Source organism: Streptomyces sp. NPDC048419 (assembly GCF_043200415.1).
Classification (GTDB): domain Bacteria; phylum Actinomycetota; class Actinomycetes; order Streptomycetales; family Streptomycetaceae; genus Streptomyces.
The window spans coordinates 167,625-223,074 of record NZ_JBICXT010000014.1; the positions used below are offsets into that span (position 1 = coordinate 167,625).

Here is a 55,450-nt window from a genome sequence, read left to right on the forward strand (position 1 = left end):
GTGAGGCTCGTGTGCGGCTGCGGGTCCGTCGTGGCTGGTCGCGCAGTTCCCCGCGCCCCTAAAGGGACGCGATGACCCTGTCCGCCAGGATGTAGACATTGTCCGCGCCGCACTCGAACGTCAGCGTGTACGCGCCCGAGATGCCCGAGCCGCCCAGGAGGACCGGGGTCTCCCCGGAGCGGAGGGCTGCCGCGAGGCGCTCGGCGGTCTCACGGTGGCCCGGCGTCATGCACAGCGTGGTGCCGTCGGCGAAGACGTAGACGTCGAGGGTGCCCAGCGGGCCCGGGCGGACGTCGGCCAGCTCGACGCGGGACGAGGCCAGTTCCTCCAGGGTGGCCACCGTGCGCTCATGGTCGTTCACGACCGGTGACTGGACCGGGACGAAGTCCGGGTGGGAGGGGTGGCGGCGGCGGGCGGCGGCCAGTTCGGGCGACTCGCCCGTGAACTCGTCGGCGTCCGCGGTCGGCTCGCTCACCGGCTCCAGGCCCACGAAATCGGCCTGCCGGGGCAGGAACAGCTCACTGTCGGGCAGGCCCAGCAGCGAAGGCGCGTCGGAGGCGTCACGGGCCTCCTGCGCGGCCCAGAAGGCCCGCGCCTCGGCGAGCTCGCGCTCACGCTCCTCGGCGAGCGCCGCGGCCACCGCGGCGCGTATCTCGTCGGTCTCGGCGGAGCGGGCGGCCGGTACGAGACCGCGCGCGGAGTTGTGCTCGGCGAGCTGGGTGTGCAGTACCGCGACCTCACGACGCAGCACCATGAGCGTGCGCAGGACGGCGACACCCACGGCGCCGGTGGCGGCCGTGATGACCAACAAGGCGATCGGCATGGCGCTCACTGACGTACTCCCGGTTCAAAGTCGACCCCCGACTTCCTACATCAGCTTGAAGGGCGGACTAACCAGCTGTCAGTGCGTAACGTCACGAAACGGGCAGGACTTTGGGTCCTGCGTTTACTGGCGTAACGGCGCTGACCTGCGTAGATCCCCTCCCCAAGGGAGATAGGTCACATCCTGGGGGAGATTGGATCACAAAACGACCCGGAGGCCGGGGGATTCCCGGACTCCGGGCCGTCAACTCACGGTGTGTGCTACGGCGGTTACCGAGAGGTTCAGCTGAGGCGCTCGATCACCATCGCCATGCCCTGGCCGCCGCCGACACACATCGTCTCCAGACCGAACTGCTTGTCGTGGAACTGGAGGGAGTTGATGAGCGTGCCGGTGATGCGGGCTCCGGTCATGCCGAAGGGGTGGCCGACGGCGATGGCGCCGCCGTTCACGTTCAGCTTCTCCAGCGGGATGCCGAGGTCGCGGTAGGAGGGGATCACCTGGGCGGCGAACGCCTCGTTGATCTCGGCCAGGTCGATGTCGTCGATGGTGAGTCCCGCCCGCTTGAGGGCCTGGTTGCTCGCCTCGACCGGGCCGAGGCCCATGATCTCGGGGGACAGGCCCGAGACGCCGGTGGACACGATGCGCGCGAGCGGGGTGAGGCCGAGCTCGCGCGCCTTGGTGTCGCTCATGATGACCACGGCCGCCGCACCGTCGTTCAGCGGGCAGCAGTTGCCCGCGGTGACCATGCCGTCGGGGCGGAAGACCGGCTTGAGGCCGGAGACGCCTTCCATGCTGACGCCGGCGCGCGGGCCGTCGTCCTTGGAGACGACCGTGCCGTCGGGGAGGGTCACCGGGGTGATCTCGCGTTCCCAGAAGCCGTTCTTGATGGCTTCCTCGGCGAGGTTCTGCGAGCGGACGCCGAACTCGTCCATGTCCTGGCGGGTGACGCCCTTGACGCGGGCCAGGTTCTCGGCGGTCTGCCCCATCGCGATGTAGGGGTCGGGGACCAGGCCGTCCTCGCGCGGGTCGTGCCAGGTGGTGCCCTCCTGTGCGGCGACCTCGGCGGTGCGGGCCTCGGCCTCGGCGAAGAGGGGGTTGTGCGTGTCGGGGAGGCTGTCGGAGTTCCCCTTCACGTACCGGGAGACCATCTCGACGCCGGCCGAGATGAAGACGTCGCCCTCGCCGGCCTTGATGGCGTGCAGGGCCATGCGGGAGGTCTGCAGGGAGGAGGAGCAGTACCGGGTGACGGTGCAGCCCGGGAGGTGGTCCATTCCCATCTGCACGGCCACGATGCGGCCGAGGTTGTTGCCCTGCTCGCCGCCGGGGAGGCCGCAGCCGAGCATCAGGTCCTCGATGTCCTTCGGGTCCAGCTCGGGGACCTTGGCGAGGGCGGCCTGGATGATCGTGGCGGTGAGGTCGTCGGGGCGCAGATCCTTGAGAGAGCCCTTGAAGGCGCGGCCGATGGGAGAGCGGGCGGTCGAGACGATCACGGCTTCGGGCATCACGGCTCCATTGGCGTACGTGTGGGGATGGGCAGGGCTGCTTGGGAAGTTACCCGTACGTATGGTCAGGGTCACGGGTAGCGCGGTGTGACCCTGGCCGCAGTTTTCTAAGCGCTTGCTTTGCTCACGCTCCGCCGGAGGCGGCACCCCCTGACAGCCTGGTGCGGGACGGCGCCGTCTCCGGCTCCTGCACCCGGCGCCTGCGCCTGCGCTTGAGCAGCGCCCATGGACCCCGCGGCCCCGTCGGCATCGCCGCCGTGACCTCCGTGCCCGCCTCGGACGCGGCCTCCGCCGCCGCCCGGGCGACCGGGAGGAAGCCCTCGCGCCGGGAGACGTCGGGGCGCTCCTCATCGGCCGGCCACAGGCCGAGGGTCGCGCAGACCGTCGGGAGGACGGCCATGGCGGCCGTCGCGTAGCCCTCCGCCGAGGGGTGGTAGTTGTCGGGGCCGAAGAGCTCGCGGGGGTTGGCCTCGAACTCGGGGCCGAGCAGATCGCCCAGCGACACCGTGCGGCCACCCTGTTCGACGGTGCCGATCGTCTGGGCCGCGGCGAGCTGGCGGGAGGACCGGCGGGCCAGCCAGCGCAGCGGCTGCTGGACGCGTTCCACCGTTCCCAGGTCGGGGCAGGTGCCGACGACCACTTCCGCGCCGGCCGTGCGCAGCCGCCGCACCGTCGAGGAGAGATGGCGCACGGAGCGGGTCGGCGGCATGCGGTGGGTGACGTCGTTCGCGCCGATCATGATCACGCAGACGTCGGGGGTGCGGGCCGGGTTCGCCAGGACCAGGGCCACCTGGCGGTCCAGGTCGTCGGACATGGCCCCCGGGAGGGCCACGTTGTGCAGCTCCACCGGGCGCTCGGCCACCGCCGCGAGGCCCGAGGCGAGCAGCGCCCCGGGTGTCTGGCCCGCGCGGTGGACGCCCTGGCCCGCGGCCGTGGAGTCGCCGAGCATCGTCAGGCGCAGGGGCTGTTCGTCGGGGGCTGTGTAGGCCGTGCCGTACAGGCCGTCCGCCACCGGGACGCGTCCGCTGGTGCCGTTGCCCACGTGCCGCCTGGCCATGTGGACCTCCGCCAGCAGCAGTCCCACGGTGGCCGCGCCGGCCAGCCCGATCCCGCCACCGCCGAACGCCGCACCGGCCGCGATCCGCCGGGCCACCCTCGCCCTCGACATGCTCGTCATACGCCGCCGCCACCTCCTGCTAGCCGTACATCCACTCCTTGCCCCGTACCGACCGTCCGCCAATCTCAACGGCGCGTGCCGGACCCCTGTGAGCCGTAGGCTGGCGGAACCATCACAGCCACATCTTTTGCAAGCATCCGGAGACAACGGTGCAATTCCACGACTCGATGATCAGCCTCGTCGGCAACACCCCGCTGGTGAGGCTCAACAGCGTGACCCAGGGCATCAGGGCCACCGTCCTGGCCAAGGTCGAGTACTTCAATCCGGGCGGCTCGGTGAAGGACCGCATCGCCCTGCGCATGATCGAGGCGGCCGAGAAGAGCGGGGAGCTGAAGCCGGGCGGCACCATCGTCGAGCCGACCAGTGGCAACACCGGCGTCGGCCTCGCCATCGTGGCGCAGCAGAAGGGGTACAAGTGCATCTTCGTGTGCCCCGACAAGGTGAGCACCGACAAGATCAACGTGCTGCGGGCGTACGGCGCCGAGGTGGTCGTCTGCCCGACCGCCGTGGACCCCGAGCACCCGGACTCGTACTACAACGTCTCCGACCGGCTGGTTCGCGAGACGCCCGGCGCCTGGAAGCCGGACCAGTACTCCAACCCCAACAACCCGCTCTCCCACTACCACTCCACGGGCCCCGAGCTGTGGAAGCAGACGGAGGGGCGGATCACCCACTTCGTGGCGGGCGTGGGCACCGGCGGGACCATCTCGGGCACCGGCCGCTATCTGAAGGACGCCAGCGACGGCAGGGTCCAGGTCGTCGGCGCCGACCCCGAGGGGTCCGTGTACTCCGGCGGCTCCGGGCGGCCGTATCTCGTCGAGGGCGTCGGTGAGGACTTCTGGCCGACCGCCTACGACCGGACCGTGGCCGACGAGATCGTCGCGGTGTCCGACAAGGACTCCTTCCAGATGACCCGCCGGCTGGCCAAGGAGGAGGGGCTGCTGGTCGGCGGCTCCTGCGGGATGGCGGTCGTCGCGGCGCTGGAGGTCGCCGCGCGGCTCGGCGAGGACGACGTCGTGGTGGTGCTGCTGCCCGACAGCGGCCGCGGGTACCTCAGCAAGATCTTCAACGACGAGTGGATGGCCGACTACGGCTTCCTCGAGGACACGGGCCCGAGCGCCCGCGTCGGCGACGTCCTGAACGACAAGGAGCACGGCGCCATCCCGTCCCTCGTCCACATGCACCCGGACGAGACCGTCGGGGAGGCCATCGAGGTGCTGCGCGAGTACGGCGTCTCGCAGATGCCGATCGTGAAGCCGGGCGCCGGCCACCCGGACGTCATGGCCGCCGAGGTCGTCGGCTCGGTGGTGGAACGGGAGCTGCTCGACGCCCTGTTCGCCAAGCGCGCCTCCCTGGAGGACCCGCTGGAGAAGCACATGTCCGCCCCGCTGCCGCAGGTCGGCTCCGGCGAGCCGGTCGCGGACCTGATGTCCGTGCTGGGCCGAGCGGACGCGGCGATCGTCCTCGTCGAGGGCAAGCCGACGGGCGTGATCGGCCGCCAGGACCTGCTGGCCTTCCTGGCCAAGGGGAAGTAGCGGCGAACCCCGGGTGAACCGCCGGTGACCGCAGGGAAGTTGTGCCTGTCGACAACGTTCGCGGACTTCGCGGAAGTGGTACGAGGGCGTCACGTCCACGCAGCACACGCTTAACACGGGTCCTGCACATTAGGGGTGTCGGCAGGGCGGGGGAGGCTCCCCGCCCGGGCCGGCGCCGAACGTCCAAGGACCTCCGGAGCGGCTCCCGGACCTCCATGGACGCCCGGACGCGAGTACCGGCCTGACCGGTCAGCGTCCCTCGCGGGGACCGCCGTCGTCCCGCCCCCCGTTCGCGGGGGTGCGGCGGTCCCCGCGCACGACTTCCTCATTCCTCCCAGCGGTCCCCGCCCTTGTCCCGCCCGCGGCGGCCGAAGAGGTCGGGGTTGCTGCGGGCGGCCTGGACGAAGTTGACGCCGACGATGCCCGCCCAGGTGGCGAACAGGCCGGGCAGGTTGCCGAGCGAGCCGCCGATCGCGGAGAGCGGGATCGCGAGCACCAGCGAGACCAGGCCGAAGCCGAAGCGCTCACCCCAGGTGTCGCTCGACCGGGGCGCCCGGGAGCCCCGGGCCACCACCATCTGCTGCTCGGCCAGCTGCCTGCGTACCCGGCGCTCGACCGCGCCGTCGATGCGCTGGTCGACCTTCTCCAGGAACGAGTCGACCAGTGCGGACTCGTACTCCTGGCCGAGTTCCCTGCGCGCCTGCAGGGTGGCGTTCAGTTCCTTCTTGAGCTCGGCGTCCCGCGCGTCCATACCGGTCTCCATTCCCGTCATGGAAGACAACGGTAAGGAGCCCGGAGGAGTCCCGCACTGGGGTTAGCCCCCCTGTTCGGGGCGGGGGTGTCCCGCCGCCCGGGACACCCCCGCAGGTCACTTCGCCAGGCCGTGCTGCTTGGCGTAGGCGTCGGCCACCTCCTCGGGGTCCTTCTTGTCCTTGTCGACCAGGCGGTTGAGCTCGGTGAGCTGGGCCGTGGTCAAGGCGTTGCCGAGGCGGGCGAGCGCCTTGCGGACGGTGTCGTCGGCCTTGCGGTCGGCGACCAGCGGCACGATGTGCTGGCTGGGGATCAGGTTCTCGGGGTCGGTCAGCACCACCCAGCCGTTGGCCTCGATGTCGGTGTCGGTGGTGAAGAGGTTCGCCACGTCCACGTCGCCCTTCTTCAGGGCGCCCTTGACCAGCGGGCCGTCCGAGTCGAGCGACTTGAACTCCTTGAACTCGACGCCGTAGACGTCCTTCAGGCCGACCGCGCCCACCCGGCGCTTCTTCACCTCGGGGGCGGCGCCGACGACCAGCTTGCCGTTCTGCTTCCTGAGATCGGCCAGCGAGGTCAGGCCGTACCTCTTCGCCGTCTCACGGGTGACCACGAAGGCGTCGGAGTCCTCGGCCGTGCCGTAGGGCAGGATCTGCAGGCCCTTGGGCAGTGCCAGGGCCAGGGCGTTCTGCATCGCGCCCTCCTCCGCGGCGGTGGACTTCGGGTCGAGGTAGTTGAGGAGCGCGCCCTGGTACTCGGGCAGGAGGTCGATGTCGCCGCTCCTGAGGGCGGGGATCACGATCTCGCGGGTGCCGAGGTTGGGGCGGACGGTGACCTTCACGCCGGACTGCTTCAGCACGGCCGCGTAGAGGTAGCCCAGCACCTGGTTCTCGGTGAAGTTGGCGGTGCCGATGGTGACTCCGCCCTTGCTGGAGCCGCCGCCGCCGGAGGCGGAGCCCTGGCCGTCGAGGGAGGTGACGCCGCCCGCGCAGGCGGAGAGGGCGGGGACGGAGGCGGCCGCGAACAGGCCGCCGAGGAGAGTGCGTCGGTTCATGGTCTGAGGCCCCTAGGCGGTGCGGTGGCGGAAGAGGAAGCGCTGGAGGCCGGAGAGGGCCAGGTCCAGGACGACGGCGACCACGGCGACCAGCACCGCGCCGCCGAGCACCTGCACCAGGTCGCGCTGGGCGAGGCCGTCGAAGACGTAGCGGCCCAGGCCCCCGAAGGAGACGTACGCGGCGATCGTGGCGGTGGCCACGACCTGGATCAGCGCCAGCCGCAGGCCCGTCATGATCAGCGGCAGCGCGAGCGGCAGTTCGACCTGGAGGAGGACCTGGTGGCCGCGCATGCCCTGGCCGCGTGCCGCGTCCCGTACGTCCGGGTCGACGGCCGTCATCCCGGCGTAGGCGTTGGTGACGATGGCCGGGACGGCGAGGGCGACCAGGGCCACGTACACCGGCAGCATCGACAGGCCGCCGGCCAGGAAGACCAGGACGACCAGGCCGACGGTGGGCAGCGCGCGGCCGAAGGACGAGAGGTTGATCGCGACGAAGGCGCCCTTGCCGGTGTGGCCGATGAGCAGGCCGAGGGGGAGGCCGATCGCGGCCGCGATGAGGGTCGCGAGGAGCGAGTACTGCAGATGCTCGGCGAGGCGGTGGGTGATGCCGTCGGGGCCGGTCCACTGGGCGCCGCTGGTCAGCCAGGTGCCCAGGTTCTTGAAGAGTTCGTACATCTCAGGCTCGCCTCCTGCGCCAGGGGGTCAGCACGTACTGGAGGGCGACCAGCAGGGCGTCCGCCACGACCGCGAGCAGGATCGTCAGGACCACGCCCACGATCACCGGGGTCGGGAAGTTGCGCTGGAAGCCGTCGGTGAAGAGCTGGCCGAGGCCGCCGTCGCCGATGTAGGTGGCGACCGAGACCAGGGAGATCGACATGACCGTGGCGATGCGGACGCCAGCCATGATCACGGGGAGCGCGAGTGGGAACTCGACGGTCAGGAGCGTGCGCAGGGGGCGCGTGCCCATCGCCTTGGCCGCCTCCTTGGCCTTCGCGGGCACCGAGTCCAGGCCCTCGACCGTGTTCCGCAGCAGCACGACCAGGGTGTAGACCGTCAGGCCGATCACCGTGGTGGTCCGGGTCAGTCCGCTGATCGGCAGCAGGAGCACGAAGACCGCGATCGAGGGGATCGTGAACAGGACGTTGGAGAAGCCGAGCAGGAAGCCGCGCAGCGGGCGGATGCGGTGGGCGATCACGGCGAGCGGGAGCGAGATCAGCACGCCGAACAGGACGGCGGTCAGGGCCGCCTGGAGGTGGGACACCGTCAGGCTGGTGAGTTCGTCGGTGTGGTCGCCTATCCACGACCAGTCGATGGTCATGCGGCCACCCGTGCGTCCGTGTGCGCCCGGCCGGCGTGCGCGTGGATGTCGTCGCGGGAGGAGACGCCGGTGAGGACGCCGGCCGCGTCGACGCGCGCGATCATGCCGGTGGGGGAGGCGACGGACTCGTTCAACGCCGACAGCAGGGAGTCACCGTCCGTCAGCGGCCGTACGGGGACCTCGGCGCCGGCGGACTTCCAGTGCCGGGGCCTGCGGGCCTCGTCGAGCACGAGGGTCCAGGCGCCGCCCTCGGGGGCCGGGCCCTGCGGGACGTCCGCGAGGGCCGTCAGCGACAGCAGCTTCAGGCCGCGCTCGGCGCCGAGGAAGTCGGCCACGAAGTCGTCGGCGGGGCGGGCGAGGAGCTCGGTGGGCGCGGCGCACTGCACCAGGTGGCCGCCGGTGCGGAACACGGCGATCTGGTCGCCGAGCCGCACGGCCTCGTCGATGTCGTGCGTGACGAAGACGATGGTCTTGCTCAACTCCTTCTGCAGACGCAGCAGTTCGTCCTGGAGCTGGGTGCGCACCACCGGGTCGACCGCGCCGAAGGGCTCGTCCATCAGGAGCACCGGCGGGTCGGCGGCCAGGGCGCGCGCGACGCCCACGCGCTGCTGCTGGCCGCCGGAGAGCTGGTGCGGGTACCGCTTGCCCGCGTCGGCCGCGAGGCCGACGGTCTCCAGCAGCTCGGCGGCCCGGGCGCGTGCCTTCTTCCGGCTCCAGCCGAGCAGGAGCGGCACGGTGGCGATGTTGTCGAGCACCGTGCGGTGCGGGAACAGGCCCGACTGCTGGATGACGTACCCGATGGAGCGGCGCAGCTCCGCGGCGTCCTGCCGGGTCACGTCCCGGCCGCCGACCTGGATGGTCCCCGAGGTCGGCTCGATCATCCGGTTGATCATCCGCAGCGTGGTCGTCTTGCCGCAACCGGAGGATCCGACGAGGACGGTCACGCCCGCTTCGGGCATCTCCAGGGTGAGATCGTGGACTGCTGTCGTGCCGTTGGGGAAGCGCTTGTGGACCGCGTCGAACTGGATCATGAGTTGTCCCTTGCCCGGCTGTATAACGTCATGCAGAGTTCTTGGTATCTGAATAGGTTGTCAACGGTTCGGAGTTAATCCGAGGTAACGGATGACCGCAGATCAAGATCGGATGTCCGGATTGATTGGGGTTTGAGCTTTATGTCGTCTCGGATCGTGGACACTCCGGATGTCGTGTCTCAGGGCCACACCTGCCTGGTGGTCCTCGACGGGATCGGTCTCGGCATCGCCGACGTCGTACGCCTCGCCGAGGGAACCGCGCGGCCGGTGCCCGGCACCGACGCGATGAAGCGGGTGACGGTGTCCTGGGACGCCGCCCGGCAGATCGCCGCGACCGGACGCGTCTACGGCCGCTCCACCGGCGTGGGCGCCAACCGGAACGAGGACGTGCCCACCGACACGGCGGCCGAGCACGGGCTCAGGCTGCTGCGCAGCCACGCCGGCGCGATCGGCGACGAGCTGCCCGCGCGGGAGGTGCGGGCGATGCTCGCCGTCCGCGCCAACCAGCTGCTCGCGGGCGGCGCCGGCCTGCGGCCCACCGTCGTCACCGCGCTGTGCGAGGCGCTGGAGAGCGGCGCCCACCCGGTCGTGAACGAGTTCGGCTCGGTCGGCACCGGCGACATCGCCGCCCTCGCGCAGGCCGCCCTCGCACTGGCCGGCGAGGCTCCGTGGCGGGGGCCGGGCGCGCCCAAGCCCCAGCAGCTCGACAACAACGACGCGCTGGCCTTCATCAGCAGCAACGCCCTGACCCTCGGCCAGTCCGCGCTGGCCCTGCACGAACTGCGTTCCCTGGTGCAGGCCACCCAGGTCGTCGGCGCGCTCTCGCTGCTGGCCGTCGACGGCTCGCACGAGGCCTACGCCGCCCCGGTGCACGCCGCACGGCCGCACCGGGGTTCCAGCGAAGTCGCCCGCCGGATGCGCGAGTTGATCGGTGCGGCGGACCGGCCCACTCCGCCGCTCGGCCGGATCCAGGACCCGTACGGCTTCCGCTGCCTGCCGCAGATACACGGGCCGGCGCTGGACGCGGCGGACGACCTGGAGGAAGTCCTCCGCATCGAGATCAACGCGGCCGCCGAGAACCCGATGATCTCGTCCGAGGACATGGCGGCCTATCACCACGGCGGCTTCTACCAGGCCCAACTCGCGCTCTCGCTGGACCACTTCAGGCTCGCCGTGACCCAGGTGGCCCGGCTGTCGACCTCACGCCTGTCCACGCTCAACGAGCCCGGCTTCACCCGGCTGCGGCCCTTCCTCGCCAACGAGGAGCCCGCCGCCTCCGGCGTGATGATCCTCGAGTACGCGGCCGGGGCCGCCCTCGGCGACCTGCGTGCCTTCTCCGCTCCCGCGTCGCTCGGCCACGCTGTACTCTCCCGGGGCGTCGAGGAACAGGCCAGCTTCGCCTCGCTCGCCGCGCGTCAGACCCTGCGCGCCTGCCGCGCGTACCGTCTGGTCGTCGGCTGCGAACTCGTCGCCGCCGTACGGGCGCTGCGCCAGCGCGGTCTGCGGCCCGAGCCGGACCTGCCGGTGGGCCGTGCGCTGGAGTTCGCCGACTCGGTGCTGTCGCAGGACCAGGCCGACCGGCCGCTCACGGACGACGTGACGGCGGCGGCCGCACTGCTGGACCGGTTCACGGACATCTGGAGGGGGAGCGGGTCATGAGCGGGGAGAGGGATGTGAGCGTGGGGGACAGTCCTGCGGGGCGGCTGCAGGCGCTCTTCGAGGGGCACCGGCTGACGCCGACCCAGCGGCGCATCGCGCACAGCATGGTGCGGCGGGCCGCCGACGTGCCCTTCCTGTCCAGCGTGGAGCTGGCCGAGCTCGCCGGGGTCAGCCAGCCGTCCGTGACCCGCTTCGCCGTGGCCCTCGGTTTCGACGGCTACCCGGCGCTGCGCAGGCATCTGCGCGAGGTCGCGCCCGCCGAGCAGGCGTCCGAGACCGGCTCGTACAACGAGTACCAGCAGGCCGTCGAGGCGGAGATCGAGAACCTGAGGCACCTCGCGGAACTGCTGGCCGACCCGCGTCCGGTGCAGAGGGCGGGCCGGCTGCTCGCCGCGTCCCGGCCGCTGCCCGTGCTCGGCCTGCGGGCCGCCGCCTCCCAGGCGTACGGCTTCTCGTACTTCGCGGGCAAGGTCCACCCGGACGTCCGGCTGCTCAACGAGGGCGGCACGATGATCCAGGACCGCATCGAGGCCGCCGTACTGGCCGGGGCGAGCGCCCTGCTGTGCTTCGCGCTGCCCCGGCATCCGCGCGAGGTCGTGGACACCCTCGCCTTCGCCAAGGAGGCCGGGCTGACGGTGGTGACCGTCGCCGACTCCGCCTTCGCGCCGGTCGCCAAGGTCTCCGACCTGCTCCTGCCCGCAGCGGTCGGCACCGGGCTCGCCTTCGACACGGCGTGCGCGCCCATGCTGCTGGGCCGGGTCCTGCTGGAGGCCATGTGCGACGACCTGCCGAACGCGCAGGCCCGCCTGGAGGAGTTCGACGCGCGGGCGGCGGCGCGGGGGCTGTTCGTGGAGTGACCCCGTTCTTCCGCGCGGCGGCACCGCTTTAAGACTCGTCTCACGTTCGCTCACTAGCCTGCGCGACCGGATGGCTGTGCCGTACGGCGAGGAGGCGGAACGTGGCACGCGGAGATCGGGGAGCTCAGGGACTGGCCGGGTGGCGGTCGTCGTACGGGCCGGAGCCGCACCGCTGTGGTGGGCCGGGGTGTTCGCGGCCGGCGTCGGGGTGCTGGCGCCGGGGATCACCGGGCGCAGGATCGGGGTGATGGCCGGGGCGGCGCTGTTCGTCGTGGCGGCGGCCGTGGCGTCGTACGCGCGCCGGAAGCGCTATCTCTCCCTGGTGCGGTCGGCCGCGCGCGCCGGCAAGCACGACGTGCTCCAGGACCGTGCGGTGACCGTGCGCAACTGGCGCCTGGGGCACCGCTGGTGGCTGCTCGCGGCCTTCGTGGTGGCGCTGGTGAGCGCGTTCGCCGTGCCCGCCGCGGGCGGCATGCTGCTCGCCGGTGCCGGTACGGGTCTGCGGCTCAAGGCCGCCTGGCTCGGACGGCGCGAGCGGGACGGGGAGGCTCTGCTGTGGGTGCGGGTGGACTGGCTCGCCGCGAACGGCGGCCGCCCGGCCGGCAAGGCGGTCAGGGGGTACCGCAGCACGGGCATCGCGGCGGGCGACGCGGCCCCGGGCGGGGCGCGGCGCCGCACCGCGGCGCTCGTCTGAACTCAGACCTCCAGGTCGGCCTCGATCGACTTCAGCTGGTGGCGGGCCATCGCCAGGTTGGAGCGCTTGGCGTCGAGCACCAGGTACAGGAACAGGCCGTTGCCGCCGCGCCCGCTGATCAGGCGGATCAGGTGGTACTGGTCGCTCAGCGTGATCAGGATGTCCTCGATCTGGCCCTTCAGCCCGAGGTGCTCCATCGTGCGCATCTTGGCGCGGACCACGTCGGTGTTGCCGGCGGCGGCCACGTTCAGGTCGAAGCCCTTGCTGCCGCCCATCGTGCCCAGCGCCATGCCGCTGGTGTAGTCGACGAGCGCGACGCCGGTCGCGCCCTCGATGGAGGCGAGTGCTTCTTTGAGGCAGGTTTCGGTGTTGGCCATGACTGGTTCCTCGGTTTCCTCTCAACTTTCGGTGGCAGTGCGCGCGTTGGTCGTCGTCGTACGTGGCGCGCGGGTCGTTCTGGTCCGTGCGGCGGCCGTCTTGGCCGGCGGTTTGGCGGGCTTGGCCGGCTTCGGCCTGCTCGGGAGTGCGCTGCGGCCGTCGTGGAGTTCGGTGATACGGGCGGCCGCCCGCCGGCCCTCCAGCAGGAGCCGCCCGACGTTCACCCGGTCCTGGGCGAGCAAGGTCAGCACGGCCGAGTCGCCGGCCGCGTAGGTCGCGACGTAGCCGTACACACCCCGCACGAGCAGTTCGCGGAACTCCCCCTGCCCTGTCGCGTCCGCCAGCTTCACCGCCGCCCCGTACGCGGTCTCGATGAGCGTGGCGAGACCGTCCGGGTCGACGCCGGGGGTGTCCTGGGCCAGCACGCGCCCGTCGGCACCGGTCGCGAGCGCGCCCGTGAGCTGGGGGACGCGGGCTCTCAGACGGCGCAGCTCGTCGAGCATGTGGGGGTCGGCAGACATCCGGGGTCTCCTCTCAAAGGGCCTCCAGCGCATCCCTGAGCCTCTTCAGGAGCGTGATGTGGGGATCGGTCGACAGCTGAGCGAGGTCGGGCGGCGGCGGTGGCGGCTCGCGGCGCATCTCCACGAACCCCGCCGCCGTCAGCCGGCGGACGTCCACCAGCGTGTGGAACGCCAGACGGCCCACCGTGCGGGCGATGTCCGACGCCGTACGGGCGCCGTCCACCTGGCTCAGCACCGTCCGCTGGCGGCGGGTGAGGGCGGGGGCCGCCACCGGGTCCGCGCGGTTCAGGGGGGCCGTGTCCGGCTCCGGGTCGGGCCAGATGCGGTGCAGGAGGTCTCGGCGGCGCAGCGTCTCGCGCTCCAGGGCGGCCACCGGCACGGGGCGCTCCGGGCGGCCGGGGTGCGCGCTGCCGTAGCGGAAGCGACCGGGTGTGCTGCTGGACGCGAGGGCGAAGTAGGCGGCGTCGTACAGGGTCGCCAGCCGGCACAGCTCCAGCGTGCCGGGCGCGAGGAGACCGCCGTCGACCAGGAGACGGCCGGTGTCCCGGTCCTCGTCCGTCTCCTTCAGCGCCCGCTGCCAGTCCTCGGCGGAGAGGGTGCCGCGGGCCGTGAGGAGGACCTCCAGACCGGGCGCGAACGGGCTCTCGGCGTGCACGACCAGGCCCTCGGCGAGGTGGAGCGTGCCGTGCTCGCGGAACAGCACCCCGGTGGCCCGCTCGGCGGCGAGCCGGGTCAGCATCGGCGAGACGCCGCTCCACGCGCGCGTGTGGGCGGTCGCCCGGTCGCGCACGGGCAGGCGCGGCGGCTCGGCCGTCCGGGCGGTGGTCATGCCAGCACCAGCCGTTCCGCCATCTCGCCCAGCCGGATGCGGGCCAGCGCCAGGTTGCCCTCCGCGCGGGCCAGCCACAGGTGCAGGAAGACGCTGCCGTCGAAGGAGGCCCCCACGAACCGCAGCACGTGGTAGCTGTCCCGGTTGCTGACGATCAGGTCCTCGACCGGGGGGTCCGCGTCCGCGGCCACGCCGGCCTCGAGGTCGTCGTCCGGTGCGAACGCGTGCTGCTCGGCGGCCAGCCGGGCGATCTCGGCGGCCTCCGCCGCGGCCGTCTCCTGGTCGCCGCCCGGGGACTCCCCGACGGTGCCCAGGGCCAGCCCGCTCGTCCAGTCGATCAATGCGGCCCCCCGGGCACCGGGCAGCCTCATGGCTTCGAGCAGACACTCGTCGATTCCGGGCACCGTGGCTCCCCTCCCGCCTGCGGTTCGGCTGAGTGACGCCGAAACTACGCAACGTGTGCGCGAGGGGTGAGCGTTCTGGCATTTTCCGATGGAACTTGCGGCGGGGCACTAAGGTGGGTCAACTTGCCTGCATTTTTCAGTAGTTGACCACCAGATCCGCGGGCGTGCGTCAACGGCGCCCGGGTGTGCGGAGGGTGGTGAGCGCACTCGCGTGCGCCCCTCCGGATTCGGCCACGATCGCGTCGAGGCTCTGCGCCTCCCGTACCGTCGCGAAGGCGACGCCTCCGCCGCCGTCCGGCGCGAAGCCGTAGATTCCGGGCCGGGCAAGGGAGTTGTAGGCGTAGTGGTGCGCGAAGTAGTACGCACCCGTGTCCAGTGCCGCCGCGTAGTCCCCCTGCTCCAGCAGGGGCAGCGCGCGCCCCTCGGCGAGCAGGTCACCCGCGAAGCAGGCCGGTCCGGCGACGTCCTGCACGACCCCGGGGCCCTCCTTGGGGTGTCCCTTGCCGTCGTACGCGGCGATCCGCAGCGGCCAGGCCCCCGGCGCGTACACCGTCCGCGTCGCCACCTGCACGCCCGCGTGCGTGACCGCGACCGGCCGCCCGCCCGCGCTCTTGGCGTACTCCACCCGGGCCACCACCGTCCCGTGCTTGGCGAGCAGGGAGCGCCCGAACTCGGTGACCAGCCCGTACCGCCCGTCGAAAAGCCCCGGCACCGCCTCGCTCAGCAGCCGCGCGTACTGCGCGTAGGTCGGTGCCGTCCCGTCCGAGCCGAAGTTCACCGGCAGCCCGCCGCCGATGTCGAGCGTGTCGATCTGCGGGCGCCCGATCCGCCCGTTGATCTCCTCGGCGAGCGCGTACGTCTCGGCCACGCCCTGCGCCATCAGCGACAGCGGGATGCCCTGCGAGCCGGTGTGCGCGTGCAGCCGGCTCAGCCACGGGCGGTTGGCGTACGCCTGCACGACCCACTCCCGCGCCCCTTCGTCGCGCAGCGCCACCCCGAACTTCGAGGTCGCCGTCGCGGTCGAGGTGGCCTCGATCGACCCGCCGCCGACCTGCGGGTTCACCCGGATCCCGAGGGGGGAGCGGCTCGTCGCCGACCGCGTCAGGCCGTCGATGCGGTCCAGCTCCTGCGGGTTGTCCGCGTTGACGGCGATCCCCAGCGCCAGTGCCTCGCGCAGCTCGGCCAGGGTCTTCGCGGGGGAGTCGAGCACCGTCCGGGCCGGCGGTATCCCCGCCGCGCGCGCCAGCGCCAGCTCGCCGGGGCTCGCCACCTCCGCGCCGATGCCCTCCCGGTGGAGCAGCCGCAGCACCGGCACCAGCGGGGTGGCCTTCACCGCGAAGGCGTGCAGCACCGGCGTGCCGGGCGCCACCACCGCGTCGAACGCCGACCGCAGCTCGGCGGCCGTCTCCCGGATGCCGGTGACGTCGAGCAGCCCCACGATGGGGGTGCCGGGCCCCAGCAGCCCCTGTTCCACGGCGGCCCGTACCGCCTCGTCGCGCCGGTCCGCCCGGTCGCCGCCACTCGTCCGACTGTCCTTGCCGCTGTCCACCGCGTCCCCCGCGAGCTCGTCGCCGGCGCCGAAGTCACCGTTCGGTGCGTGCGCCGACGTATCCAGTGCATCCAGCCAAACATCCGCAGCTCGCCGACGCTGGCTCACGGATGTATTGACTAGTTCTATTCAGGAAGCCAAGATGTGAATAACGGCAGCAACAATCCGCTAGGAGGCAGACCATGTCAGGACCCCGCCCCGTACGAGCGCCGCGCGGTACGGAACTGAGCGCCCTGGGATGGCAGCAGGAAGCCGCCCTGAGGATGCTGCAGAACAACCTCGACCCGGAGGTCGCCGAGCACCCCGACAAGCTCGTCGTCTACGGCGGCACGGGCAAGGCGGCCCGCGACTGGCGCTCCTTCGACGCGATGGTGCGCACGCTGCGGACCCTCAAGCAGGACGAGACGATGCTCGTCCAGTCCGGCCGCCCGGTCGGCGTCATGCAGACCCACGAGTGGGCCCCGCGTGTCCTGATCGCCAACTCCAACCTCGTCGGCGACTGGGCCAACTGGGAGGAGTTCCGCCGCCTGGAGGCCCTCGGCCTGACCATGTACGGCCAGATGACCGCCGGTTCCTGGATCTACATCGGAACCCAGGGCATCCTCCAGGGCACCTACGAGACCTTCGCCGCGGTTGCCGCGAAGAAGTTCAACGGCACCCTCGCGGGCACGATCACCCTGACCGCCGGCCTCGGCGGCATGGGCGGCGCCCAGCCGCTCGCCGTCACCATGAACGACGGCGTCGCCCTCTGTATCGACTGCGACCCGCGCGCGATCGAGCGCCGCATCGAGCACCGGTACCTGGACGTGAGGGCCGACAGCCTGGAGCACGCCCTCCAGCTCGCGGTCGAGGCCCGGGACGCCCGCCGCCCGCTCTCCATCGGCCTGCTGGGCAACGCCGCCGAGCTGCTGCCGCGCATGCTCGCCGAGGGTGCGCCCATCGACATCGTCACCGACCAGACGTCCGCCCACGACCCGCTGGCCTACCTGCCGCTCGGCGTCGACTTCGACGACATGGCGGACGCCGCGGCCAAGGACCCGGCCGGCTTCACCACCCGGGCCCGCGAGTCCATGGCGAAGCACGTCGAGGCGATGGTCGGCTTCATGGACGCCGGCGCGGAGGTCTTCGACTACGGCAACTCGATCCGTGGCGAGGCCCAACTCGCGGGCTACGACCGTGCGTTCGCCTTCCCCGGCTTCGTTCCCGCCTACATCCGGCCGCTGTTCTGCGAGGGCAAGGGCCCCTTCCGCTGGGCCGCGCTGTCGGGTGAGGCGTCCGACATCGCCAAGACGGACAAGGCGCTCCTGGACCTGTTCCCCGAGAACGAGTCCCTCGCCCGCTGGATCAAGATGGCGGGCGAGCGGGTCCACTTCCAGGGCCTGCCCGCGCGTATCTGCTGGCTCGGCTACGGCGAGCGGGACAAGGCCGGCGAGCGCTTCAACGACATGGTGGCCTCCGGTGAGCTGGCGGCGCCGCTCGCCATCGGGCGCGACCACCTCGACTGCGGGTCCGTCGCGTCCCCCTACCGCGAGACCGAGGCCATGCTCGACGGGTCCGACGCGATCGCCGACTGGCCGCTGCTGAACGCCATGGTCAACGTCGCCTCCGGGGCGTCCTGGGTGTCCATCCACCACGGTGGTGGCGTGGGCATGGGGCGGTCCATCCACGCCGGGCAGGTGACCGTGGCCGACGGCACGAAGCTGGGCGGCGAGAAGATCCGGCGCGTGCTGACGAACGACCCCGGGATGGGTGTCATCCGGCACGTGGACGCGGGGTACGACATCGCGGACGAGGTCGCCGGCGAGCGGGGCGTGCGGGTTCCCATGCGCGAGGGTGACGACGCGTGACGCAGCCTGTGGCGACTGCCCGTCCAGGCAGCAGTTCCTTCCACTCGATGTGGCGCGAGCTGCTGCCGGTCGGGCGGCACCCCGACTCCCAGGGCTACCGGCGCTTCGCCTGGAGCGGGGCCGACTCGGAGTGCCGGGCCTGGTTCAAGGAGCAGGCCGAGGGACGCGGGCTCACGTACGAGGTCGACCGGAACGGGAACCAGTGGGCCTGGCTCGGGGATCCCGGTGCCGGGGACGCCGTCGTCACCGGGTCGCATCTGGACTCCGTGCCCGACGGGGGTGCCTTCGACGGGCCCCTCGGCGTGGTGTCCTCCTTCGCCGCGCTCGACGAACTCCGGGGCAGGGGCGTCCAGTTCGCGAGGCCCCTCGCCATCGTCAACTTCGGGGACGAGGAGGGCGCCCGGTTCGGGCTCGCCTGTGTGGGGTCCCGGCTCACCGCCGGGCAGCTCACCGTGGAGAACGCGCACCGGCTGACCGACGGTGACGGCATCAGCCTGCCCCGGGCCATGGAGTCCGCCGGGTACGACCCCGACGCCATCGGCGCCGACCCCGAGCGGCTCGCCCGTATCGGCGCCTTCGTCGAGCTGCACGTCGAGCAGGGCAGGGCGCTGGACCTGTCCGGCGACCGGGTCGGCATCGCCAGTGCCATCTGGCCGCACGGGCGCTGGCGCTTCGACTTCCGGGGTGCGGCCAACCACGCCGGCACGACCCGGCTGGTGGACCGGCGCGACCCCATGCTGTCGTACGCCGAGACCGTCCTCGCCGCCCGGCGCGAGGCCGAACTCGCCGGTGCCGTCGCGACCTTCGGCAAGATCGCCGTCGAGCCGAACGGCGTCAACGCCATCCCCTCCCTGGTCCGCGGCTGGCTCGACTCCCGCGCGGCCGACCAGGGCACGCTCGACACCGTCGTCGGCGGCGTCGAGCGGGCGGCCCGCGAGTACGCCGCCGCGCACGGCATCGACCTGGACGTCGTCCGGGAGTCCTTCACGCCCGTCGTGGAGTTCGACCACGCCCTGCGCGAGGAGCTGGCCCGCATTCTGGGCAAGGACACCGACATCTCCGTCCCCGTCCTGGGTACCGGTGCCGGACACGACGCCGGAATCCTCTCCGGGAGCATCCCGACCGCCATGCTGTTCGTGCGCAACCCCACGGGCGTCTCGCACTCCCCGGCCGAGTTCGCGGCCGAGGACGACTGCGTGGCCGGGGTGCTCGCACTCGCCGACGTACTGGAAGGACTGGCCTGCAGGTGACGCACACGCGGACGTACTGGCTGGAGCACGCCTGGCTCGACACATACGTCGAGCAGGGGGTCGCCGTCGAGGTGGCGGACGGCCGGATCGCGGCCGTCCGCACGGACGTGCCCACCCCGCCCCCCGGCGCCGAGATCCTGCGCGGACTGACGCTGCCGGGGCTGGCGAACGCCCACTCGCACGCCTTCCACCGCGCCCTGCGCTCCACCGTCCAGGTCGGCTCCGGCACCTTCTGGACCTGGCGCGAGGTCATGTACTCGTTCGCCGACCAGCTGACCCCCGAGAGCTACCACGCCCTCGCCCGCGCCGTGTACGCGGAGATGGCGCTGGCGGGGGTCACCGCCGTCGGTGAGTTCCACTACCTGCACCACGCACCCGGCGGCACCCCCTACAGCGACCCCAACGCGATGGGCGAGGCACTGATCGCGGCCGCCGCCGACGCCGGCATCCGCATCACCCTCCTCGACACCGCCTACCTCTCCTCCGGCTTCGGCGAGGCTCCCAACGTCCACCAGCTCCGCTTCTCCGACGGCAGCGCGGAGGCCTGGGCCGAACGCTGTTCAGTTCTCAAGGAACAGGATCACGCGCGGATCGGGGCGGCCGTCCACTCCGTACGGGCCGTGCCCGCCGGGCAGTTGGCGACCGTGGCGCGCTGGGCGGAGGAGCGGCGCGCCCCGCTCCATGTGCACCTGTCCGAGCAGACCGCCGAGAACGACGCCTGCCAGGCGGCCTACGGCTGCACGCCGACCCGGCTGCTCGCCGACCACGGCGTGCTCGGGCCGCGCACCACCGGTGTGCACAACACCCATCTGACGGACGAGGACATCGCGCTCGTCGGCGGCTCCGGCACCGGCACCTGCATGTGCCCGACCACCGAGCGCGACCTGGCCGACGGGATCGGCCCCGCCGTCGCCCTGCAGAAGGCAGGCTCGGCGCTCTCCCTCGGCTCCGACAGCCACGCCGTCATCGACCTGCTGGAAGAGGCACGCGCGATGGAGCTCAACGAGCGTCTGCGCACCCGCAGCCGGGGCCACTGGACCGCGGCCGCCCTGCTGCGCGCCGCGACCGCAGACGGCCACGCCGCCCTCGGCTGGGACGAGGCGGGCGCGATCGAGGCCGGTGCCCTCGCCGACCTGACGACGATCGCGCTCGACTCCGTCAGGACCGCGGGACCGCTGCCCAGACTCGGCGCCGAGACCGCCGTATTCGCCGCGTCCGCGGCGGACGTGCGGCACACGGTCGTGGCCGGACGGCACGTCGTACGCGACGGAGTCCACGCGCTCGTGCCGGACGTGCCGCAGGCGCTGGCGCAGGCCGTCGATGCCCTGCGCGGCTGACCGCCGCCCCGACCCCCGACACCCACGAGGACACGACGATGAGCAGCACCGTCATCACCAACATCGCCACGCTGGTCACCAACGACCCCTCCCTCGGTGACGGCTCCCCCCTCGGCCTGATCCAGGACGCGGCCGTCGTCGTCGACGGCGACCGCATCGCGTGGACCGGTGAATCAAGCAAAGCACCCGCCACCGACAATCGGTTCGACGCCGGTGGCCGGGCGGTCCTGCCGGGCTTCGTCGACTCCCACTCGCACCTCGTCTTCGCGGGCGACCGCACGCAGGAGTTCAACGCCCGTATGTCCGGGCGGTCGTACACCGCGGGCGGCATCCGCACGACCGTCGCCGCCACCCGCGCCGCGAGCGACGAGGAGCTGGCGGCCAACCTCACCCGCTACCTCGCCGAGGCGCTGCGCCAGGGCACGACCACCTTCGAGACCAAGTCCGGCTACGGACTCACCGTCGAGGACGAGGCCCGCGCCCTGCGCATCGCCTCCGCGCACACCGACGAGGTCACCTACCTCGGCGCCCACATCGTGTCGCCCGACTTCGCCGGCGACCCGGCCGCGTACGTCGCCCTGGTCACCGGCGAGATGCTCGACGCCTGTGCGCCGCACGCCCGCTGGATCGACGTGTTCTGCGAGAAGGGCGCCTTCGACGGCGACCAGGCCCGGGCGATCCTCACCGCGGGCAAGGCCAGGGGCCTGCACCCGCGCATCCACGCCAACCAGCTCTCCTACGGCCCCGGAGTGCAGCTGGCCGTCGAGCTGGACGCCGCCAGCGCCGACCACTGCACCCACCTCACCGACGCGGACGTGGACGCCCTCGCGAGCGGCCAAACGGTCGCCACCCTGCTGCCCGGCGCCGAGTTCTCCACCCGCGCCGAGTGGCCGGACGCCCGCCGTCTGCTCGACGCCGGCGCCACGGTCGCCCTGTCCACCGACTGCAACCCCGGCTCGTCCTTCACCTCGTCCGTCCCCTTCTGCGTCGCGCTCGCCGTACGGGACATGGGCATGACCCCCGACGAGGCCGTCTGGGCGGCCACCGCGGGCGGCGCCCGGGCCCTGCGCCGCGGCGACGTCGGCCGGCTGAACCTCGGCGCCCACGCGGACCTGATCGTCCTCGACGCCCCGAGCCATGTGCACCTCGCCTACCGGCCCGGCGTGCCGCTGGTCAGCGGCGTGTGGCGGCGGGGCGTGCAGGTGGTCTGACCCGGTGGGCCCCCGGCCTCAGCGGGCCCCCGCCCGCCACCGCTGCGCGGCGCCGCCGGTCAGCGGCCGCAGCGCCACCCCGTCGCCGTCGTAGGGCGTCACCGCGGTCTCGATGGCGATCGCGGGCCGGATGACGCCGTCGTCGTCGACGGTGAAGCGCAGGTTCTCGCCGTGGTCGCCGTGGGCCGAGTCGCAGTCCCAGATGCCCACGCCCCGGTCGACGTCGCCGCGGCTGTCGAGGCAGAAGCCGGAGTCGGCCGCGGACTGCACCACCCCGCGCGAGGCGTCGACGCGCCAGCGCTGGGTGCGGGAGCCGGAACAGGGAGTCGTCACCACGTCGGTGCCGTTCTCCAGGTCGCCGTCGCGGATGTCCAGGCAGAAGCCGGTGGCGACGTTCACGACCTGGGCGGAGGTGCCGTCCGGGGCGTGCGTGGGGGAGGGCGAGGGGCGGGGGGACTTCGAAGGCGGCCTGGCGCCGGAACTGTGCGTCGGGGACGGGGACTTGCGGGTCCGTGACGGCGAGGGCGACGGCGTGGGCGACACCGTCGCCGTGACCGTGACCTGCGGCGCGCCCGTCGGTGTGTGCACCGCGCCCACCGCCTGCTGGGGCGGCGCGGACGGTGCGCCGCCCCGCGTGAGAAGGAAGACGAGCAGCGGGGTGAGCGCCACGGCGAGGGCGAGCGCGACCAGCAGGAAGCGCCTCAGGGGCGGCCAGTTCGCCCCGTCCGCAAGGGCGTTGGGACGCGGCGCGTCGCTCGTCGCGTACGACGTGCCGGCCCATGGCAGCAGCCCGTCGGCCAGTGCGGCGCGCGGGGCGTCCCGCAGCGCCGACAGCTCCTCGTAGGCCGCCGTGCAGTGCGGGCAGTGCGCCATGTGGGCGTGCAGGTCGGCGCTGTCGCGCGGCGAGTCGGGCCGCACCGACTCCTCGATGAGCCGGCCGAAGTTGCCGCAGCTCGGGTCGTGCGAGACGGCGAGGCGGGAGCGCAGACAGACCTGCCTCATGGCCTGGAGCGCGGCGGCGGTCTCGTAGGCGACGTCCACGGGGGTCAGACCCAGCAGGACGGCCGTGCGCTCCGGTGTCTCCCGCTCCACGATGCCGTACCAGACCAGGCCCTGCGCGCGGGAGGAGAGCGCCTGGAAGGCGGTCAGCATGGGCGGCGTGGGGCCCTCGGGGCCCGATGTGCTCAGGACGAGCAGCAGACCGGGGTCGAGGCCGGCGGCGCGTTCGTCGGCGGCCCAGGACGCGGCCACCTTCCCGGTCAGCAGCAGGAGTTGCAGCCGCAGCGGAACCAGGGGCTCGGTGCCGCGGGCGGTCTGGCGGGCCGCCAGGGTGAAGGCCTGCGCGGCCAGTTGGCGGGCGGCGGCCTCGCTCGCCGTGCACAGCCGGGCGTAGTCGAGGACCGCCGGCTGATGCCGGGTGCGCAGCTCCTGCAGGGCCGGATAGACGGTGGGGGTGCTGGTGCGCAGCAGTTCGGTCAGCCGCGCGTCGGACGCGTCCGTATGCACCTCTTTGCGGGGGATACCCCCAGACCCCCGGCCGCCACCGGTCTCGACACCCTTGTCGGTCCCGTCGGCCCGAGCCATCCACCCGCCTCCTTGCACCCTTGCCGCCCGCCGGGCATCTGGCCTACCGGCGGGTATGGGGGCCCATAGTGAGGGATGGGAACCTCTGGGGAAAGGGTTTCTGTGGGTAACCCAAGAAACGCCTGAGCGCGGTGCGCCCCGGCGGTCCCGGGGCGCACCGCGCTCAGGCGGAGGCGTGTCACACGGCAGGCGTCACTCTTCGACGGTCAGGCCCTTGCGCAATCGCACCAGCGTCCGCGACAGCAGCCGCGAGACGTGCATCTGCGAGATGCCGAGCTCGTCCCCTATCTCCGACTGGGTCATGCCGGCGACGAAGCGGAGGGAGAGGATCTTCCGGTCCCGCGGCGGGAGTTCGGCGATCAGCGGCTTCAGCGACTCGACGTACTCGATGCCCTCGAGGCCGTGGTCCTCGTACCCGATCCGGTCCGCGAGCGCGCCCTCGGCGTCGTCCTCCTCCGGCTGGGCGTCCAGCGAGGAGGCGGTGTACGCGTTCGACGCCGCCATGCCCTCGACGACCTCGTCCTTGGACAGGTCGAGGCGCTCGGCGAGCTCGGCCACGGTCGGGGCCCGGTCCAGCTTCTGGGCCAGCTCGTCACCGGCCTTGGCCAGGTCGAGCCGGAGCTCCTGGAGCCGGCGCGGTACGCGCACGGACCACGAGGTGTCCCGGAAGAAGCGCTTGATCTCGCCGACGATGGTCGGCATCGCGAACGTGGGGAACTCGACACCCCGGGCCAGCTCGAAGCGGTCGATCGCCTTGATCAGACCGATCGTGCCGACCTGGATGATGTCCTCCATGGGCTCGCTGCGCGAGCGGAAGCGGGAGGCGGCGAACTTGACCAGTGCGAGGTTCAGTTCGACGAGCGTGTTGCGGACGTACGAGTACTCGTGCGTGCCTTCCTCGAGGGACTCCAGCCGCTCGAAGAGGGTCTTGGACAGCGCTCGGGCGTCTACGGGTCCCACTTCGTCGTACGGAGGGATCTCCGGGAGTCCGGCCAGCCCGGCAAGGGCGTCTGCGTCGCTGCCCTCAATGGGATCCAGATGTTCCGGAGAGGAAGCCGACGTCGCCTCCTGGGTGTGCGATGCGTCGAGCCGGGGTGACATGATGTCCTCCATCGTTCTCGGCATATGGCTGCCGAAGCCAGTGCGTGCACTGCGGTGTGCGGCGCCTCCAAAGCCGGCCGTGGCGAATACGTATCTCTAGCCCTACCTGCTTTCCTCCACCCGCCGCAAGTGCGTTCTGTGGGGATATGTCCGTTTGTGGGCGGATGTTCGGGTGTCGGAGAGTGTGAGGAAGGCGTAGTGTTCCAGGGCGTGAGTCAGCAGCCACGACGTCGGGAGAAAGACGGCATGGACCGTGGGACGGTCGGCAGCGCACAGTCTGGCCGGCTACTGGTGGAGGTCAGGGAAGAAGGCCCCAGTGCCGTCGTGACTCCGGCGGGTGAGTTGGATCACCACACCGCCGATCTGTTGCGTGAGCCACTCGAGGAATGCCTCGCCAAGGGATTCAGCCGGCTCGTCGTGGACTGCTCGCGGCTGGAGTTCTGCGACTCCACGGGCCTCAACGTACTGCTCGGCGCCCGCCTGAAGGCGGAGGCCGCAGGGGGCGGGGTGCACCTCGCGGGCATGCAGCCCGTGGTGGCGCGCGTCTTCGAGATCACCGGGGCGGAAGCGGTCTTCAGTGTTCATGACACGCTCGAGGCGGCCCTGGCCGACACGGCCGGCTGAGCCTCCGGCGGCCCGTGCCCGTGTTCCGGCCGGGCCGCTCCTGCATGACCGGCACTTTCCGGGCGTCCCGCCCCCGGTGTCGAACAAGGGGGTGTTCCGCCGGTTCGGTCGGGCAGGAGACATTCTGAACAAGTCGGTGGCGCAGCGACGAGTCCACCGTCGATCTACGTACTGACTCTTGAATCATGAACGGTGAATCGGTGAGGTGAAGCGCTGATGAGCACCACCCGGCCTTGCTCGCCGGGCGACCGCGGCCCGGAGCCCAGCGGCGCTTCCGTGGCGTCCGAAGGTGACGTGTCCGCATCGTCGGCCGCGCCCGGGTCGCCCGGGGGTGGCCAGGTCCGCAGGCTGAGCTTCGACGGCGAGAGCGGCGTCGTGCCGCTCGCCCGCGACTTCACCCGCCAGGCGCTGTACGCGTGGGGCTGGCTGCCCGCCGCCACGGCCGACCGGCGGGCCGCCGCCGAGGACGTGCTGCTCGTCGTCTCCGAGCTGGTCACCAACGCCTGTCTGCACGCCGAGGGCCCGGACGAGCTGTGGATCACCTGCGACAACAAGGTCATCCGCCTCGAGGTCTCGGACAAGGGGACGGGCCAGCCGGCCCCGCGCACCCCGCACCGCGCGGGCCGCCCCGGCGGGCACGGCATGTTCATCGTGCAGCGGCTCTGCCTGGACTGGGGCGTCGTACGGGCGCCGGGGGTCGCGGGCAAGACCGTGTGGGCGGAGCTGGGCGCGCCCGCGTAAATCGCTTGGCCGGCCCGGGAGCGCCTGCCTACTCTCGTCCGCAACGCGCTGACGGAGACAAGTAGCCCGGACCCACGCGAGCCGAGAGAGCCGCCCCCGCTGTGACGGCGGCCTCGCGTCCCGGTGCCAATCCCCTCCCGAGTGCGGGGAGGCAATGCCCCGCCGGCCGGCCCCCGTCATCGGGCCAGAACGAGACCGTCCCGCGGGCGTGCATCGCCTACGCAGGACGGTGAAGGCGTGGTGGCACCGCGAGCACCCTCTCGCCCACGCCCCGAGGGAACAGCCCCGGGGCGGTGCGTACCGCTCCGGACGACCGGACGGAGCGCGAGATGCTCGACGTCACCCTCATCCGACGCCATCCCGACCAGGTCCGCGAAGGTCTGCGCAAGCGCGCCGTCGACGTGGACATCCCGGCCTTCCTCACCCTGGACGCCGAGTTCCGCGAGGCCCGCGCGGCCGTGGAGCGGCTGCGCGGCGAGCGGCGGCGCATCTCGGCCGACATCGCCGTGCGGCGGCGGGCGGGCGAGGCGGCCGGGGAACTCCAGGCGGAGGCAAGAGATCTGGCCGGCCGGCTGGCTGGGGCCCAGGCCGCACTCGGCAGGCTGGCCGGGCCGCACCAGGACTTCCTCGACGGCCTGCCCAACCTCCCGGACGACGACGTCGTCGCGGGCGGCAAGGAGAACAACCAGGTCGTACGGACCGCGGGGGCGCCGCCCGCCTTCGGCTTCGCGCCCAAGGACCACGTGCAACTCACCGAGGACCTTGGGCTCGTGGACCACAGGCGGGGCGCGGCGCTCGCGGGCAACGGCTACTGGATCTACCGGGGCGAGGGCGCCGCCCTGGAGTGGGCGCTGCTCAACCACTTCCTCGACACGCACCGTGCGGCGGGCTACGAGTTCGTGCTGCCGCCGCATCTGCTGACGCACGAGGCGGGCTACGCCGCAGGGCAGTTCCCGAAGTTCGCCGACGAGGTCTTCCATGTGGACGACCACTTCCTGCTGCCCACGGCCGAGACCGCGCTGGCGAGCCTGCACCGCGGCGAGACCCTCGACGAGCGTGAGCTGCCACTCAAGTACGTGGCCTACACGCCCTGTTACCGCAAGGAGAGCGGCGGTTACCGCACCGCCGAGCGCGGCACACTGCGCGGCCACCAGTTCAACAAGGTCGAGCTGTTCCAGTACACGCGCCCCGAGGACTCGGCGGCCGCCCAGCTCGAACTGCTGGCCCGCGCCGAGGAGTTGGTCGCCGCGCTGGGCCTGCACCACCGGGTCACCCAGCTCGCGGCCGAGGACACCAGCCCCGCCCAGGCCAAGACGTACGACGTGGAGGTCTGGCTGCCCGGCCTCGGCGGCTACGCCGAGGTCAGCTCGGTCTCGAACGCCCGCGCCTACCAGGCCCGCCGCGGCGGCGTCCGCTACCGCCCGCAGAACGGCGGGAAACCGGCGTACGTGCACACGCTCAACGCCTCGGGCCTCGCCACCAGCCGTCTGCTGCCCGCGATCCTGGAGCAGCACCAGCGGGCCGACGGCAAGGTCGCGGTGCCGGAGGTGCTGCGGCGGTGGGGACTGCCCGAAGTGCTGGGCACCACCCGCACACGGGCCCCGGCCCGCCCCTGAGTTACCGAGGGTCACCCTCTCCACCCGGCACACCACCCGTGCGCGCCGGATCCCCACAACTCCGGCGCGCACCGTCTCTTCCCTCCTCAAGACCCCGGGCGTACCTTGACGGCCAAATCTGATGTGCCGTCAGGAACTCGCAGAGGGAGCGGAACCGTGTCGTACCGGAAACGAACCGCCGCGTTCGCGTCCGCCGCGGCCCTGGCCGGCTCGGTGGTGCTGCTCACCGCCCCCGCAGCCGAGGCCAAGGTCGTCGACGTCAACTACCAGTGCAAGACACCGATCGGGAACAAGAGCGCCGTCTCGCCCATCGACATCAAAGGCGTCAAGAGCGGCGGCGGCTACAAGCTGACCATGTCCTGGCAGAAGGGCGTCTCATCCAGCCCGGTCGAGCTGGGCAAGGGCGCGATGAGCCCGAGCGCCGTCATCAAGGTCGGCGGCGCCGACAGCGGCACGGTGAACGTCTCCGGGCCCGCCAACCAGGCCGCCATCCCGGCCAACACCCCCATCAAGATCAACGACTTGACGGGTACGTACACGCCGCGGAAATCCGGCAGCGTCACCTTCACGCCGGGCGTGCTCACCATCAAGGCGCTGGGCACCACCACCACCTGCACGCCGTCCAACAGCCCCGGTCCGGCACTGACGCTGGACGTGACGGCGGCGAGCGGCGGCTCCTCCGGCGGCACCAGCCAGAGCGGCAGCGAGTCGGGTTCCTCCCTCCCGCAGACCGGCCCCGACGACTCCGCCATCGCGCTCGGCACGCTCGGCGGCACCGTGCTCCTCGTGGGCGCGGCGGGCGCGCTGTGGATCACGCGGAGGAACCAGCAGGCCCAACGCTGACCACTGCCACGACCGCTGGAGCCGCCGGATGTCGCCTGCCGCCCGTGTCCTGTTCGTGTCCCTGCTGCTGGTGCTGGCCGCCGCCCCGCCGGCCCGGGCCGACGACGGCTGGTCCCTCGCGCCGGCCGGCGGCGGGCGCCCGTCCTTCTACGCCGAGGGCGCGCCCGGCGCGGTGCTGCGGGACACGGTGTCCGTGACCAACCGCGGCGCCCGGGGGGTCACGGTACGGCTGAGCGGCAGCGGCGTCGACGTCACCTTCGCCGAGAGCCGGGTGCGGGTACCGGCCCGCACCCGCGCCGACGTCCCGTTCACGGTCGGCGCGCGCGAGGACCGCACCGGCTCGATCGTCGCCCGCGGCAGCGACGGCCGGACGGCCACGGTCCCGGTCCGCCTGCGGGTGGGCGGACCGGCCCTGTCCGCGCTGACCGTCGAGCACGTCGCGGTGCACGGAGACGGCATCTCCTACGAGCTGGTCAACCGCGGTACGACCACCCTCGTACCGCGTCTGGCCGTGCACGCGGACGGTCTGTTCGGACCGGTCCTGGACCGCGCCCCGCGCACCCTGCCGGTGCACCTCGCGCCCGGCCGCCGTGTGCGCCTCACCGAACCCTGGTCCGGCCGTCCCGCCCTGGACGCGGTCGACGTACGCCTGACCGTCACGGCACCGGGCGGCGCGCACGACGCGGCCGGAGCGTCGGCACGGTTCGTGCCCTGGGCCGCGGTGACCGGAACCGCGGCCGCGGCGACCGCCGGGACCACGCTGCTTCTCCTACGACGTCGCAGGCGCCGTACGGCCGACGGTGAGGCGCCCGAATCCCCGCGTACGGAAGTCGAGTTGACGGGAGCGGCGACGTGAACCGCAAGGTGTGGACGGCGGCCGTGCTCGCGCTGCTCCTGCTGGCTGTGACGGCGGGTCCGGCGACGGCGGACGGGCCCGGAGTGAAGCTCTCCAAGTCCCAGGCGGGGACCGGTGGTTCGATCACCGTCAGCGGCACAGGATGGCGGCCGCACGCGCTGCTGATGATGCTGATCTGCGGGCAGTCGGTGCCCGCGCGGGGCGTGATCGGCGGCACCAACTCCTGTGCCAACGCGGACGGCAGGGCCGTCACCACCGACGCCAAGGGCTCCTTCAGCAAGAAGCTGCCGGTCTCCGAACCGCCGGTGCCGTGCCCGTGCGTGGTGCACGTGGCCACCGTCACCGGCGCCAGGTCCGACGCCGACGCGATCTTCCAGGTGGCCGGGCACGCGGTCGAACCGCTGCCCGCCGACACCCTGGGCGGGCGTCTGTCGGTCCTGACGGACACCCGGCTCGACGGTTCGAGCGGGCTGCTCACCTGGTTCGGCGCGCCGCCCTCGCGCACGCTGGTCTTCACCGTCGGCAACGTCGGCACCACCGCAGTCAGGAACCCCGTCTTCCAGGTCGGCACCTCCCACGGCGTGTTCGCCCCGCAGTGGGAGGACCAGCAGTGGCGCGGCACCATCCAGCCCGGCAAGAAGGCGCAGATCAAGCTGCCCGTCGAGCTGACGGCGGGCGCGCACGGCGACTACGACGTCTCGCTCAAGTACACCGGGAAGGTGCTCGCCGAGCAGCCCTGGGGCGTGGGCCGGCCCTGGGGCGTGACCCTGTTCTGGATCCTGGTCTGCCTGGTCGTGCCGGCTGCGGTGTTCCGCGCCGGGATGGCGGTCGTGGACCGGGTCCGGCCGCGGCGCGCGGGCGGCCTCAGGCACCGCGGTCTGCGGATGCCCGAACTCACCCTGCGCATGCCGAAGTTCAGCCCCAGGGAGGCTCAGGAGCCCCCCTCGAACTCGACCCTGCCGTGGTTCACCCCGGACTCCGATCCGGGCACGGCCGGTCGGCTCTCCGCACCGCACGACGACAGCCCGACGAGTCCAACGACTCCCACCACGAAGGGACCCACGTGAGAAAGCGAAGGAGAGTCACACCGGCCGGCACGGGGAGGGCGGGTGCGGCGGGTGTCGCGCTGGTGCTCGTCGGCGCCGGGGCCCTGCTGGGTCTGGCCGCCGGATCCGCGCAGGCCGCGGAGGTGTCGTTCACGACGCACTGCGTCCCGCCCGCGGGCATCGACCCCGTCGACGGCACCACGAAGGTGGAGGTCACCGCACCGGCCACGGCGAAGGTGGGCGACACGGTGACGGTCGTATGGAAGTTCGCGCAGGCCGCGTCGAAGAACCCGGACATCATCGACCTGCCCGCGAACTCGGTCCAGCCGTCCGGGACGCTCAAGGCGGCCGGTGCGCAGGCCGCGGACATCGCGATGCAGGGGGCGCGTGAGAACCCGGCGATCCCCAAGGGCGCGGCCATGGTGCTGTCCGACATGAAGGGCACCCTGAAGCTGACGACGCCGGGCGAGGTGACACTGACCCCGGACGCGTACACCGTCAACGCCATGTCGACGGACACGAAGTGCACGCCGACCCAGACGGTGCAGAAGGCGGCGACGATCGAGGTGACGCCGGGCGACGGAGGCTCGTCGAGCACGACGCCGGACCCCACGGACTCGGCCTCGCAGTCGACGTCTCCCTCGGCCTCGGCCTCCGGCACCTCGGACCCGTCGGCGTCCGCCGGTGACGGCACAGGCAGCGACCAGAGCGACTTCACGGGCAAGGAGGTGGACATCCCCTACACCTGCCAGTCGCCGATCGGTGAGAAGAAGGCGACCTCGCCCATCCAGATCAACGCCAAGAAGAGCGGCGGGAGTTTCGGTCTCACCGTGCAGTTCAAGAAGTCGGTGATGGACAGCCCGGCCGACATCCCCAAGGGCTCGGTGAAGCCGTCGATGGAGGTCGTGCTCGGCGGCGCGGACAAGGGCACCGTGCACGTCGAGGGCCCGACGAACGCCAAGGACATCAAGTCGGGCGAGCCGATCGAGATCCCCGAACTCACCGGCACCTACAAACCGGGCGCCGACGGCAGGTCGACGCTCTCGCCGGGCGTCCTCACCATCAACGCCTTGGGCACGACCACCACGTGCAAGCCGGACAGGACGGCGGTCTCCCTGACGCTGGACACCTCGGCCCAGGCGAGCGGCGCCTCGGGCGGCTCGTCGACCTCGGGCGGCACGTCGTCCTCGTCGTCGAGCGGTGGCCTCGCGGAAACGGGCTCCGACGACCACGGCGCCCTGAAGGCACTGGGCCTGGTCGCCGGCACGGCGGTCCTGCTGGGCGGAGCGGTCTTCACCTTCATGCCGAAGCGCCGGACACGCTGAGTCTCACGTACGGCAGGGAGTCTTACGTACGGCGAGGAGTCTCAGGTACGGCGAGGAGTCTCAGGTACGGCGAGGAGTCTCAGGTACGGCGAGAGGGTCACCGCACAAAAACGTGCGGTGACCCTCTCGCCTGCCAGGACCACGTCAGTGGACGTCGCCCATGAGCTCCCTGACCCGCTTGCGGTACATCCACACGGCCACGCCGGCGAACACCGCGAGCACGGCCTGCAGGGCCACGATGCCCGTCTTGTTGAGGTCGACGCCGGCGATGGAGAGCAGACCGGTCGTGGCGTCACCGGCGGTGACGGCCAGGAACCAGACACCCATCATCTGGGAGGCGTACTTCGCGGGCGCCATCTTCGTGGTGACCGACAGGCCGACCGGCGAGAGCATCAGCTCACCGACGGTCTGGACGAAGTAGATGCCGACCAGCCACATCGCGGCCGCCTTGTGACCGCCGTCGGCGATCGAGAGCGGGGCGAGGAAGAGGAAGAAGGACGCGCCGATCAGGACCAGACCCCCGGTGAACTTCACCGCGGTGCTCGGCTCCTTGCCACGGCGGGCCAGCGCCAGCCACGCCCAGGCGAAGACCGGCGCGAACGCCATGATCATGACCGGGTTGACGGACTGGTACCAGGAGACCGGGAACTCCCAGCCGAAGACCGTGTTCTTCGCCGAGGACTCGGCGAACAGCGACACGGTCGAGCCGCCCTGGTCGTAGATCATCCAGAACACGGCGGCGGCGACGAAGAACCAGATGTACGCCGACATCTTCGACTGCTCGGCGCGGTTCAGTTCCTTGTCCCGCTTGATGCGGGCGATCACGACGACCGGGATGAGCAGACCGGCGATGGTGATCGGCACCAGCAGCCAGTTCAGCGTGTAGACGCCGGAGACGCCGACGATGACGTAGAAGACGGCCGCGACGCCCGCCCACAGGGCGGCCTTCGTCAGCGTGGCCTTCTTCTCCGCGTCCGTGAGCGGCGTCGGGACGATGTCCGAGCGCGCGTCCAGGTGGCGGGTGCCGAGCAGGAACTGGGCCAGACCGAGCGCCATGCCGAGCGCGGCGAGCGCGAAGCCGAGGTGCCAGTTGACGTTCTCACCGACGGTGCCGATCACCAGCGGCGCGGCGAAGGCGCCCACGTTGATGCCGATGTAGAACAGCGTGAAGCCACCGTCGCGGCGTGGGTCGTCCGGGCCGTCGTAGAGGTGGCCGACCATCGTGGAGATGTTGGCCTTCAGCAGACCGGAACCGATGGCGACGAGGCCGAGGCCCGCGTAGAAGGTGCCGGAGTTCGGCAGCGCCAGGGTGAGGTGGCCAAGCATGATGATCGCGCCGGCGACCGCCACGGTCTTACGGGGTCCGAGGACGCGGTCGGCGAACCAGCCGCCCGGGAGGGCGAGCAGGTACACGAGCGAGAGGTACACCGAGTAGATCGCTGTCGCTGCCGCCGCGTTCAGGTGCAGGCCGCCCGGTGCCACCAGGTACAGCGGGAGCAGTGCCTTCATGCCGTAGTAGGAGAATCGCTCCCACATCTCGGTCATGAAGAGTGTGGCCAGACCGCGGGGGTGGCCGAAGAAGGTCTTCTCGGAGCCGGGGGTGCCCGGGCGTACCGAGTCCTTCGTCAAGCTGGACGCCATGGTTGTTCCTTGCTGGTGGGGGTCTACCGCACACAAAAGAGACCTTCGGCGTGAATTGGTCGCCAAAGGTCCCCGCAGTGCTACAGGCGTGGATTCACCATACGGCAGGACACTGCCGGATATGGAAGGACTTGAGACGCGGATCACAGGCGATCAAGGAACCGTACGCGCCTTTTCCAAGGTCTCTACGAGGATCCCACCGCTAAGACACAGGTTCGCCCCTGTGCGACCAAAGGTAAGAATCACCAGCGCCGATCACACCACAGCACATGTCAAGAGCGGACTACCATCACCTCATGACCCGTGTACTGCTCGCCGAGGACGACGCGTCCATCTCGGAGCCGCTGGCCCGCGCACTGCGCCGGGAAGGTTACGAGGTCGAGGTGCGCGAGGACGGACCCACCGCGCTCGACGCCGGAATGCAGGGCGGCGTCGACCTGGTCGTGCTGGACCTCGGGCTCCCCGGCATGGACGGTCTGGAGGTGGCCCGCCGGCTGCGTGCCGAGGGCCACACCGTGCCGATCCTCATCCTGACCGCGCGCGCCGACGAGGTGGACACCGTCGTCGGCCTCGACGCCGGCGCCGACGACTACGTCACCAAGCCCTTCCGCCTCGCCGAACTGCTGGCCCGCGTCCGGGCCCTGCTGCGGCGCGGTGCGGCGGAGCCGGCGCAGCCGCCCGCGACGCACGGCGTGCGGATCGACGTGGAGTCGCACCGGGCGTGGATGGGCGAGGAGGAACTCCAGCTCACCGCCAAGGAGTTCGACCTGCTGCGGGTTCTCGTGCGGGACGCGGGCCGGGTCGTCACCCGCGACCAGCTGATGCGCGAGGTCTGGGACACCACCTGGTGGTCGTCGACGAAGACGCTCGACATGCACATCTCCTGGCTGCGCAAGAAGCTCGGCGACGACGCGGCGAACCCCCGGTACATCGCCACCGTGCGTGGCGTGGGCTTCCGGTTCGAGAAGAGCTGAGCCCCCACCCGTAGGCCGACCCAGGTACAGAGGACATGCGCCGCCGCCTGATCCAGTCCACGCTCGCCGTGGTCCTCGTCGTGATCGCCGTCTTCGGCGTGTCCCTCGTCATCGTCGAGACACGGACGATCAGCAACAGCGCCCAGGAGCGGGTCAGTTCCGAGGCGCAGCGCCTGGCCAGCATCGTGGACAGCCGTCTCATCGGGGCGGGGACCGTCAGCGCGGACGTCCTGAAGAGCCAGGTCACCGGCGACCGCTACGCCGTCGTCGAGATCCCCGGGCAGGCGCCCATCGAGGTCGGCTCCCAGCCCCGGGGCGAGGTGATCCGCGGCCGGGCCACGGGGGAGGAGGGCGAGCGGGTCGTCGTCGAGGAGCCGCGCTCGACCGTCAGCCGTGAGGTCGGCCGTACGCTGCTGATCATCGCCCTGGTCGCGCTGCTCGCCGTCGTGGCCGCCGTGCTGCTGGCGATCCGCCAGGCCAACCGGCTCGCCTCCCCGCTCACCGACCTCGCCGAGACCGCCGAACGACTCGGCTCCGGCGACCCGCGCCCGCGGCACAAGCGCTACGGCGTCCCGGAGCTGGACCGGGTGGCGGACGTGCTGGACGGCTCCGCCGAGCGCATCGCCCGTATGCTCACCGCCGAGCGGCGGCTGGCGGCGGACGCCTCCCACCAGTTGCGTACGCCGCTGACCGCGCTGTCGATGCGGCTGGAGGAGATCACCCTCACCCACGACCCGGAGACGGTGAAGGAGGAGGCCAATGTCGCGCTCACGCAGGTGGAGCGGCTGACGGACGTGGTGGAGCGGCTGCTCACCAACTCCCGCGACCCGCGCACCGGCAACGCCGTCTCCTTCGACCTCGACGAGGTCATCCAGCAGCAGCTCGCCGAGTGGCGCCCCGCGTACCGCAGTGCGGGCCGGGCGATCGTCAGCTCGGGCAAGCGGCATCTGCAGGCGGTCGGCACGCCGGGCGCCGTCGCCCAGGTGCTCGCCGCGCTGATCGAGAACTCCCTGATGCACGGCGGCGGCACGGTGGCGCTGCGCACCCGCGTCACCGGCAACCAGGCGGTCGTCGAGGTCACCGACGAGGGCCCCGGCGTCCCGGCGGATCTGGGCGCCCGGATCTTCGAGCGCACGATCAGCGGGCGCAACTCGACGGGGATCGGCCTGGCCGTGGCACGCGACCTAGCGGAGGCGGACGGCGGCCGCCTGGAAATGCTCCAGACCCAGCCCCCGGTCTTCGGCCTGTTCCTCTCCCGCACCCCACCCCTGAAACGACCGACGTCGGACCCGGAGCCGACGGTCAGGTAGCGGCGGTCGACCGAGATACGGGTCGCGGACGGCCGACCGAGGTACGGGTCGCGGACGGTCGGCTGAGGCGCTCCGGGTGCGAAGCCGCTGCGCTCAGGCCGACCCGCCGCTCGTGCCCCCCGCCGTGGACGGCGACTGGACTGAGACGCGACTCGCCGACCGGCTGTGTGCGGTGGCTGGGCTGACGCGCGGCGTGTGGTGGCTCGCCGACCCGCTGCGTGCGACGGCTGAGCTGGGGCGCGGCTGCCGGCTGCCGCGGCTGACCGGATCGGCCGATCCGCTGTGGGCATCCGTGCAAGCCGGCCCGCCGCGGGCGGCCCTTCAAGCCGTTCAAGCCGACCCGCCGCAGGCGATCGCGTGGCTCTCAGCTGACCCGTTGCTTCGGCTTCGGGTGGTTGAGGTCGGGGGTGGGGGCCGGGGCGGGGTCGGCTTCCTCCAGGAAGGACTCCGCGTCGGCGACGGCCTCGCGGGCCGGCAGGGTCCGGAACACCCAGGTGCGGTAGGACCAGAAGCGGAACAGCGTGCCGAGGCCGATGCCGACGACCTTGAAGATGTTGCGCTGCAGCGAGCTGTCCCAGCCGAAGCCGTAGATCGCGGCGTACAGGACGCCGTTCTCGATCACCAGGCCGACCACGCTGAAGGCCAGGAACAGCGTGAGTTCCTTGGTCCGTGCGCCCTTGTCGCGGTCGCGGTAGGTGAAGTAGCGGAAGCCCAGATAGTTGACGCAGATCGCGACGACCGTGGCGATCACGTTGGCGCGCACCGCCTGCAGGCTGGTCAGATGCCACAGCAGATTGGAGACGCCGAAGTTCACGACTGTGCCGAGCGCGCCCACCGCACCGAATTTGGCGATCTCGTGTGCGAGCCTTCGCAGCCCTGAGGAACCCTGTCCCATGGTCCGAAGGCCCCCGTTCGATAGGTGTGTGGTCGATTTCGTCAACCCAGCCATGCTAACCATCGCCCTTCATAAACTCCTGTGGATGCGCTCACAGGTCGGAAACAGGTTGGGAAGAAGGGGGGAAGAGGGGGAAACGTCCGGGAAGAGCCGGGTAAGAGCGCCGGAAAACGGCCGGAAACAGGTCGCGCCGGCGCGGCCGATACCCTAGGTGTGTGACGTTCCCGGTAGTCGGCATGGTCGGCGGAGGCCAGCTCGCTCGTATGACACACGAGGCAGGCATCCCGCTCGGCATCAGGTTCAAGCTCCTCAGTGACACCCCGCAGGATTCCGCGGCGCAGGTCGTCGGTGATGTCGTCGTCGGCGACTACCGCGATCTCGACACGCTGCGCGAGTTCGCGAAGGGCTGCGACGTGATCACCTTCGATCACGAACACGTACCCACCGAGCATCTGCGTGCTCTGGAGGCGGACGGCATCCCCGTGCGCCCCGGCCCGGACGCGCTCGTGCACGCCCAGGACAAGGGGGTGATGCGCGCCAAGCTCGACTCCCTGGGCATTCCCTGCCCCCGGCACCGGATCGTGAGCGACCCGGACGACGTCGCCGCGTTCGCGGCCGAGGGCGACGGCTTCCCCGTCGTCCTGAAGACGGTCCGCGGCGGCTACGACGGCAAGGGCGTTTGGGTCGTCGACTCCGCCGAGGAGGCCGCGGACCCGTTCCGCGCCGGCGTCCCGGTCCTCGCCGAGGAGAAGGTCGACTACGTACGGGAGCTGGCGGCGAACGTCGTACGGTCCCCGCACGGCCAGGCCGTCGCCTACCCGGTCGTGGAGTCCCAGCAGGTGAACGGCGTCTGCGACACGGTCATCGCCCCCGCCCCCGACCTCGACGAGGCCCTGGCGCTGAAGGCCGAGCGGATGGCCCTGTCCATCGCCAAGGAACTGGACGTCGTCGGCCACCTCGCCGTCGAGCTGTTCCAGACCCGCGACGGCCGCATCCTCGTCAACGAGCTGGCGATGCGCCCGCACAACTCCGGCCACTGGAGCCAGGACGGCGCGATCACCAGCCAGTTCGCCAACCATGTGCGCGCGGTCCTCGACCTCCCGCTCGGCGACCCGCGCCCGCGCGCCCGCTGGACCGTCATGGTCAACGTCCTCGGCGGTGACTACCCGGACATGTACTCCGCGTACCTGCACTGCATGGCCCGCGACCCCCAGCTGAAGATCCACATGTACGGCAAGGACGTGAAGCCCGGCCGCAAGGTGGGCCACGTCATCACCTACGGCGAGGACCTGGACGACGTCCTCGAGCGCGCACGGCACGCAGCCGGCTACCTGAGAGGCACGATCACCGAATGAGCCCCGTTGTAGGCATCGTCATGGGGTCGGACTCCGACTGGCCCGTCATGGAGGCGGCCGCCCAGGCCCTCGACGAGTTCGAGATCGAATACGAGGTCGACGTCGTCTCCGCGCACCGCATGCCGCGCGAGATGATCTCCTACGGCGAGCAGGCCGCCGAGCGGGGACTCAAGGTGATCATCGCGGGCGCCGGGGGTGCCGCCCATCTGCCGGGCATGCTCGCCTCCGTGACCCCGCTGCCGGTCGTCGGCGTCCCGGTGCCACTGAAGTACCTGGACGGTATGGACTCCCTGCTGTCGATCGTGCAGATGCCGGCCGGTGTGCCCGTCGCGACCGTCTCAGTCGCCGGTGCCCGCAACGCCGGTCTGCTCGCGGCCCGCATCCTCGCCGCCCACGACGAGGATCTGCTCGGCCGGATGCGGGAGTTCCAGCAGGAGCTGAACGACCAGGCCACCGAGAAGGGCAAGCGCCTGCGCACCAAGGTCGAGGGCAACAACGGCTTCGGCTTCGGGAAGTGACGCGGATGACCTCCCTGGACGAAGCCCGGGACCTGCTGCGCGAGTTCCCGGTCGTCGACGGTCACAACGATCTGCCCTGGGCGCTGCGCAAGGTCGGTTACGACCTCGACGCCCGGGACATCGCCGTGGCTCAGAACGCCCATCTGCACACCGACATCCCGCGCCTGCGCGAAGGCGGCGTCGGCGCGCAGTACTGGTCGGTGTACGTCCGCTCCGACCTGCCGGACGCGGTGCCCGCGACGCTCGAACAGATCGACTGCGTACGGCAGTTGCTGGCGCGCTATCCGGCGGACCTGGCGCCCGCGCTGACGGCCGCGGACATGGAGGAGGCCAGGCGGGACGGCCGTATCGCGTCTCTCATGGGCGCCGAGGGCGGCCACTCCATCGGCTGCTCGCTCGGCACGCTGCGCGGTCTGTACGAGCTGGGCGTCCGCTACATGACGCTCACGCACAACGACAACAACCCCTGGGCGGACTCGGCGACCGATGAGCCGAACGTCGGCGGCCTGTCCGCGTTCGGCCGTGAGGTCGTGCGGGAGATGAACCGCCTCGGCATGCTCGTCGACCTCTCGCACGTGGCGGCGACGACGATGCGCGACGCGCTGGACGCCTCGTCCGCGCCGGTGATCTTCTCGCACTCCTCCTCCCTGGCGGTGTGCGACCACCCGCGCAACATCCCGGACGACGTCCTGGAGCGCCTGCCCGGCAACGGCGGCGTCGCGATGGTGACCTTCGTGCCGAAGTTCGTGCTCCAGGCCGCCGTGGACTGGACGGCCGCGGCCGACGAGAACCTGCGCGCCCACGGCTTCCACCACCTGGACACCAGCGAGGAGGCGATGAAGCTCCACCGCGCCTTCGAGGAGCGCACCCCGCGCCCGGTCGCCACGGTCTCCACGGTCGCCGACCACCTGGACCACATGCGCGAGGTCGCCGGCGTCGACCACCTCGGCATCGGCGGCGACTACGACGGCACGGCCTTCACTCCGGACGGTCTCAACGACGTCTCCGGCTACCCGAACCTGATCGCCGAGCTGCTGGAGCGCGGCTGGTCGACGTCCGACCTGGCCAAGGTGACCTGGCAGAACTCGGTGCGGGTGCTGGGCGCGGCCGAGGACGTGGCCCGCGACCTGAGGGCGACCCGGTCGCCGTCGAACGCGACCATCGAGTCCCTGGACGGCTGAGCGGGCGCCGTACGCCCGAACGGCTCCGCTCATCAGGAAGCCCGGCGCGCTCCCGTGCGACGGTGGCCGTACCCCCTTGCGGGACGAACACCACGTACGGAGCGCGCCATGGCAGATCTTCAGGACGAACTGCACGGCACCGGCGGACCCGACGCACTGTCGGACCCCTTCGAGGACGACGGCTCCCAGGCGTCCGTCCCCGAGCCGGACACCGCGGATCTGGAGCGGGCCCGCGTCATCCTCGCCGCGCACCCCGTCGCCGACGGCTACAGCGGACTGCCGTGGGCCCTCAGGCGCCTGCCCTGGTACGACCTGGAGCTCGGCGAGAGCTCGGTCGACACGGACGTGCCGCGGCTGCGCCAAGGCCATGTCGGCGCGCTGTTCTGGTCGCTGCACCTGCCCGAGGGCATCGTCGGGGACAGGGCCGTCGGCGCGACGCTGGACCAGCTCGACCTGGTGAACACCGTCGTACGGAACCACCCCGAGGGCCTGCGCCTGGTGTGCACCGCCGGGCAGGCCACCGATGCCCGCCTGTGCGGCCGGATCGCCGTGCTGCTCGGACCGGCCGGAGCCGCCGCCGTCGGCGACTCCCTGGGCATCCTGCGTGCCCTGCACACGCTCGGCCTGCGCGTCCTCACGCTGTCCGGGGTGTCCTGGGCGGGCGAGACCGGACTCACCCGGTTCGGTGAGGAGGTGGTGCGCGAGATGAACCGGCTCGGTGTCCTCGCCGATCTCTCCGGCGCCTCCGCGAACACCGTCCGGCGTGTGCTGCGGGTCTCCCGGGCGCCCGTGCTGTTCACCCGCTCCGCCGCCCGTGCGCTGCGCCCCCACCCCGCCAACCTTCCCGACGACCTGCTGGCCGGGCTGGGCGCCGCCAAGGGCCTGTGCATGGTGCCGCTCACGCCCGAGCAGACGGGCCCCTCGGTCCGGGCCGTGGCCGATCACCTCGACCATGTGCGGGAGGTGGCGGGAGCGGAGTGCGTCGGCCTGTCCGGCACGTACGACGCCGGTACCGCGCACCCCCAGGACCTCGGCGAGCCCTCGCGCTATCCGCACCTCATCGCCGAGCTGCTGCACCGCGGCTGGCCGGAGTCCGACATCGCGCTGCTGACCTGGGGCAACGTCCAGCGCGTGCTGCGCAGCGCCGACTTCACGGCCCGTGCGGCGCAGCAGCGCCGGGAGCCGTCGGCCGCGAGGATCGCGGACCTCGACGGCTGACCCGGCGCGGGACCGCGGGGCCGCGGAGCCTACGGCCGGTCGATCCGGCAGAGGCAGAAGGGGTGCCCGGCCGGGTCGGCGTACACCAGGAAGTCCTTCTTCTCCCGGTCCTCCAGATCCAGCGGCCGGGCCCCGAGCGCCAGCACCTTCTCGTGCGCCGCGTCCATCTCCTGCCAGGTCGACCCGGCGTCGAAGTCGACGTGGAACTGCTGGGAGTTGCGGTCGGCGCGCGGCCACTCGGGCGGGGTGAGGCCCTCGGCCCGCTGGAACGCGAGCCGGGGGCCGTCCGGTACCTGGAGCACGACCCAGTCGTCGTCCTCGGCGTGCGGGGTGCCGCCGCCGACCGCGGCGTAGAATCCGGCGAGCGCGAGTGGGTCGGGGCAGTCGAGGACGACGGAGCGGAAACGGGCCACGGACATGGGGTCCTCCCGGGTCAGCAGGCGCAGAGACAGAACGGGTGCCCGGCCGGGTCGGCGTACACACGCCAGGTGCGCGAGCGGTCGGCGGCGTCCAGCGGCTTCGCGCCGAGCGCCAGCACTCCCGCCTCGGCCACGTCCAGGTCCTCGACGGTCAGGTCCAGATGGAACTGCTGCGAGCGGTCGGGCGCGGGCCAGTCCGGTGCGACGAACCCGGTGGCGGCCTGGAAGGCCAGCGACTGTCCGCCGGGCACCTTCAGGTCCACCCAGTCTCCTTCGCCCTCGACGGTGCCGCCCAGCACCTCGGCGTAGAAGGCGGCCAGCGCGCCCGGGTCGGGACAGTCCAGGACGACGGGGCCCAGCTCGGCGAGAGCCATGACTCCTCCTCGTATCCTCGAAGTGGGGTTACCTGTAGAGGCAGGCAACCGGTAACGCGGTTACTGGATACTCCCGCATTGGAGGTAACGTCGCAAGCATGAGTGAGAGATCGGCCGCGCCCGGCGAGCTGGCCCTGGTCGAGTCCCTGGTGAACACGGTGGATCTGGGGTCGGGCAGCGACGCGCTGGACACCGCGGAGGGGCGGGCGCTGTTCGGTCTCGCCGAGGACGAGGTGGAGCAGGCGCGCGCACTGCGCGAGTCGCTGCGCGCGGCGCTGCTCGCCCACGCCGGCCACCCGCCGCACCGCGCGGTGACCCCGCTGGGGGAGCTGCTGGCCGGGGCGCCCCTGGTGGTGACGGTCGACGAGCGGGACGGCGCGGCCGCCCTGGCCGCCGCGGACGGCGGCCCCCTGCTCTCCCGCGTCGCGGCAGCCGTGGCCGGTGCGCTGGTCGAGGGCACCTGGGCGCGGCTGAAGGCGTGCGAGGCCGTCACCTGCCACTGGGCGTACTACGACCGCAGCCCGGCCGGCCGGGGCCGCTGGTGCTCGATGGCGGTGTGCGGGGCGCGCGCGAAGATGCGCCGCTACCGCGCGAAGTAGTTCGCCCGCAGGGCCACAGGCCGGTGGTGCAGAATGCAACGAGACGCCGGTTCGGCCGACTGAGCCTCGGCCGAACCGGCGTCGTCCTGTGCGTCGGGGGTCAGGCCGTGGGGCGGCCCATCGCGCGGTAGGTCCAGCCGGCCTTGCGCCACAGCTCCGGGTCGAGGGCGTTGCGCCCGTCCAGGATCACCCGGTCCGCCGCGACCGCGCCGAGCTCCGCCGGGTCCAGCTCGCGGAACTCACGCCACTCCGTCAGGTGCAGCACGACGTCGGCGCCGCGCACCGCCTCCATGGCGGAGCCGGCGTAGCCGAGGGTCGGGAAGACCCGGCGGGCGTTGTCCATGCCCTTGGGGTCGTAGACGGTCACCTGGCCGCCCTGGAGGTGGATCTGCCCGGCGACGTTCAGCGCGGGGGAGTCGCGTACGTCGTCGGAGTCCGGCTTGAAGGTGGCGCCGAGCACCGCGACCCGCTTGCCCAGGAAGGGGCCGCCGCCCAGCACCTGCCGGGCCAGTTCCACCATCTGCCCGCGCTGGCGCATGTTGATCGAGTCGATCTCGCGCAGGAAGGTCAGCGCCTGGTCGGCCCCGAGCTCACCGGCGCGCGCCATGAACGCCCGGATGTCCTTGGGCAGACAGCCGCCGCCGAAGCCGATGCCGGCCCGCAGGAACTTCTTTCCGATCCGGTCGTCGTACCCGATCGCCTCGGCGAGCTTGGCTACGTCGCCGTCCGCGGCCTCGCAGACCTCCGCCATCGCGTTGATGAAGGAGATCTTGGTGGCGAGGAAGGAGTTCGCCGAGGTCTTCACCAGCTCGGCGGTCGGGAAGTCGGTGACGACGAACGGCGTCCCCTCGGACAGCGGCGTCGCGTACACCTCCCGCAGCAGCTTCTCCGCGCGCTCGCTGCGCACGCCTACCACGATCCGGTCCGGGTGCAGGGTGTCGTCGACGGCGAAGCCCTCGCGCAGGAACTCCGGGTTCCAGGCCAGCTCGGCGTCCTGCCCGGCCGGCGCGTGCTCGGCGAGGTAGGCGGCGAGCCGGTCCGCGGAGCCCACCGGCACGGTGGACTTCCCCACGACCAGGGCCGGGCCGGCCAGGTGCGGGGCGAGCGAGGCGATCGCGCCGTCGACGTAGGACATGTCGCAGGCGTACTCGCCGTGCTTCTGCGGGGTGTTCACGCAGACGAAGTGCACGTCGCCGAAGGCGCCGACCTCCGCCCAGTCCTGGGTGAACCGCAGCCGCCCGCTGGAGCCCTCGAAGCCGGCGACGTGCCTGCGCAGCAGTTCCTCGAGGCCGGGCTCGAACATCGGGGCCTCGGCCCGCTCGAGCTTCTCGATCTTCTCCCGCACGATGTCCAGGGCGAGCACCTCGAAGCCCAGCTCGGCCATGGCCGCGGCGTGCGTGGCGCCGAGATAGCCGGTGCCGATCACGGTGATCTTGAGGCTCATGGGTGCTCCATTGGGGGACGGCATTCGCTGCGGTGCCCGAGCATATCCGGGGCTTGCCGCGGCCTTTCAGCGGGCACTTTTCCCGCTGTCGCCAAGCTCACGTATCACTCCCGTGAGCCGCCCCCTAAAATTTGAGTTACTTAACGGTAATTAGCGCCATCACCACCGTTCGACATCAAGCGTCCTTGGAGCGTGAGAGACCTTGGCCGGATCGGCTGACTTCGACCTGTACCGCCCGTCCGAGGAGCACGACATGCTCCGCGACGCGATCCGTTCGCTGGCCGAGGCGAAGATCGCGCCGTTCGCGGCCGCGGTGGACGAGGAGGCCCGCTTCCCGCAGGAGGCCCTGGACGCGCTGGTCACAAGCGACCTGCACGCCGTGCACGTGCCGGAGGAGTACGGCGGCGCGGGCGCCGACGCGCTGGCCACCGTGATCGTGATCGAGGAGGTGGCGCGCGTGTGCGTCTCCTCGTCCCTGATCCCGGCCGTGAACAAGCTGGGCTCGCTGCCGGTCATCCTCTCCGGCTCCGAGGACCTGAAGAAGCGGTACATGACCCCGCTCGCCAAGGGCGAGGGCATGTTCTCCTACTGCCTGTCCGAGCCGGACGCCGGCTCGGACGCGGCCGGCATGAAGACCAAGGCCGTGCGCGACGGCGATCACTGGATCCTGAACGGCGTCAAGCGCTGGATCACCAACGCGGGCGTCTCGGACTACTACACGGTCATGGCGGTCACCGACCCCACCAAGCGCTCCAAGGGCATCTCCGCCTTCGTGGTCGAGAAGTCCGACGAGGGCGTCTCCTTCGGCGCCCCGGAGAAGAAGCTCGGCATCAAGGGCTCGCCCACCCGCGAGGTCTACTTCGACAACGTCCGCATCCCGGCCGACCGCATGATCGGCGAGGAGGGCACCGGCTTCGCCACCGCGATGCAGACGCTGGACCACACCCGCATCACCATCGCCGCGCAGGCCCTCGGTGTCGCCCAGGGCGCCCTCGACTACGCCAAGGGCTACGTCCAGGAGCGCAAGCAGTTCGGCAAGCCGATCGCCGACTTCCAGGGCATCCAGTTCATGCTCGCCGACATGGCCATGAAGATCGCGGCCGCCCGTGCCCTGACCTACCAGGCCGCGGCCGCCTCCGAGCGCGGCGACAAGGACCTCACCTTCCAGGGCGCTGCCGCCAAGTGCTTCGCCTCGGACGTCGCGATGGAGGTCACCACCGACGCCGTCCAGCTCCTCGGCGGCTACGGCTACACCCGTGACTACCCGGTCGAGCGCATGATGCGCGACGCCAAGATCACCCAGATCTACGAGGGCACCAACCAGGTCCAGCGCATCGTCATGGCGCGCAACCTGCCCTGACCCGACGCCCCGGAGCGATCGGCACCGGTGACGGCAGCGCCCCCGGAGGGATTCCGGGGGCTTTTGTCGCTTCCGTGACGGTCAATTCGTAGCGGATTGTTCGCGTCCGCCCGATGGCGCCCGGTGTCGGGCGGGCGTAGGACGGTAGGGCACGGGCCCACCCCGGGCCCCCTTCCTCCCAGGAGGAGCCATGACCCAGACCGGACCCATGAGCGCCATGAGCAAGGAGATGCAGGACTGCGTCGAGGCATGCATGACGTGCCACAGCATGTGCGAGGAGACCATGAGCTCCTGCATGCAGAGCATGGGCGGTCAGGCGCAGATGCAGATCATGCGCGCGCTCATCGACTGCTCCGAGACGACCCGGATGTGTGCGGACATGATGATGCGCCGCTCGCCGATGTCGGCCGAGATGTGCGCGCTGTGCGCCAAGGCGTGCGACATGTGCGCCGAGGCGTGTATGTCCATGCCCGACGACCCACAGATGATGCGCTGTGCCGAGGCGTGTCGCCGCTGCGCGGAGATGTGCCGGGCGATGGCGGGCGCCACGATGTGAGCGCCGGCTGACCGCACGTCCGCGAACCGGCTCCTATGCGAACAGCGGCTCCAGCGCCCGTTCCAGGTCGGCCGGTTCGCGGAAGTGCACGGCCCGCATGCCGAGGTCGGCCGCCGCCTCGACGTTCTCCTCGCTGTCGTCGACGAACAGGCAGCGCTCGGGTGCCGTGCCCGCCAGCTCCGCCGCCAGCCGGAAGATGCGCGGGTCCGGCTTGGCGAGACCCACCCGGGCACTGTTGACGACGTGGTCGGCGAGGTCGCTCAGCCCCATGGAGTGAAGGTCGGACTCCAGCTCAAGGGCCGCGTTGGAGACGAGGACCAGCGGCACCCGGACCCGGGCGCGGCGCAGCAGCGCCACGACCTTCTCGTCCGCGTGGAAGGGCGACTCGATCAGCGCGAGAGCCAGTTCGTACGCCACATGCTGTTCCGGTACGAGCCCGGCGAGGCCCTCCGCGATGGCCTCGGCCCACTCCTGCGAGGTGATCTCGCCCAGCAGCAGCGGCTCCACCGTCTCCCGTGCGAACGCCACCTTCTGGGTGGTGCCCTCGGCGATCCCCGCGACGCGCTCCAGGGCCTGGAGGCGGGAGGAGTCGAAGGACCGGATCACGTTGTCCACATCGCAGAGAACCGCCCCGAGGGGCGGTCTGCTGCCGTTGGTGCCCTCACTCACTCGAGACCGTGACCTTCTGGTCGTTGTTCAGCTCGTCCACCATCGTCTTGACCTTCGCCTTGTCCCAGACGAGGTTGCCGCCGGTGGACCCGGAGATCGGCATGTTCATCGACGTGCCGTCACCGCCGCTGACACCCTTCATCGCCCAGAACATCGACGCCAGGTCCCACAGGCTCATGTCCTTGTCGACGGTGAGGGAGTCCAGGCCCGCGCCCATCGTCGGGTACAGCTTGAACGGGTTCAGGACCGTCGAGGGGGTCGCCACCTGGTGCGCCAGCGCGGAGAGGAACTTCTGCTGGTTCTTGGTGCGCTGCAGGTCGGAGGCGGCGAAGGCGTGCCGGGTGCGGACGAAGGCCAGGGCCTCGTCACCGTTGAGCGTCTGCTTGCCCGACTTGAAGTCGGCGCCCGAGTACTTGTCCTTGAAGCCCTTGTCGATGTCGATCGTCACGCCGCCGACCGCGTCCACGATGTTCGCGAAGCCGGCGAAGCCGATCTCGACGTAGTGGTCGATGTGCAGGCCCATGTTGGCCTCGACGGTGCGGACGAGAAGGGTCGGACCGTCCTCGGCGTACGCGGCGTTCAGCTTCGTCTGCCGGCCGGTGGCCGGGTAGGTCTTGCCGGAGGTCGACCCCTTGTAAGAGGGGATCGTCACATTCGAGTCGCGCGGCAGCGAGATCAGCGTGTCGCCGTTCGAGCCGACGTGCAGGATCATCATCGAGTCGGTCCGCTTGCCCTCCGCGGAACCGGTGTGCAGCTGCTTCTTCTGCGCGCTGGACAGTCCGGCGCGGCTGTCGGAGCCGACGATCAGGTAGTTCGTGCCGTCCCCCGCGGACGGCCGGTCGATGACCTTGGACAGGTCGACGTCACGGTGCAGCTTGGAGTCGGCCCAGAAGTACGTGGCGACCGACGTCACGACCAGCACCGTCACCAGCGTGATCGCCGTCCACTTGATACGGCGCCGCCAGTTCGGCCGCGGCCGGTAGCCGCCCTGGTCGCCGGGGCCGCCCGGTCCGCCGCCGTAGACGTGGCCGGTGTTGTAGCCGCTGTCGTAGTCGTCGTGTCCGTCGCCGTCGACGTACCGCGGCTGCTGCGGCACACGCCCGCCGTAGGGCGGTGCGGACGGGCCGGAGCCCCCGTACGCGCCCGAGGCGGGCCGGCGGACCTGCCGCATCGCCCGCGCACCGTCAGGCTGTGCGCTCGCGCTGCCGCGTCCGTACCGGTTGCGGTTGTCGTCGGACCATGCCTCGGGCCAATCGTTCATGGGCCCCAGTGTGCAGGGAGCGGCCTGGTCCTTTACAAGGGTCGTAGGAAAATCAGGGCAGGGCTGTTGCGAACCCAACACAAAGTCCCGCCCATGTCGCCCCGGCATAAGGTGGAGGCCATGACAGACCAGGCCCCCGCCGTGGAAGCGGACACTCCGGAGATCCCGGGCAAGCCCACTTCGGCGTCCCGGACCACGCTCAGCCACATCATGACCCACAACGACACCAACCTGCTGGGCACGGTGCACGGTGGCGTGATCATGAAGCTGGTGGACGACGCGGCGGGCGCGGTGGCCGGACGGCACAGCGGCGGACCCGCCGTCACCGCCTCCATGGACGAGATGGCGTTCCTGGAGCCGGTCCGGGTCGGCGACCTCGTCCATGTGAAGGCCCAGGTCAACTGGACCGGCCGCACCTCCATGGAGGTCGGCGTACGGGTCCTGGCGGAGCGCTGGAACGAGTCCACCCCGCCCACCCAGGTCGGCTCCGCCTATCTGGTCTTCGCCGCCGTGGACGCCGACGGCAAGCCGCGCCCGGTGCCGCCGGTCCACCCGGAGACGGAGAAGGACCGGCGCCGCAACCAGGAGGCCCAGATCCGCCGCACCCACCGGCTGGCGAGGCGGCGCGCGATCATGGAACTGAGGGAGAAGCGGGCAGCCGAGGGCCTCGACGACTGAGCGCTCCGCTGCCCGGGCCGGAAGGGGCCTGTCGTTCGTCGTCGGCACCGTCGTGGCCGGTCGCGCAGTTCCCCGCGCCCCTGCTGGGCGCTGCCGTCACCCTCGGCAGCGTCACGAGCACGCCACCTGGTCTCCCGTCATCACCCCGGCTGCCCCGGGGGACGCGGACTCCGCGTGCACCTGCCGCACCTGCTTGAAGTCGGCCCCCGCGATCACCTTCAGCGTCGGGCCGAGCCCCTTGACCGGCTTGAGCTCGCTGCCGGGCAGCGCCGCGGCCAGCGACTTCGCGGAGCGGTCCCAGCCGGGGTCGTAGGCCACGACCGTCCGCTTGCGGGTGCGGTCGTCCGCGTTCGCAGGCGCCCGCGTCGTCCGGAAGCCGGCCGCCGCCAGCGCCGCGTCCACACGCTTGCCGAGCCCCTCGGTGGCCGTACCGTTCTCGACCTGGACCCGGATCTGCTGCGGGGCCACCTCGACCGCCACCGCCGCGGGCTGCGCGGGGTTCACCGCCAGGGGCCTGTCGTCGCGCAGGGACTTGAAGAGGCGGTCGGCCTTGGCGGTGTCCCACTTCAGCGTCTCGCCGATGCCCTTCACGACGAACTTCAGCTGCCCGATGGGCACGGTCGTGAACTCGGAGGACGAGGGGGAGAAGTTGCGCATCGCCCGCCCGAGGTCGAGCAGCTCGTCCGTGCCGAAGCCCTTGTCCGCGCGCACCGACCCCAGCACCGCCCGCGTCACGTCCCGGAACTTCATCGGGTTCAGCAGGATCCCGGAGGAGGTGGCCCGCTCGACCAGTGCCGCGAGGAAGCGCTGCTGGCGCTTCATCCGGCCGAGGTCGGAGGCCCCGTCGACATGCCGGGCGCGAACGTACTGCAGGGCCTGTCCGCCCGTGAGCCTGTGCGTTCCGGCGGGCAGGTCGAGCCCGGTGTAGGTGTCCTTCAGGGGGGTGGCCGTGCAGATCTGCACCCCGCCGAGCACGTCCACGGTTCGCATGAAGCTGGTGAAGTCGACCTCCAGATAGTGGTCGATCTTCACGTGCGTCATGTCCTCGACGATCTTGACGGTGAGGTTCGGGCCGCCCTCCGCGTACGCCGCGTTGATCTTGATGGGGTGGGCGGGGGTCCGCTTCCCGGTCCGCTCGTCGACGTGCTCGGGCGTCATCGCGTACGAGTCGCGCGGCAGGCTCACCACGCTCGCCCGCTCCCGGTCCTCCGAGATGTGCACGATCATGATCGTGTCGGTGCAGTGGCAGGGGGCGCCGCCCAGGTGGTAGCGGCGCCGCTCCGCGTCGCTGATCCGGTCGCGGCCGTCGGTCCCGACCAGCAGGACGTTCATGCCGTGGCCGGCCTGCGGGCGGTTCTTCATGTCCTTGAAGGGGTCGACGCGCGCGATGTCCGCGTCGAGGCTGGTGACGACCGCGTGCCCGATCCCGGCCGAGGCGAGGACCACGACGGAGAGGGTCGTGGCCGCGCGCATGGCCCAGCGTGGCTTTTTCCGTCGTACGGGGGGCCGGGGCCCGCGCTGGTGGGGCGTACGGGGCGGCTGGGTGCCGTGCTGCGGACGGGCGGGCGCGGCGGACCGAGGCTGCGTGGGCAAGGGGGACACCTCCGGCGTCGGCCGTACGTGGGATCGTGAGCACCGTAGGCCCATACGATCTGTGGCCCGGGCCACCGCCCCGGCGGGGCGCAAAGGTGTCCCCCGTTCGCGGTAACGTAACGGGCGATGAACGCCAACCCCGACGTGCAGCTCCCCGCCGTGTCTGTGATCATGCCCGTCCTCAATGAGGAGCGGCATCTGCGCGGAGCAGTCCAAGCGATCCTCGCGCAGGAGTACGCCGGCGAGATGGAGGTCGTGATCGCCCTCGGTCCGTCCACGGACCGCACGGACGAGATCGCCGCCGAGCTCGTCCGCGACGACCCGCGCGTACACACCGTCCCGAACCCGACCGGGCGCACCCCTGCCGCCCTGAACGCCGCGATCAAGGCCTCCCGCCATCCGATCGTCGTCCGCGTCGACGGCCACGGCATCCTCTCGCCCAACTACATCGCGACCGCCGTACGCCTCCTCCAGGAGACCGGCGCGCAGAACGTCGGCGGCATCATGCACGCCGAGGGCGAGAACGACTGGGAGCACGCCGTCGCCGCCGCCATGACCTCCAAGATCGGGGTCGGCAACGCCGTCTTCCACACGGGCGGCGACGCGTGCCAGGCCGAGACCGTCTACCTCGGGGTGTTCCGGCGCGAGGCGCTGGAGCAACAGGGCGGCTACAACGAGGAGTTCATCCGCGCCCAGGACTGGGAGCTGAACTTCCGCATACGCGAGGCCGGCGGGCTGATCTGGTTCTCGCCGGAGCTGAAGGTGTCCTACCGGCCGCGGCCGAGCGTGAAGGCGCTCGCCAAGCAGTACAAGGACTACGGCCGCTGGCGGCACGTCGTCGCGCGCTACCACGAGGGCTCCATCAACCTGCGCTATCTCGCACCGCCGACGGCGGTCCTGGCGATCGCGGCCGGGATCGTGGTCGGTGCCGTGCTGACGCCCTGGGGCTTCGTGATCCCGGGCGGCTACCTCGCGGCGATCGTCGCCGGCTCCCTCCCGGCGGGCAGGGGTCTGCCGCTGAAGGCGCGCCTGCAGATTCCCGTGGCGCTCGCGACCATGCACATGTCGTGGGGCTGGGGCTTTCTGACCAGCCCCAAGGCCCTCGCGAAGAAGGTCATCGCCTCCCGCCGCCCCGCGGTGCTCGCCGCCAACTGAGCACCGGGGGCGGTGAGTCGACCTCTTTGGCGACCCCCGTGTCGACCCGGACTACCAGGTGTAGCCCGGGTTGACGTGCATGCACTGCTTCTCGTCCGAGCCGTTGATGGCCTGCGCGGACTCGGGGGTCGTGTCGTCGTCCTTCGCGGCCGTGTACTTGGTGCCGGAGCGCCAGTCGGCGCCGACGACCAGCGTCACCCCGTCCGTGTCCGCCGACCTCTCCACCGAGGACTCCGGGATGCCGAGCGCCTTCGCCACCCGCTGGGCGTCGCCCTCCAGGTCGGCGCTCGGGTAGCGGATCACCGTCTTCTCCTCGCCGGGGACCGCCGAGGAGTCCGCCTTCGCCTCGGTGAACCCCCTGCCGGCGAGCAGCTCGGCGATGGTGTGCGCCCGCCCCGTCGCCGCAGACCGCGTGCTCGACCTGGTGCCGTTCTGCACCTGTACGGCGATCCGGTCGTCCGCGGCGGCCGGGTCCGTGGACTCCGCCGTGGCGCCGGACTCCTTCTTGTCCTTGCCGTCCAGCGCGATGTCCTCGCGCACCAGCCGGAACAGCTTGTCCGCGTCACCGGGCTTCGGCACGACGCGGCCGCTGTTGGTGGCGGAGTACTGCCAGGGCATCGTCGTCATGGTGATGCGCTTGGTGGGGACCTTCTTGAGCTCCTTGCTCAGGTCGTACAGCTTCGCCACGCTGCCGAGGCCGTCGTCCACGGTCAGCGCGCTGGTGGCCGTCTCGGCGAGATTGCGGAGCCTGTTCGGATTGCCGAGCGTGGCGTTCTCGCGCAGCTGGCGGACCATGGCGTTCATGTACTGGTGCTGGGCCTTGGCCCGGGCGATGTCCGTGTTGTCCTCGAAGCCGTAGCGCGTGCGCAGCCACTCGAGGGCCTGCACGCCCTTGACGTACGTCGTGCCCTTCTTCAGCTTCAGGCCCGAGCCGTGGCCGTCTGAGGACTTGGAGTAGATGTCGGCGTCGACGCAGACCGGTACGCCGCCGATGGCGTCCGCCATGGACACCACGCCCGCGAAGTCGATCATCATGAAGTGGTCGATGTGGATGTTCGTCAGCTTCTCCCACGTCGCCACCGTGCAGCCGGGGCCGCCGCGGCCGAGGGAGTCGTTGGTGATCGTCGAGGTGAGCGCCCCGTAGACCTTGCCCGTGCCCGGGTCGGTGCACCTGGGGATGTCGACCAGGGTGTCGCGGGGCATGCTCACGACCGACATGTTGGTGCGGTCCGCCGAGAGGTGCAGCAGCATCTGGACGTCGGCGCGCGGCGCCGTGTTGAAGGTGTCCTTGGCGCCGCCGAGCTTCTGGTTCTCCTCGGAGTCGCGGGCGTCGGAGCCGATCAGCAGGATGTTCAGCGGGGTCTGCCCGGCCGCGTTGGCCTTCGGCTTGCGCGCCCTGTCCTTCGCGTCGCCGAGGTTGAGTTCGTCCTTCTTCAGGTTGGCGTTGAGGTGCTGGTAGTAGAGATAGCCGGCCCCCGCCGTGCCGAGTATCACCACCGCCAGTACCGTCGCCGACCAGCGCAGGGCGCGGCGTCTGCGGCGTCTGCGGTCGCCGTGCGGACGGCTCTTCCCGCGCCCGGCGCCGTCGTCCGCCCCGTCCCCGCCCCGCGGCCTGGGGAACATCGTGTCCCCGGCCGCGGGCCCCTCCCCGCGCACACCGCTCCGCGCCACCCTGCCGCCCTCCCACCCCTGTGCCCGGCGACGGCCGTGTGGTCCGCCGCGGACTGTCGAACCTCCCGGTCGCCCGTCCCCCCGGACGGGTCGAGCGAGAGGGCGCGCCGCCTCTGCGTCGTCCGTGCGACTTCCGAACGCGAGCGCGCCTCATCATTGTGCAGGCAGATAGGAGATTGCTGTGGGCGGCGAGGCGGTTCGCCCGCTACCAGCGGTACGGCGCGTACACGTCCATGCACTGGCTGCTGTCCGAGCCGTTGATCGAGTCTGTACTGTTCGGCAGTCCGTCGTCCTTGGGCTTGGACTGCTTGTACGACGTGCCGGTGCGCCAGTCGGCGCCGACGACGAGCGTGACTCCGGAGACGTCCGTCGATCTCTGCACCGAACTCAGCGGAATCCCGAGCGACTTGGCGATGCGCTGGGCGTCGCCCTCCAGATCGGCGCTCGGGTAACGGACGACGGTCCTGCCCTCGGAGAGCCTCGCCGTCGTGTCCTTGGCCGCGTCGGCGAACCCCTTCCGCACGAGTTCCTGGGCTACCTCGCCCGCGCGTCCGGCGGCCGGGGCGAGCGTGGAGGAGCCCGTGGCGTTCTGCACCAGGACGCCGATCCGGTCGTCCGGTGCCGAAGGGGCCTTCGTCGCCTCCTCCTTGGGCTTCCCCTTCTTCCCGCTCGATCCCTTGCCCTTGCCGTCGAAGGGCACGTCGTCGCGGAGCATCTGCCACACCTTCGCGGCGCCCGCGCCGTCCGGCAGCAGGTGGTTGGAGTCCCTGGGGTCCTCGACGTTCGGCATGGTCAACGACGTGATGCGGTCGGTGGGCACCGACTTGAGCTGCATGGCGAGGTCGTAGAGCTTCTTGACCGAGCCGATCTCCTCGGAGACCTTCAGGGACTTCGTGGCCGCCTCGGCCAGGTCCATCAGGCGGCCGGTGTCGGTGAAGACGCTCTGCTGCTTCAGCGTGCGGAGCATCGAGTTCAGGTACATGTGCTGGGCCCGCGCGCGCAGCGGGTCGCTGCCCCAGGCGTGCCGGGTGCGCAGCCACTGCAGGGCCTGCTTGCCCTTGACCTTGTGGGTGCCGGCGGTCAGCTTCAGACCGGAGCCGCCGGGCACGGCCGCCGTCGGGTGGTCCCACACGTTCTGCCGCACACAGACGTCGACGCCCCCGATGGCGTCCGCCATCCGCACCACGCCCGCGAAGTCGATCATCATCCAGTGGTCGATGTAGACCCCGGTGAGGTTCTCCCAGGTGGCCAGCGTGCAGCCCGCCCCACCGCGGGCGAGCGAGGTGTTGATGATGTCGTTCGTCGCCGGATACGTCTTGCCGGTGCCCGGGTCCGTGCACTGGGGGATGTGGACGCGGGTGTCGCGCGGGATGCTCACCAGGGCGGCGCTCTTGCGGTCCGCGGACAGGTGGATGAGCATCTGCACGTCGGCGAGCGGCGGATTGCCGCGGTTGTCCCTGCTCCCGCCGAGCTTCACGTTCTCGGCGGAGTTACGGCTGTCGGAGCCGATCAGCAGAATGTTGAGCGGTGTCTGCCCGGCCGCGTTCGGCTGGGACTTCTGCGCCTTGGAGTCACCGCTGGAGCGCTGGCCCTTCTGGATGTTGGCGTTCAGGTGCCGGTAGTAGAGGTAACCGGCCCCGGCCGTCACGAGTATCGCCAGGGACAGCACGATCGCCGACCATCGCAGCGCGCGCCGTCTGCGCCGCCGGCCGCTCTTCGAGCCGCCTCTGCGCCGCCCCCCGCCGGCACCGCCCGATGCGTCCTGCGTCCGCGGTGCGAGCGACATCGTGTCGTCGACCGCAGGGACCTCTCCGCGCACACGGCTCTGCGTCAATTCCCCGCCCTCCCCCTGGTCCGGCGACGGGTCGCCCCGCGCCCCACGACGGGGTCCGGACCGCCCCGTGCCCTGTTAGACGTGCGAGGGCGCCGTTGGGTTACCTGTGAGGTTCATTTCAACCTGGCGTCCCCGGCGGCGCGTTGCGGCCGGGCGGCTCGGGCCTACGGCGGAACGGGCCTGCCGCGCGTCCTGTCGGACGTACGGCAGGCCCGTGCGTCACCAGGTCACTTGGCGCACTGCACCTTGTCCGCCGTGGACTTGTCGACGTCCGGCGCCTTGGTCGATGCGGTGATCGGTTCGCCAGCGTTCTCGAAGTCCTTGCCCAGGGTCAGGGTCATCGCCGGCAGGCCCTGCGAGTTGGTCACGCTCTTGCCGGGCTTCAGCGCCGCTCCGGACAGACCCATGATGTCGGCCAGCCGGCGCGCCTGGTCAGCCTGGTCCGGGGCGTACTCGAGGGTTGTCTTCGCGACCTCCGCGTCGGCGTTGCCTGCGTTCTCGGACTTGGACACACCCGCCTGGTTCTGCAGGTACTCGAGCTCCGCCTGCGCGCTGCCGGCGACGGCGCCTCCGTTCAGGATCCGCACGCGCACGTCGGACGCGGCCGACTTGGTGCCCTTGAGGCGGGCCGCCACGGCGGCCGCCTCCTTCTTCTTCTCCTGCTTGGCCGCGGTGAAGGAGACGTCGTTCCTGATGGCCTCGAAGACCTGCTTGGCCTTGGTGTCGTTGAGGACGACGGTCGCCTTCACCTTCTCGGCCGGGTTGTCGACCACCGGCACGGTGGTGAAGGTCAGGTTCTTCGGGTTGAGCTTCCCCAGCTCCAGGCCGAGGTCCTTCAGCTTGCCGATGCTGTCGAGGTTGGAGTCGACGGTCAGCGCCTTGGTGCCGGCCTCGGCCACCTTCACCATCTTCGCCGGGTTGCTGAGCGTGTCGTTCGACTTCAGCTTGCGCATCAGCGCGCTGAGGAACTGCTGCTGCAGCGTGATCCGGCTCAGGTCGCCGCCGAAGCCGACCGCGTGCCGGGTGCGTACGAAGGCGAGTGCCGTCTCGCCCTCGATGTGCCGCGTGCCCTTCTTCAAGTTCAGGTGCGAGTCGGGGTCGTTGATGTCCTTGCCGAGACATACGTCCACACCGCCGACCGCCGTGGTCAGCGTCTTGACCGCGTTGAAGTCGGCCACCATGAAGTTGTCCGGCTTGATGCCGGTCAGCTCCGTGACCGTGCGCGCGGTGCAGCTGGGCGTGCGGTCGTCCTGGCCGAGGCTGGTGTTGAAGCGGACGCCGCTGGT

Annotated in this window: 53 protein-coding genes (2 of these 53 only partly in view); 27 read left to right on the forward strand and 26 right to left on the reverse strand. The window is 71.4% G+C overall.

Annotation, left to right across the window (positions count from 1 at the left end; translation table 11 throughout):
• Positions 1-4, forward strand: the 3' end of a protein-coding gene (locus ACGFYN_RS27725) for a hypothetical protein (protein WP_393868586.1). 308 nt of this gene lie to the left of the window's left edge; 4 of the gene's 312 nt are visible here — the last part of the coding sequence; the start codon falls outside the window, past its left edge; the stop codon is at positions 2-4.
• Positions 5-58: 54 nt separating this feature from the next.
• Here the strand turns inward: ACGFYN_RS27725 and ACGFYN_RS27730 are convergent, their stop codons facing one another.
• The 3 genes from ACGFYN_RS27730 to ACGFYN_RS27740 form a co-directional block, all read right to left on the reverse strand.
• Positions 59-832: a hypothetical protein gene (locus tag ACGFYN_RS27730; RefSeq protein ID WP_393868587.1), complete on the reverse strand. Its 774-nt coding sequence runs from the start codon at positions 830-832 to the stop codon at positions 59-61.
• Positions 833-1,104: 272 nt separating this feature from the next.
• A complete protein-coding gene (locus ACGFYN_RS27735) occupies positions 1,105-2,325 on the reverse strand; it encodes an acetyl-CoA C-acetyltransferase (RefSeq protein ID WP_393868588.1) in 1,221 nt (406 codons plus the stop codon).
• A 124-nt stretch (positions 2,326-2,449) separates the two neighbouring features.
• Positions 2,450-3,502, reverse strand: a complete 1,053-nt coding sequence (locus ACGFYN_RS27740; RefSeq protein WP_393868589.1) for an SGNH/GDSL hydrolase family protein — start codon at positions 3,500-3,502, stop codon at positions 2,450-2,452.
• 149 nt (positions 3,503-3,651) lie between these two features.
• Between ACGFYN_RS27740 and ACGFYN_RS27745 the strand changes: the two genes are divergently transcribed.
• On the forward strand, positions 3,652-5,037 hold the full coding sequence (locus ACGFYN_RS27745) for a cystathionine beta-synthase (protein WP_393868590.1): 1,386 nt from the start codon (positions 3,652-3,654) through the stop codon (positions 5,035-5,037).
• 325 nt (positions 5,038-5,362) lie between these two features.
• Here ACGFYN_RS27745 and ACGFYN_RS27750 read toward each other — a convergent pair whose 3' ends face one another.
• The 5 genes from ACGFYN_RS27750 to ACGFYN_RS27770 all read right to left on the reverse strand — a co-directional run bounded on the left by ACGFYN_RS27750 (position 5,363) and on the right by ACGFYN_RS27770 (position 9,187).
• Positions 5,363-5,788: a hypothetical protein gene (locus tag ACGFYN_RS27750; RefSeq protein ID WP_393868660.1), complete on the reverse strand. Its 426-nt coding sequence runs from the start codon at positions 5,786-5,788 to the stop codon at positions 5,363-5,365.
• A gap of 117 nt (positions 5,789-5,905) precedes the next feature.
• Positions 5,906-6,838: an ABC transporter substrate-binding protein gene (locus ACGFYN_RS27755; protein ID WP_393868591.1), complete on the reverse strand. Its 933-nt coding sequence runs from the start codon at positions 6,836-6,838 to the stop codon at positions 5,906-5,908.
• A 12-nt stretch (positions 6,839-6,850) separates the two neighbouring features.
• Positions 6,851-7,513: an ABC transporter permease gene (locus ACGFYN_RS27760; protein WP_393868592.1), complete on the reverse strand. Its 663-nt coding sequence runs from the start codon at positions 7,511-7,513 to the stop codon at positions 6,851-6,853.
• Between the two features lies 1 nt (position 7,514).
• Positions 7,515-8,156 carry an ABC transporter permease gene (locus ACGFYN_RS27765; RefSeq protein WP_393868593.1) on the reverse strand — a complete coding sequence of 214 codons (642 nt, stop codon included), beginning with the start codon at positions 8,154-8,156 and terminating at the stop codon, positions 7,515-7,517.
• The gene (locus ACGFYN_RS27770; protein ID WP_393868594.1) at positions 8,153-9,187 is read right to left on the reverse strand and encodes an ABC transporter ATP-binding protein; all 1,035 of its coding nucleotides are present in this window, start codon (positions 9,185-9,187) and stop codon (positions 8,153-8,155) included. The genes ACGFYN_RS27765 and ACGFYN_RS27770 overlap by 4 nt, the downstream gene beginning before the upstream one ends.
• Positions 9,188-9,328: 141 nt before the next feature.
• Here ACGFYN_RS27770 and ACGFYN_RS27775 point away from each other — a divergent pair, with 141 nt between their 5' ends.
• The 3 genes from ACGFYN_RS27775 (at position 9,329) to ACGFYN_RS27785 (ending at position 12,397) form a co-directional block, all read left to right on the forward strand.
• Positions 9,329-10,846: an aromatic amino acid ammonia-lyase gene (locus ACGFYN_RS27775; RefSeq protein ID WP_393868595.1), complete on the forward strand. Its 1,518-nt coding sequence runs from the start codon at positions 9,329-9,331 to the stop codon at positions 10,844-10,846.
• A complete protein-coding gene (locus ACGFYN_RS27780) occupies positions 10,843-11,703 on the forward strand; it encodes a MurR/RpiR family transcriptional regulator (RefSeq protein WP_393868596.1) in 861 nt (286 codons plus the stop codon). The genes ACGFYN_RS27775 and ACGFYN_RS27780 overlap by 4 nt, the downstream gene beginning before the upstream one ends.
• Before the next feature lie 139 nt (positions 11,704-11,842).
• Entirely contained in the window at positions 11,843-12,397 is a 555-nt protein-coding gene (locus ACGFYN_RS27785) for a hypothetical protein (RefSeq protein ID WP_393868597.1), read from the forward strand.
• A 2-nt stretch (positions 12,398-12,399) separates the two neighbouring features.
• On the opposite strand, the gene ACGFYN_RS27790 is transcribed toward ACGFYN_RS27785, so the two are convergent.
• From ACGFYN_RS27790 to ACGFYN_RS27810, 5 genes are all read right to left on the reverse strand, one after another.
• Positions 12,400-12,774 carry a hypothetical protein gene (locus tag ACGFYN_RS27790; RefSeq protein WP_393868598.1) on the reverse strand — a complete coding sequence of 125 codons (375 nt, stop codon included), beginning with the start codon at positions 12,772-12,774 and terminating at the stop codon, positions 12,400-12,402.
• Positions 12,775-12,795: 21 nt separating this feature from the next.
• Positions 12,796-13,296 carry a roadblock/LC7 domain-containing protein gene (locus tag ACGFYN_RS27795; RefSeq protein ID WP_393868599.1) on the reverse strand — a complete coding sequence of 167 codons (501 nt, stop codon included), beginning with the start codon at positions 13,294-13,296 and terminating at the stop codon, positions 12,796-12,798.
• A gap of 13 nt (positions 13,297-13,309) precedes the next feature.
• Complete coding sequence (locus ACGFYN_RS27800; RefSeq protein WP_393868600.1) at positions 13,310-14,125, reverse strand: transcriptional regulator; 816 nt, start codon at positions 14,123-14,125, stop codon at positions 13,310-13,312.
• A complete protein-coding gene (locus ACGFYN_RS27805) occupies positions 14,122-14,529 on the reverse strand; it encodes a hypothetical protein (protein WP_393868601.1) in 408 nt (135 codons plus the stop codon). Before ACGFYN_RS27805 ends, ACGFYN_RS27800 begins: the two co-directional genes overlap by 4 nt.
• Positions 14,530-14,698: 169 nt before the next feature.
• The gene (locus ACGFYN_RS27810; RefSeq protein ID WP_393868661.1) at positions 14,699-16,078 is read right to left on the reverse strand and encodes a diaminopimelate decarboxylase; all 1,380 of its coding nucleotides are present in this window, start codon (positions 16,076-16,078) and stop codon (positions 14,699-14,701) included.
• A gap of 182 nt (positions 16,079-16,260) precedes the next feature.
• Here ACGFYN_RS27810 and hutU point away from each other — a divergent pair, with 182 nt between their 5' ends.
• From hutU to hutI, 4 genes are read left to right on the forward strand one after another with little or no spacing between them, the layout of a single operon-like run.
• Complete coding sequence (gene hutU, locus ACGFYN_RS27815) at positions 16,261-17,925, forward strand: urocanate hydratase (protein ID WP_393868602.1); 1,665 nt, start codon at positions 16,261-16,263, stop codon at positions 17,923-17,925.
• Positions 17,922-19,175 carry an allantoate amidohydrolase gene (locus tag ACGFYN_RS27820; protein WP_393868603.1) on the forward strand — a complete coding sequence of 418 codons (1,254 nt, stop codon included), beginning with the start codon at positions 17,922-17,924 and terminating at the stop codon, positions 19,173-19,175. The genes hutU and ACGFYN_RS27820 overlap by 4 nt, the downstream gene beginning before the upstream one ends.
• Positions 19,172-20,512: a formimidoylglutamate deiminase gene (locus ACGFYN_RS27825; RefSeq protein ID WP_393868604.1), complete on the forward strand. Its 1,341-nt coding sequence runs from the start codon at positions 19,172-19,174 to the stop codon at positions 20,510-20,512. The genes ACGFYN_RS27820 and ACGFYN_RS27825 overlap by 4 nt, the downstream gene beginning before the upstream one ends.
• A 38-nt stretch (positions 20,513-20,550) precedes the next feature.
• The gene (gene hutI, locus ACGFYN_RS27830; protein ID WP_393868605.1) at positions 20,551-21,723 is read left to right on the forward strand and encodes an imidazolonepropionase; all 1,173 of its coding nucleotides are present in this window, start codon (positions 20,551-20,553) and stop codon (positions 21,721-21,723) included.
• An 18-nt stretch (positions 21,724-21,741) separates the two neighbouring features.
• Here the strand turns inward: hutI and ACGFYN_RS27835 are convergent, their stop codons facing one another.
• Together ACGFYN_RS27835 and ACGFYN_RS27840 are read right to left on the reverse strand one after the other, a co-directional pair.
• Complete coding sequence (locus ACGFYN_RS27835; RefSeq protein ID WP_393868606.1) at positions 21,742-23,307, reverse strand: RICIN domain-containing protein; 1,566 nt, start codon at positions 23,305-23,307, stop codon at positions 21,742-21,744.
• 192 nt (positions 23,308-23,499) lie between these two features.
• Positions 23,500-24,420 (reverse strand): RNA polymerase sigma factor SigF, encoded by a 921-nt coding sequence (locus tag ACGFYN_RS27840; protein ID WP_393868607.1) that lies wholly within the window; start codon positions 24,418-24,420, stop codon positions 23,500-23,502.
• A 234-nt stretch (positions 24,421-24,654) separates the two neighbouring features.
• Between ACGFYN_RS27840 and ACGFYN_RS27845 the strand changes: the two genes are divergently transcribed.
• The 7 genes from ACGFYN_RS27845 to ACGFYN_RS27875 all read left to right on the forward strand — a co-directional run bounded on the left by ACGFYN_RS27845 (position 24,655) and on the right by ACGFYN_RS27875 (position 31,459).
• Positions 24,655-25,032: an STAS domain-containing protein gene (locus ACGFYN_RS27845; RefSeq protein ID WP_384263904.1), complete on the forward strand. Its 378-nt coding sequence runs from the start codon at positions 24,655-24,657 to the stop codon at positions 25,030-25,032.
• A gap of 216 nt (positions 25,033-25,248) precedes the next feature.
• A complete protein-coding gene (locus tag ACGFYN_RS27850) occupies positions 25,249-25,773 on the forward strand; it encodes an ATP-binding protein (RefSeq protein ID WP_393868608.1) in 525 nt (174 codons plus the stop codon).
• 293 nt (positions 25,774-26,066) lie between these two features.
• The gene (serS, locus tag ACGFYN_RS27855) at positions 26,067-27,389 is read left to right on the forward strand and encodes a serine--tRNA ligase (RefSeq protein ID WP_393868609.1); all 1,323 of its coding nucleotides are present in this window, start codon (positions 26,067-26,069) and stop codon (positions 27,387-27,389) included.
• A 156-nt stretch (positions 27,390-27,545) separates the two neighbouring features.
• Positions 27,546-28,232, forward strand: a complete 687-nt coding sequence (locus ACGFYN_RS27860; RefSeq protein WP_393868610.1) for an LPXTG cell wall anchor domain-containing protein — start codon at positions 27,546-27,548, stop codon at positions 28,230-28,232.
• A 28-nt stretch (positions 28,233-28,260) separates the two neighbouring features.
• A complete protein-coding gene (locus ACGFYN_RS27865; protein ID WP_393868611.1) occupies positions 28,261-29,088 on the forward strand; it encodes a hypothetical protein in 828 nt (275 codons plus the stop codon).
• On the forward strand, positions 29,085-30,155 hold the full coding sequence (locus ACGFYN_RS27870) for a hypothetical protein (protein ID WP_393868612.1): 1,071 nt from the start codon (positions 29,085-29,087) through the stop codon (positions 30,153-30,155). Before ACGFYN_RS27865 ends, ACGFYN_RS27870 begins: the two co-directional genes overlap by 4 nt.
• A 62-nt stretch (positions 30,156-30,217) precedes the next feature.
• Entirely contained in the window at positions 30,218-31,459 is a 1,242-nt protein-coding gene (locus ACGFYN_RS27875; protein ID WP_393868662.1) for a hypothetical protein, read from the forward strand.
• Positions 31,460-31,603: 144 nt separating this feature from the next.
• On the opposite strand, the gene ACGFYN_RS27880 is transcribed toward ACGFYN_RS27875, so the two are convergent.
• Positions 31,604-33,100, reverse strand: a complete 1,497-nt coding sequence (locus ACGFYN_RS27880) for an oligopeptide:H+ symporter (RefSeq protein ID WP_393868613.1) — start codon at positions 33,098-33,100, stop codon at positions 31,604-31,606.
• Positions 33,101-33,396: 296 nt separating this feature from the next.
• Here ACGFYN_RS27880 and ACGFYN_RS27885 point away from each other — a divergent pair, with 296 nt between their 5' ends.
• Together ACGFYN_RS27885 and ACGFYN_RS27890 are read left to right on the forward strand one after the other, a co-directional pair.
• The gene (locus ACGFYN_RS27885) at positions 33,397-34,074 is read left to right on the forward strand and encodes a response regulator transcription factor (RefSeq protein WP_384267095.1); all 678 of its coding nucleotides are present in this window, start codon (positions 33,397-33,399) and stop codon (positions 34,072-34,074) included.
• Positions 34,075-34,109: 35 nt separating this feature from the next.
• Complete coding sequence (locus ACGFYN_RS27890) at positions 34,110-35,384, forward strand: ATP-binding protein (RefSeq protein ID WP_393868614.1); 1,275 nt, start codon at positions 34,110-34,112, stop codon at positions 35,382-35,384.
• Between the two features lie 364 nt (positions 35,385-35,748).
• Here ACGFYN_RS27890 and ACGFYN_RS27895 read toward each other — a convergent pair whose 3' ends face one another.
• Positions 35,749-36,279 (reverse strand): GtrA family protein, encoded by a 531-nt coding sequence (locus ACGFYN_RS27895; protein WP_393868615.1) that lies wholly within the window; start codon positions 36,277-36,279, stop codon positions 35,749-35,751.
• Positions 36,280-36,494: 215 nt separating this feature from the next.
• Here ACGFYN_RS27895 and ACGFYN_RS27900 point away from each other — a divergent pair, with 215 nt between their 5' ends.
• The 4 genes from ACGFYN_RS27900 to ACGFYN_RS27915 all read left to right on the forward strand — a co-directional run bounded on the left by ACGFYN_RS27900 (position 36,495) and on the right by ACGFYN_RS27915 (position 40,551).
• The gene (locus ACGFYN_RS27900) at positions 36,495-37,634 is read left to right on the forward strand and encodes a 5-(carboxyamino)imidazole ribonucleotide synthase (RefSeq protein ID WP_393868616.1); all 1,140 of its coding nucleotides are present in this window, start codon (positions 36,495-36,497) and stop codon (positions 37,632-37,634) included.
• Between the two features lie 20 nt (positions 37,635-37,654).
• Entirely contained in the window at positions 37,655-38,152 is a 498-nt protein-coding gene (purE, locus tag ACGFYN_RS27905) for a 5-(carboxyamino)imidazole ribonucleotide mutase (protein ID WP_393868663.1), read from the forward strand.
• Between the two features lie 5 nt (positions 38,153-38,157).
• Positions 38,158-39,333: a dipeptidase gene (locus ACGFYN_RS27910; protein WP_393868617.1), complete on the forward strand. Its 1,176-nt coding sequence runs from the start codon at positions 38,158-38,160 to the stop codon at positions 39,331-39,333.
• A gap of 108 nt (positions 39,334-39,441) precedes the next feature.
• Positions 39,442-40,551 carry a dipeptidase gene (locus ACGFYN_RS27915; RefSeq protein WP_393868618.1) on the forward strand — a complete coding sequence of 370 codons (1,110 nt, stop codon included), beginning with the start codon at positions 39,442-39,444 and terminating at the stop codon, positions 40,549-40,551.
• A 29-nt stretch (positions 40,552-40,580) separates the two neighbouring features.
• Here the strand turns inward: ACGFYN_RS27915 and ACGFYN_RS27920 are convergent, their stop codons facing one another.
• Positions 40,581-40,970: a VOC family protein gene (locus ACGFYN_RS27920; RefSeq protein ID WP_393868619.1), complete on the reverse strand. Its 390-nt coding sequence runs from the start codon at positions 40,968-40,970 to the stop codon at positions 40,581-40,583.
• Positions 40,971-40,984: 14 nt separating this feature from the next.
• Positions 40,985-41,344, reverse strand: coding sequence for a VOC family protein (locus tag ACGFYN_RS27925; RefSeq protein WP_393868620.1), 360 nt, complete (start codon positions 41,342-41,344; stop codon positions 40,985-40,987).
• A gap of 98 nt (positions 41,345-41,442) precedes the next feature.
• Here ACGFYN_RS27925 and ACGFYN_RS27930 point away from each other — a divergent pair, with 98 nt between their 5' ends.
• Complete coding sequence (locus ACGFYN_RS27930; RefSeq protein WP_393868621.1) at positions 41,443-41,943, forward strand: CGNR zinc finger domain-containing protein; 501 nt, start codon at positions 41,443-41,445, stop codon at positions 41,941-41,943.
• 100 nt (positions 41,944-42,043) lie between these two features.
• Here the strand turns inward: ACGFYN_RS27930 and ACGFYN_RS27935 are convergent, their stop codons facing one another.
• Positions 42,044-43,387 (reverse strand): UDP-glucose dehydrogenase family protein, encoded by a 1,344-nt coding sequence (locus ACGFYN_RS27935; RefSeq protein ID WP_393868622.1) that lies wholly within the window; start codon positions 43,385-43,387, stop codon positions 42,044-42,046.
• A gap of 202 nt (positions 43,388-43,589) precedes the next feature.
• On the opposite strand from ACGFYN_RS27935, the gene ACGFYN_RS27940 reads away from it, so the two are divergent.
• Positions 43,590-44,747 (forward strand): acyl-CoA dehydrogenase, encoded by a 1,158-nt coding sequence (locus ACGFYN_RS27940; RefSeq protein WP_393868623.1) that lies wholly within the window; start codon positions 43,590-43,592, stop codon positions 44,745-44,747.
• A 190-nt stretch (positions 44,748-44,937) separates the two neighbouring features.
• The gene (locus ACGFYN_RS27945; protein WP_393868624.1) at positions 44,938-45,303 is read left to right on the forward strand and encodes a four-helix bundle copper-binding protein; all 366 of its coding nucleotides are present in this window, start codon (positions 44,938-44,940) and stop codon (positions 45,301-45,303) included.
• Between the two features lie 33 nt (positions 45,304-45,336).
• Here the strand turns inward: ACGFYN_RS27945 and ACGFYN_RS27950 are convergent, their stop codons facing one another.
• Positions 45,337-45,972, reverse strand: a complete 636-nt coding sequence (locus tag ACGFYN_RS27950) for an HAD family hydrolase (RefSeq protein WP_393868625.1) — start codon at positions 45,970-45,972, stop codon at positions 45,337-45,339.
• Complete coding sequence (locus ACGFYN_RS27955) at positions 45,965-47,233, reverse strand: LCP family protein (protein ID WP_393868626.1); 1,269 nt, start codon at positions 47,231-47,233, stop codon at positions 45,965-45,967. Before ACGFYN_RS27955 ends, ACGFYN_RS27950 begins: the two co-directional genes overlap by 8 nt.
• A gap of 120 nt (positions 47,234-47,353) precedes the next feature.
• Here ACGFYN_RS27955 and ACGFYN_RS27960 point away from each other — a divergent pair, with 120 nt between their 5' ends.
• The gene (locus ACGFYN_RS27960; RefSeq protein WP_393868627.1) at positions 47,354-47,911 is read left to right on the forward strand and encodes an acyl-CoA thioesterase; all 558 of its coding nucleotides are present in this window, start codon (positions 47,354-47,356) and stop codon (positions 47,909-47,911) included.
• A 111-nt stretch (positions 47,912-48,022) separates the two neighbouring features.
• Here ACGFYN_RS27960 and ACGFYN_RS27965 read toward each other — a convergent pair whose 3' ends face one another.
• A complete protein-coding gene (locus ACGFYN_RS27965; RefSeq protein WP_393868628.1) occupies positions 48,023-49,558 on the reverse strand; it encodes an LCP family protein in 1,536 nt (511 codons plus the stop codon).
• Between the two features lie 72 nt (positions 49,559-49,630).
• On the opposite strand from ACGFYN_RS27965, the gene ACGFYN_RS27970 reads away from it, so the two are divergent.
• Entirely contained in the window at positions 49,631-50,659 is a 1,029-nt protein-coding gene (locus ACGFYN_RS27970; protein WP_393868629.1) for a glycosyltransferase family 2 protein, read from the forward strand.
• Positions 50,660-50,710: 51 nt separating this feature from the next.
• Here the strand turns inward: ACGFYN_RS27970 and ACGFYN_RS27975 are convergent, their stop codons facing one another.
• From ACGFYN_RS27975 to ACGFYN_RS27985, 3 genes are all read right to left on the reverse strand, one after another.
• Positions 50,711-52,330 (reverse strand): LCP family protein, encoded by a 1,620-nt coding sequence (locus ACGFYN_RS27975; protein WP_393868630.1) that lies wholly within the window; start codon positions 52,328-52,330, stop codon positions 50,711-50,713.
• A gap of 205 nt (positions 52,331-52,535) precedes the next feature.
• Positions 52,536-54,164, reverse strand: a complete 1,629-nt coding sequence (locus ACGFYN_RS27980; RefSeq protein ID WP_393868631.1) for an LCP family protein — start codon at positions 54,162-54,164, stop codon at positions 52,536-52,538.
• Between the two features lie 227 nt (positions 54,165-54,391).
• Positions 54,392-55,450: the 3' portion of an LCP family protein gene (locus ACGFYN_RS27985; protein WP_393868632.1), read on the reverse strand. It continues 660 nt past the right edge of the window; the window shows 1,059 of its 1,719 coding nt (coding positions 661-1,719); its start codon lies off the right edge, out of view; the stop codon is at positions 54,392-54,394.

What these genes read in the sequence shown, in the direction of transcription:
- ACGFYN_RS27845 (WP_384263904.1), top strand. Translation starts at nt 24,655, where the DNA reads ATGGACCGTGGGACGGTCGGCAGCGCACAGTCTGGCCGGCTACTGGTG.
- ACGFYN_RS27780 (WP_393868596.1), top strand. Translation starts at nt 10,843, where the DNA reads ATGAGCGGGGAGAGGGATGTGAGCGTGGGGGACAGTCCTGCGGGGCGG.
- ACGFYN_RS27775 (WP_393868595.1), top strand. Translation starts at nt 9,329, where the DNA reads ATGTCGTCTCGGATCGTGGACACTCCGGATGTCGTGTCTCAGGGCCAC.
- ACGFYN_RS27945 (WP_393868624.1), top strand. Translation starts at nt 44,938, where the DNA reads ATGACCCAGACCGGACCCATGAGCGCCATGAGCAAGGAGATGCAGGAC.
- ACGFYN_RS27890 (WP_393868614.1), top strand. Translation starts at nt 34,110, where the DNA reads ATGCGCCGCCGCCTGATCCAGTCCACGCTCGCCGTGGTCCTCGTCGTG.
- ACGFYN_RS27760 (WP_393868592.1), bottom strand. Translation starts at nt 7,513, where the DNA reads ATGTACGAACTCTTCAAGAACCTGGGCACCTGGCTGACCAGCGGCGCC.
- ACGFYN_RS27895 (WP_393868615.1), bottom strand. Translation starts at nt 36,279, where the DNA reads ATGGGACAGGGTTCCTCAGGGCTGCGAAGGCTCGCACACGAGATCGCC.
- ACGFYN_RS27755 (WP_393868591.1), bottom strand. Translation starts at nt 6,838, where the DNA reads ATGAACCGACGCACTCTCCTCGGCGGCCTGTTCGCGGCCGCCTCCGTC.
- ACGFYN_RS27955 (WP_393868626.1), bottom strand. Translation starts at nt 47,233, where the DNA reads ATGAACGATTGGCCCGAGGCATGGTCCGACGACAACCGCAACCGGTAC.
- ACGFYN_RS27765 (WP_393868593.1), bottom strand. Translation starts at nt 8,156, where the DNA reads ATGACCATCGACTGGTCGTGGATAGGCGACCACACCGACGAACTCACC.
- ACGFYN_RS27930 (WP_393868621.1), top strand. Translation starts at nt 41,443, where the DNA reads ATGAGTGAGAGATCGGCCGCGCCCGGCGAGCTGGCCCTGGTCGAGTCC.
- hutU (WP_393868602.1), top strand. Translation starts at nt 16,261, where the DNA reads ATGTCAGGACCCCGCCCCGTACGAGCGCCGCGCGGTACGGAACTGAGC.
- ACGFYN_RS27915 (WP_393868618.1), top strand. Translation starts at nt 39,442, where the DNA reads ATGGCAGATCTTCAGGACGAACTGCACGGCACCGGCGGACCCGACGCA.
- ACGFYN_RS27770 (WP_393868594.1), bottom strand. Translation starts at nt 9,187, where the DNA reads ATGATCCAGTTCGACGCGGTCCACAAGCGCTTCCCCAACGGCACGACA.
- ACGFYN_RS27910 (WP_393868617.1), top strand. Translation starts at nt 38,158, where the DNA reads ATGACCTCCCTGGACGAAGCCCGGGACCTGCTGCGCGAGTTCCCGGTC.
- ACGFYN_RS27935 (WP_393868622.1), bottom strand. Translation starts at nt 43,387, where the DNA reads ATGAGCCTCAAGATCACCGTGATCGGCACCGGCTATCTCGGCGCCACG.
- ACGFYN_RS27965 (WP_393868628.1), bottom strand. Translation starts at nt 49,558, where the DNA reads ATGGGCCTACGGTGCTCACGATCCCACGTACGGCCGACGCCGGAGGTG.
- hutI (WP_393868605.1), top strand. Translation starts at nt 20,551, where the DNA reads ATGAGCAGCACCGTCATCACCAACATCGCCACGCTGGTCACCAACGAC.
- ACGFYN_RS27740 (WP_393868589.1), bottom strand. Translation starts at nt 3,502, where the DNA reads ATGACGAGCATGTCGAGGGCGAGGGTGGCCCGGCGGATCGCGGCCGGT.
- ACGFYN_RS27865 (WP_393868611.1), top strand. Translation starts at nt 28,261, where the DNA reads ATGTCGCCTGCCGCCCGTGTCCTGTTCGTGTCCCTGCTGCTGGTGCTG.
- ACGFYN_RS27880 (WP_393868613.1), bottom strand. Translation starts at nt 33,100, where the DNA reads ATGGCGTCCAGCTTGACGAAGGACTCGGTACGCCCGGGCACCCCCGGC.
- ACGFYN_RS27970 (WP_393868629.1), top strand. Translation starts at nt 49,631, where the DNA reads ATGAACGCCAACCCCGACGTGCAGCTCCCCGCCGTGTCTGTGATCATG.
- ACGFYN_RS27800 (WP_393868600.1), bottom strand. Translation starts at nt 14,125, where the DNA reads ATGACCACCGCCCGGACGGCCGAGCCGCCGCGCCTGCCCGTGCGCGAC.
- ACGFYN_RS27885 (WP_384267095.1), top strand. Translation starts at nt 33,397, where the DNA reads ATGACCCGTGTACTGCTCGCCGAGGACGACGCGTCCATCTCGGAGCCG.
- ACGFYN_RS27795 (WP_393868599.1), bottom strand. Translation starts at nt 13,296, where the DNA reads ATGTCTGCCGACCCCCACATGCTCGACGAGCTGCGCCGTCTGAGAGCC.
- ACGFYN_RS27835 (WP_393868606.1), bottom strand. Translation starts at nt 23,307, where the DNA reads ATGGCTCGGGCCGACGGGACCGACAAGGGTGTCGAGACCGGTGGCGGC.
- ACGFYN_RS27920 (WP_393868619.1), bottom strand. Translation starts at nt 40,970, where the DNA reads ATGTCCGTGGCCCGTTTCCGCTCCGTCGTCCTCGACTGCCCCGACCCA.
- purE (WP_393868663.1), top strand. Translation starts at nt 37,655, where the DNA reads ATGGGGTCGGACTCCGACTGGCCCGTCATGGAGGCGGCCGCCCAGGCC.
- ACGFYN_RS27790 (WP_393868598.1), bottom strand. Translation starts at nt 12,774, where the DNA reads ATGGCCAACACCGAAACCTGCCTCAAAGAAGCACTCGCCTCCATCGAG.
- ACGFYN_RS27850 (WP_393868608.1), top strand. Translation starts at nt 25,249, where the DNA reads ATGAGCACCACCCGGCCTTGCTCGCCGGGCGACCGCGGCCCGGAGCCC.
- ACGFYN_RS27735 (WP_393868588.1), bottom strand. Translation starts at nt 2,325, where the DNA reads ATGCCCGAAGCCGTGATCGTCTCGACCGCCCGCTCTCCCATCGGCCGC.
- ACGFYN_RS27840 (WP_393868607.1), bottom strand. Translation starts at nt 24,420, where the DNA reads ATGGAGGACATCATGTCACCCCGGCTCGACGCATCGCACACCCAGGAG.
- ACGFYN_RS27960 (WP_393868627.1), top strand. Translation starts at nt 47,354, where the DNA reads ATGACAGACCAGGCCCCCGCCGTGGAAGCGGACACTCCGGAGATCCCG.
- ACGFYN_RS27925 (WP_393868620.1), bottom strand. Translation starts at nt 41,344, where the DNA reads ATGGCTCTCGCCGAGCTGGGCCCCGTCGTCCTGGACTGTCCCGACCCG.
- ACGFYN_RS27750 (WP_393868660.1), bottom strand. Translation starts at nt 5,788, where the DNA reads ATGGACGCGCGGGACGCCGAGCTCAAGAAGGAACTGAACGCCACCCTG.